The sequence below is a fragment of the Pseudomonadota bacterium genome (assembly GCA_018823135.1).
Classification (GTDB): domain Bacteria; phylum Desulfobacterota; class Desulfobulbia; order Desulfobulbales; family CALZHT01; genus JAHJJF01.
The window spans coordinates 1-57671 of the sequence record JAHJJF010000051.1 but is presented as its reverse complement, the minus strand read 5'-3'; the positions used below and the strand labels follow the sequence as shown (position 1 = coordinate 57671).

At 46.3% G+C, this 57671-nt stretch carries 49 protein-coding genes (1 of these 49 running past the window's edge); 22 read left to right on the top strand and 27 right to left on the bottom strand.

The features are described 5' to 3' along the window. The 3 genes in view from KKE17_04810 to KKE17_04800 are tightly spaced (at most 52 nt apart) and all read right to left on the bottom strand, a layout consistent with a single transcriptional unit that may run on beyond the window. Positions 1-212: the start of a YeeE/YedE family protein gene (locus KKE17_04810; protein ID MBU1709309.1), read on the bottom strand. 316 nt of this gene lie to the left of the window's left edge; only the first 212 of its 528 coding nucleotides appear in the window; its start codon is at positions 210-212; its stop codon lies beyond the left edge, outside the window. Further along, positions 212-733 carry a YeeE/YedE family protein gene (locus tag KKE17_04805; protein MBU1709308.1) on the bottom strand — a complete coding sequence of 174 codons (522 nt, stop codon included), beginning with the start codon at positions 731-733 and terminating at the stop codon, positions 212-214. The genes KKE17_04810 and KKE17_04805 overlap by 1 nt, the downstream gene beginning before the upstream one ends. Before the next feature lie 52 nt (positions 734-785). Then, positions 786-1355: a sulfurtransferase gene (locus KKE17_04800; protein MBU1709307.1), complete on the bottom strand. Its 570-nt coding sequence runs from the start codon at positions 1353-1355 to the stop codon at positions 786-788. A 361-nt stretch (positions 1356-1716) separates the two neighbouring features. On the opposite strand from KKE17_04800, the gene KKE17_04795 reads away from it, so the two are divergent. Then, the gene (locus KKE17_04795) at positions 1717-3618 is read left to right on the top strand and encodes a glycosyltransferase family 39 protein (GenBank protein MBU1709306.1); all 1902 of its coding nucleotides are present in this window, start codon (positions 1717-1719) and stop codon (positions 3616-3618) included. Positions 3619-3743: 125 nt separating this feature from the next. On the opposite strand, the gene KKE17_04790 is transcribed toward KKE17_04795, so the two are convergent. Beyond that, the gene (locus tag KKE17_04790; GenBank protein ID MBU1709305.1) at positions 3744-5705 is read right to left on the bottom strand and encodes a cation:proton antiporter; all 1962 of its coding nucleotides are present in this window, start codon (positions 5703-5705) and stop codon (positions 3744-3746) included. A gap of 139 nt (positions 5706-5844) precedes the next feature. Between KKE17_04790 and KKE17_04785 the strand changes: the two genes are divergently transcribed. Then, positions 5845-5988 carry a hypothetical protein gene (locus KKE17_04785; protein MBU1709304.1) on the top strand — a complete coding sequence of 48 codons (144 nt, stop codon included), beginning with the start codon at positions 5845-5847 and terminating at the stop codon, positions 5986-5988. A 203-nt stretch (positions 5989-6191) separates the two neighbouring features. On the opposite strand, the gene KKE17_04780 is transcribed toward KKE17_04785, so the two are convergent. The 7 genes from KKE17_04780 to KKE17_04750 form a co-directional block, all read right to left on the bottom strand. After that, positions 6192-7106 carry an OmpA family protein gene (locus KKE17_04780; GenBank protein ID MBU1709303.1) on the bottom strand — a complete coding sequence of 305 codons (915 nt, stop codon included), beginning with the start codon at positions 7104-7106 and terminating at the stop codon, positions 6192-6194. Positions 7107-7405: 299 nt separating this feature from the next. Continuing rightward, positions 7406-7846: a hypothetical protein gene (locus KKE17_04775; protein MBU1709302.1), complete on the bottom strand. Its 441-nt coding sequence runs from the start codon at positions 7844-7846 to the stop codon at positions 7406-7408. A gap of 133 nt (positions 7847-7979) precedes the next feature. Continuing rightward, positions 7980-8225, bottom strand: a complete 246-nt coding sequence (locus KKE17_04770; GenBank protein MBU1709301.1) for a VF530 family protein — start codon at positions 8223-8225, stop codon at positions 7980-7982. A 103-nt stretch (positions 8226-8328) separates the two neighbouring features. Continuing rightward, on the bottom strand, positions 8329-8805 hold the full coding sequence (locus KKE17_04765) for a ribonuclease H (GenBank protein MBU1709300.1): 477 nt from the start codon (positions 8803-8805) through the stop codon (positions 8329-8331). 272 nt (positions 8806-9077) lie between these two features. Next, positions 9078-10475, bottom strand: a complete 1398-nt coding sequence (locus KKE17_04760) for an alpha/beta hydrolase (GenBank protein MBU1709299.1) — start codon at positions 10473-10475, stop codon at positions 9078-9080. A 189-nt stretch (positions 10476-10664) separates the two neighbouring features. Beyond that, entirely contained in the window at positions 10665-11519 is an 855-nt protein-coding gene (locus KKE17_04755) for a hypothetical protein (protein ID MBU1709298.1), read from the bottom strand. Positions 11520-11532: 13 nt separating this feature from the next. Next, positions 11533-12162: a class I SAM-dependent methyltransferase gene (locus KKE17_04750; GenBank protein ID MBU1709297.1), complete on the bottom strand. Its 630-nt coding sequence runs from the start codon at positions 12160-12162 to the stop codon at positions 11533-11535. Between the two features lie 268 nt (positions 12163-12430). Between KKE17_04750 and KKE17_04745 the strand changes: the two genes are divergently transcribed. Continuing rightward, positions 12431-13924, top strand: coding sequence for an HDOD domain-containing protein (locus KKE17_04745; protein MBU1709296.1), 1494 nt, complete (start codon positions 12431-12433; stop codon positions 13922-13924). A 260-nt stretch (positions 13925-14184) separates the two neighbouring features. On the opposite strand, the gene KKE17_04740 is transcribed toward KKE17_04745, so the two are convergent. Both KKE17_04740 and KKE17_04735 read right to left on the bottom strand, forming a co-directional pair. Further along, on the bottom strand, positions 14185-14955 hold the full coding sequence (locus KKE17_04740; GenBank protein ID MBU1709295.1) for a protein phosphatase 2C domain-containing protein: 771 nt from the start codon (positions 14953-14955) through the stop codon (positions 14185-14187). A gap of 12 nt (positions 14956-14967) precedes the next feature. Beyond that, positions 14968-17529 carry a CHASE2 domain-containing protein gene (locus KKE17_04735; GenBank protein ID MBU1709294.1) on the bottom strand — a complete coding sequence of 854 codons (2562 nt, stop codon included), beginning with the start codon at positions 17527-17529 and terminating at the stop codon, positions 14968-14970. 396 nt (positions 17530-17925) lie between these two features. Between KKE17_04735 and KKE17_04730 the strand changes: the two genes are divergently transcribed. Continuing rightward, complete coding sequence (locus tag KKE17_04730) at positions 17926-19785, top strand: cyclic nucleotide-binding domain-containing protein (GenBank protein ID MBU1709293.1); 1860 nt, start codon at positions 17926-17928, stop codon at positions 19783-19785. Then, positions 19782-21086 carry a Ni/Fe hydrogenase subunit alpha gene (locus tag KKE17_04725; protein MBU1709292.1) on the top strand — a complete coding sequence of 435 codons (1305 nt, stop codon included), beginning with the start codon at positions 19782-19784 and terminating at the stop codon, positions 21084-21086. The genes KKE17_04730 and KKE17_04725 overlap by 4 nt, the downstream gene beginning before the upstream one ends. A 148-nt stretch (positions 21087-21234) precedes the next feature. On the opposite strand, the gene KKE17_04720 is transcribed toward KKE17_04725, so the two are convergent. The 5 genes from KKE17_04720 to KKE17_04700 all read right to left on the bottom strand — a co-directional run bounded on the left by KKE17_04720 (position 21235) and on the right by KKE17_04700 (position 28467). Next, on the bottom strand, positions 21235-22845 hold the full coding sequence (locus KKE17_04720; protein MBU1709291.1) for an ABC transporter ATP-binding protein: 1611 nt from the start codon (positions 22843-22845) through the stop codon (positions 21235-21237). 2 nt (positions 22846-22847) lie between these two features. Continuing rightward, on the bottom strand, positions 22848-23873 hold the full coding sequence (locus KKE17_04715) for an ABC transporter permease (protein MBU1709290.1): 1026 nt from the start codon (positions 23871-23873) through the stop codon (positions 22848-22850). Positions 23874-23878: 5 nt separating this feature from the next. Next, positions 23879-24940 carry an ABC transporter permease subunit gene (locus KKE17_04710; protein MBU1709289.1) on the bottom strand — a complete coding sequence of 354 codons (1062 nt, stop codon included), beginning with the start codon at positions 24938-24940 and terminating at the stop codon, positions 23879-23881. Positions 24941-24943: 3 nt separating this feature from the next. Further along, complete coding sequence (locus KKE17_04705; protein ID MBU1709288.1) at positions 24944-26737, bottom strand: extracellular solute-binding protein; 1794 nt, start codon at positions 26735-26737, stop codon at positions 24944-24946. Between the two features lie 71 nt (positions 26738-26808). Next, on the bottom strand, positions 26809-28467 hold the full coding sequence (locus KKE17_04700) for a GAF domain-containing protein (protein ID MBU1709287.1): 1659 nt from the start codon (positions 28465-28467) through the stop codon (positions 26809-26811). A gap of 493 nt (positions 28468-28960) precedes the next feature. On the opposite strand from KKE17_04700, the gene KKE17_04695 reads away from it, so the two are divergent. The 3 genes from KKE17_04695 to KKE17_04685 all read left to right on the top strand — a co-directional run bounded on the left by KKE17_04695 (position 28961) and on the right by KKE17_04685 (position 32312). Next, on the top strand, positions 28961-30244 hold the full coding sequence (locus tag KKE17_04695) for a 3-isopropylmalate dehydratase large subunit (GenBank protein MBU1709286.1): 1284 nt from the start codon (positions 28961-28963) through the stop codon (positions 30242-30244). A 40-nt stretch (positions 30245-30284) separates the two neighbouring features. Next, positions 30285-30806 carry a 3-isopropylmalate dehydratase small subunit gene (locus KKE17_04690; protein MBU1709285.1) on the top strand — a complete coding sequence of 174 codons (522 nt, stop codon included), beginning with the start codon at positions 30285-30287 and terminating at the stop codon, positions 30804-30806. A gap of 342 nt (positions 30807-31148) precedes the next feature. Next, positions 31149-32312, top strand: coding sequence for a hypothetical protein (locus KKE17_04685; protein MBU1709284.1), 1164 nt, complete (start codon positions 31149-31151; stop codon positions 32310-32312). Between the two features lie 93 nt (positions 32313-32405). Here KKE17_04685 and KKE17_04680 read toward each other — a convergent pair whose 3' ends face one another. The 3 genes from KKE17_04680 to KKE17_04670 all read right to left on the bottom strand — a co-directional run bounded on the left by KKE17_04680 (position 32406) and on the right by KKE17_04670 (position 34580). After that, a complete protein-coding gene (locus KKE17_04680; protein ID MBU1709283.1) occupies positions 32406-33026 on the bottom strand; it encodes a tetratricopeptide repeat protein in 621 nt (206 codons plus the stop codon). A gap of 66 nt (positions 33027-33092) precedes the next feature. Further along, positions 33093-33422 (bottom strand): cytochrome c family protein, encoded by a 330-nt coding sequence (locus KKE17_04675; GenBank protein MBU1709282.1) that lies wholly within the window; start codon positions 33420-33422, stop codon positions 33093-33095. A 156-nt stretch (positions 33423-33578) separates the two neighbouring features. Beyond that, complete coding sequence (locus KKE17_04670; protein ID MBU1709281.1) at positions 33579-34580, bottom strand: peptidylprolyl isomerase; 1002 nt, start codon at positions 34578-34580, stop codon at positions 33579-33581. 393 nt (positions 34581-34973) lie between these two features. Between KKE17_04670 and KKE17_04665 the strand changes: the two genes are divergently transcribed. From KKE17_04665 to lon, 3 genes are all read left to right on the top strand, one after another. Next, the gene (locus KKE17_04665) at positions 34974-35432 is read left to right on the top strand and encodes a hypothetical protein (protein ID MBU1709280.1); all 459 of its coding nucleotides are present in this window, start codon (positions 34974-34976) and stop codon (positions 35430-35432) included. Positions 35433-35579: 147 nt separating this feature from the next. Further along, positions 35580-36017 (top strand): Hsp20/alpha crystallin family protein, encoded by a 438-nt coding sequence (locus tag KKE17_04660; protein ID MBU1709279.1) that lies wholly within the window; start codon positions 35580-35582, stop codon positions 36015-36017. A gap of 31 nt (positions 36018-36048) precedes the next feature. Further along, the gene (gene lon, locus KKE17_04655; GenBank protein MBU1709278.1) at positions 36049-38454 is read left to right on the top strand and encodes an endopeptidase La; all 2406 of its coding nucleotides are present in this window, start codon (positions 36049-36051) and stop codon (positions 38452-38454) included. A 94-nt stretch (positions 38455-38548) separates the two neighbouring features. On the opposite strand, the gene KKE17_04650 is transcribed toward lon, so the two are convergent. Beyond that, positions 38549-39484 (bottom strand): DUF2156 domain-containing protein, encoded by a 936-nt coding sequence (locus KKE17_04650; protein MBU1709277.1) that lies wholly within the window; start codon positions 39482-39484, stop codon positions 38549-38551. A 182-nt stretch (positions 39485-39666) separates the two neighbouring features. Further along, on the bottom strand, positions 39667-39915 hold the full coding sequence (locus tag KKE17_04645) for a hypothetical protein (GenBank protein MBU1709276.1): 249 nt from the start codon (positions 39913-39915) through the stop codon (positions 39667-39669). 511 nt (positions 39916-40426) lie between these two features. Here KKE17_04645 and ispH point away from each other — a divergent pair. From ispH to KKE17_04615, 6 genes are all read left to right on the top strand, one after another. Beyond that, positions 40427-42151, top strand: a complete 1725-nt coding sequence (ispH, locus tag KKE17_04640; GenBank protein MBU1709275.1) for a 4-hydroxy-3-methylbut-2-enyl diphosphate reductase — start codon at positions 40427-40429, stop codon at positions 42149-42151. Positions 42152-42172: 21 nt separating this feature from the next. Beyond that, positions 42173-43264 carry a signal recognition particle-docking protein FtsY gene (gene ftsY / locus KKE17_04635; protein MBU1709274.1) on the top strand — a complete coding sequence of 364 codons (1092 nt, stop codon included), beginning with the start codon at positions 42173-42175 and terminating at the stop codon, positions 43262-43264. 138 nt (positions 43265-43402) lie between these two features. Further along, entirely contained in the window at positions 43403-44149 is a 747-nt protein-coding gene (locus tag KKE17_04630) for a TerB family tellurite resistance protein (protein MBU1709273.1), read from the top strand. Positions 44150-44317: 168 nt separating this feature from the next. Beyond that, positions 44318-45508 carry a pyridoxal phosphate-dependent aminotransferase gene (locus KKE17_04625; protein MBU1709272.1) on the top strand — a complete coding sequence of 397 codons (1191 nt, stop codon included), beginning with the start codon at positions 44318-44320 and terminating at the stop codon, positions 45506-45508. Then, positions 45465-46619 (top strand): DUF3524 domain-containing protein, encoded by a 1155-nt coding sequence (locus KKE17_04620; protein ID MBU1709271.1) that lies wholly within the window; start codon positions 45465-45467, stop codon positions 46617-46619. The genes KKE17_04625 and KKE17_04620 overlap by 44 nt, the downstream gene beginning before the upstream one ends. 57 nt (positions 46620-46676) lie before the next feature. Continuing rightward, a complete protein-coding gene (locus KKE17_04615) occupies positions 46677-47123 on the top strand; it encodes a DUF1178 family protein (GenBank protein MBU1709270.1) in 447 nt (148 codons plus the stop codon). 87 nt (positions 47124-47210) lie between these two features. Here the strand turns inward: KKE17_04615 and KKE17_04610 are convergent, their stop codons facing one another. Further along, on the bottom strand, positions 47211-47414 hold the full coding sequence (locus KKE17_04610; protein MBU1709269.1) for a hypothetical protein: 204 nt from the start codon (positions 47412-47414) through the stop codon (positions 47211-47213). A 21-nt stretch (positions 47415-47435) separates the two neighbouring features. After that, positions 47436-49631 carry a 1,4-alpha-glucan branching protein GlgB gene (glgB, locus tag KKE17_04605; protein ID MBU1709268.1) on the bottom strand — a complete coding sequence of 732 codons (2196 nt, stop codon included), beginning with the start codon at positions 49629-49631 and terminating at the stop codon, positions 47436-47438. A gap of 311 nt (positions 49632-49942) precedes the next feature. Here glgB and KKE17_04600 point away from each other — a divergent pair, with 311 nt between their 5' ends. The 4 genes from KKE17_04600 to KKE17_04585 all read left to right on the top strand — a co-directional run bounded on the left by KKE17_04600 (position 49943) and on the right by KKE17_04585 (position 52398). Then, entirely contained in the window at positions 49943-50500 is a 558-nt protein-coding gene (locus KKE17_04600; protein ID MBU1709267.1) for a YqgE/AlgH family protein, read from the top strand. Positions 50501-50528: 28 nt separating this feature from the next. Next, positions 50529-51413, top strand: coding sequence for an agmatinase (speB, locus tag KKE17_04595; GenBank protein ID MBU1709266.1), 885 nt, complete (start codon positions 50529-50531; stop codon positions 51411-51413). A gap of 112 nt (positions 51414-51525) precedes the next feature. Further along, positions 51526-51912, top strand: a complete 387-nt coding sequence (locus tag KKE17_04590; GenBank protein ID MBU1709265.1) for a YkgJ family cysteine cluster protein — start codon at positions 51526-51528, stop codon at positions 51910-51912. A gap of 18 nt (positions 51913-51930) precedes the next feature. Beyond that, positions 51931-52398, top strand: a complete 468-nt coding sequence (locus KKE17_04585; protein MBU1709264.1) for a 23S rRNA (pseudouridine(1915)-N(3))-methyltransferase RlmH — start codon at positions 51931-51933, stop codon at positions 52396-52398. Between the two features lie 187 nt (positions 52399-52585). On the opposite strand, the gene KKE17_04580 is transcribed toward KKE17_04585, so the two are convergent. Next, complete coding sequence (locus tag KKE17_04580) at positions 52586-52807, bottom strand: NifU family protein (protein MBU1709263.1); 222 nt, start codon at positions 52805-52807, stop codon at positions 52586-52588. 136 nt (positions 52808-52943) lie between these two features. Next, positions 52944-54668, bottom strand: coding sequence for a phosphoglucomutase (locus tag KKE17_04575; protein MBU1709262.1), 1725 nt, complete (start codon positions 54666-54668; stop codon positions 52944-52946). 284 nt (positions 54669-54952) lie between these two features. Here KKE17_04575 and ppsA point away from each other — a divergent pair, with 284 nt between their 5' ends. Then, entirely contained in the window at positions 54953-57394 is a 2442-nt protein-coding gene (ppsA, locus tag KKE17_04570; GenBank protein MBU1709261.1) for a phosphoenolpyruvate synthase, read from the top strand. The last annotated feature ends 277 nt before the right edge of the window (positions 57395-57671 follow it).

Genomic DNA, 57671 nt, shown 5'->3' with positions numbered 1-57671 from the left:
GTGGGCAGGACCCTCAGGTTGATAATGCCAAGATCCTTGAGAACATAGACCCCGACCATACCGGTGAGCACCGCGGAAAACATGAATTTGATTATGGTCATGTCAATGAGGCGCAGCGCCCCCATCTGTCGATCGTAGCGGATAACGCTGCCTTTCTGCAGGAGAAAACCGAAGCCCATGCCGATGATCAGTCCGGAAAGAAGCGTGGTCATTATTTTTTCCCTCCGCTGTAAATAATACGTGCCATGATAATGCCGCCGATAAAAAAACCGGCCAGAGTGATAAAACCGCTGATGCCGAGCTGCAGCGTGCCGCTCAGTCCGTGTCCGCTGGGGCAGCCACCGGCAAGCCGGGCTCCAAACATTGCAATGGCGCCACCGGCAAAAGCAATGACGCCGCGATTGATTGTATTGGTCCCGAACCTCTCTTTCCACATGTCCGGAATAGCCTGCCAACGGAAGGTTTTTGAGGTAAGTGCCGAAACAAGCGATCCGAAAAATATTCCAATCACGAACATCAATTGCCAGTCTATTGTGGGAGTTATCCAACGGAAGTATGGATTTGCAGCGATGCGCTCAGGCATGATGATTCGCTCAAGCATTCCTGCGGTCCGGACAAACGAGGTGGATGCGCCGAAAAAATTTTCAGTGGTCCAGGCGGAAATAACAATAAGGACGCCGACAAGTGCGCCAGCAAGATATGGCGACCATTGAGGAGGTTCGGGTTTGTTCATGATTGTTTCCTGATCTATTTGTTAATAATCTTCATCATAAACATCAAATAGATCAATATACAAGTTTTGAATCCATGGAGTAAGTCCATGGTAGACCTTCGTTGCGCCAGCCCCCGCCAATTCTTAATCCATTATAAGCACTGTTGTTGTCTTTGAGTTTGTCGCCTTCAAACCCGCCGAGGATCACATAAGCACGGTCTGCGGGCCATCCTGCCGCTACAGCGGCGTTTAATGCCTCGGCAGCTCTTGAACCGCTTCTGCAGAGAAAAAACAGGGTGTGCTGGTTTGGCTTGAATTTTGTCATGAGATCCCTGGTAAAATTTTTATTTTCGATCATTTCGTATTCCTTGCCGTTAAATACTGTGCCTAAAATCTGAAAAGGCACGAGATACGCACCTTCCGGGTGTCCGACAAACTGATATTCCCCTTGGGTGCGAACATCGACGATGATCATTTCAACAGGATTTTTTTTGATCAGCTCATATGCCTCGAGGGGCATTGCCTCTTTGCCTGGATGTTGTACTTTGGGTTTCTTGTACATGAAAACGCTTTCGGCAATAGCTGTTGATGCAATGCCGGTCATCAGCAAAAGAATAATCTGTAGCGTAATGAATTTTTTCATGGTCCGTTCTCCATTTTGGAATTTATGCAACAACAGCCTTCCATGACTCAGAAATGTATTGTTGCGATGTTATTAAACACAACCGACTATGTCTATCCTGCACAGCTTTTTTAACGCTACTCAACGGCTAAAGCAGCCTGCGACAATTTGCCGCGGTATTTTTCGGAAAGGAAGGCTACAGAGAGGAGTGATTTCTGGAAATCATAGGGTAATAAGTTCAGGCTTAAACTCACAGGAAATTGTGGTTCCTTGCTTCTCATCGGTGAACAGTGAATTTGAAACTTGTCTATTTTGTCTTCACTGAAAACAGGGTATCTTATACCTCTTTATGAGAAATTCCGTCAGGGATTCAGGAGAATGAATGCTGATTAGTATTGTTGCCACCATATTATTTTTTGTAAGTTCCCTGGGATATGGACGAATAGTTGTGCCATCAAAGCTCAGGGATGAATTGCTTCTGGTTATTGTGCCTGGCACCTGGATTGTCTGTCATGCTGTTTTTTTTCTGGGATTGCTCGGATTGCTTTACCCCGTGTGGATCGCCATGGTTTTGCTGCCGGGAGTAATCCTTGCCTTGCAGAGAAAGAAAACCGTGTTTGCTGGAGTTGGTCCATGCTTTCAGGGCCTGAGAAACGCATGTACGCCTCTGTGGCTCTCCTTGATTTTATTGTTCTTTATAACGGTGTTGTTGCTGCTAGCAGTCAATAATGTCCTTCTTCCTCAGATTGCCCGCGACAGCCTGGTGTATCATCTTGCGCTCCCGAAACTCTATCTTCAACAGCATTTGTGGTATGAAGTGCCACAAAACATTTACAGTTATTTTCCTGGAATGGTTGAAGCCGCATATACAATTGTCATGGGCTTGGGTGGTGACTATCCGGCATTAATTCATTTTGGTTACGGTATTCTGGTTTTACTTTCAACGATAAGGCTCGGCAAGATTATAGGCATTAGGGAGGAATATATTTTTATTCCTGTGCTGGCGCTACTGGCAACACCTTTATTCTGGCAGGAGATGACCTGGGCCTATGTTGATCTTGCCAGCAGTTTTTACTGGACAACGGCAGTTGTCTGTTTTTTTCGTTGGCGTATGCAAAGACAAAAAAGAGATGTGTTTTTGTTGGGATTTGCAGTTGGCGCTGCTTTATGCTGTAAGTATACGAATATAATTCTTCTCCCTGCCGTATTGCTTGCAATTCTTGTTGCTTTCCGAGAAAGAACTAGACAACCGGTAAAAGAAATTGCCGCAACGATTTTTTTCTTTCTAAGTGTGGCTCTGCTTGCAGTCTTACCCTGGTGGGCAAGAAATCTGTATCTTGCCGGGAATCCGTTATTTCCTTTTTTCTGGGAACTCTTTCCAAGTCAGAGCAATGGTTGGGACAGTCAGAGAGCCTTGCTGTTTCATCTGTTTGTTGATTTTTATGGAGATGCGGAAAAGACGATTATGTCCTATCTGCTGGCGCCGTTTAAAGTTTTCTGGGCAGGTGAAGAAGGCAATCCTGTTCTGTATGACGGACAACTCGGGCTGTTTTATCTTCTAACTTTTCCCTTTTTGTTTTTAAGCTGGCGCAGCAAAGAGATTCGATATCTGGCAGGGTTGTCAGTGATTTATTTATTGTATTGGACATTCAGTTCCCAGCAGGCTCGCTTTCTTCTCGTCTTGCTGCCGATAATGAGTGTTATGATTTGCAGGCTGATGCAGTTTTTTTACCTCAAGAAAGATGGAACAGCTGCGAGAAGGAAAAAAACAATACCCCGACAAATGATTGCCTTTGGTTTTGTTGGCCTCGTTGCCGGCGGAATTTTGTTAAATATTTATTCGACGGTATCTGCCTTTATTAAAGGGGATTATCCTTATTGCTTTACAGAGGAGAAACGCAAGGAGGCATATCTGGCAACCAACCTGGGATATTATGAAATGTATCAGTACATTAATAAGAATCTGCCGGAATCAGCACATCTGTTTCTGGTAATGACCGGGAATCACGGTTTTTATCTTAAACGAGATTATTTCTCCGATGCTGTTTTTGAAGCCCATACATTTAGCAGCCTTTTGAAAAATTCGCCTGATGCCGGCAGTTTTATTCAAGCACTTCAAGACCGGGGGTGGACGCACCTTTTAATCAGTCTGGATTTTTATTTTCGTGAAGCGAACAACGATCTTTCTTCTGAGCAATTTATTGTTCTTAAAGAGATTTTTGAAGAGAAATTAAAACTCGTAAAGGTCTCGGGTGGTCTTTCTCTTTTCGATATAGGTTCATAGTTACTTGTCCTGGCTCAGCTTGCATTTGAAATGGGGGCGATCACGGTGTTGATGAAGTATTCTATTAACCATTGTCATCTGTGGTAATGCAGGCCACTTCAGATTCACTTTCTCATAAAATTGTTTTAATAAATTCCAGCCATTTTTTTGAATCCATTCCTTTCCTGCTGATTGCCGACAACCGCCACCAGATCACCTTCCTGAAAAGAATAATCCGCTTTAGGATTATGATGAAATACTTTCTCGTGGATAATCCCCACAATTGATGCTCCTGTTGTGGTCCGAACTGCCGCGTCTTTGATGCTTTTATTGACAAGGGGGCTTCCGGGCATGAGAGTGACCCAGGAAATTTCCAGCATGTTTTTTATGTTATCAAACTTGGTGAGCAAAGTGGGGTTATGGGTGGATTGATAAATCGGCGCATAGAGTTGTTGTCGTACAGCGTCAGTATATTGTTGAATAAGCGCCACGGGTATTTCCAGATGAAGGAGTGCCTGTCGGGCAATTTCCAGCCCGGCCTCCATCTCCGGCAAAACGGCCATATACACCCCGCTATCATACAATGCCCGGGCTTGTTCAGCACCATCGGCCCGCACAATTATATGTAATTGGGGGCTAAGGCGATGTGCCTGTTTTACAATTGATTGAGTTGTAATCACTGAGGGCGTGGTAATAAGCAAAAGTTTTGCCGCGTCAACGTTTGATACTTCAAGAGCTGTTGGCTGGGTCATATCACCAAAGATCACCGGAAATTTTGCAGCCTTGCATTCAAGCATTCGCTGATGATTCAGTTCAATAATTACAAAAGGCAGATTGAGGCTGGTCATAACCTGGGCAATGTGTTGTCCAACGCGACCACCTCCGGCGATCACCACATGATCTTTAAAACCGGAAGGCGGGATGTTTGCCGTCTGCAACGGTTCATATTTGAAGTGGCTCTTTTTAAATTTATAGAGAGGCGTCGCAAGTGCTGAAACAAACGGAGTAAGCACCATGCTCAGGACGGAAATGGCGAGAACAAGGGAATACATATTCTGGTCAATGGCTTTTGTTTCAAGTCCGACCCTGGCAAGAACAAAGGCAAATTCCCCTACCTGAAACAGACCGAGACCCACGGCAATAGGAATAATATTTATATATCTGAACAGCTTGGCCAGCACGTAGAACAGCGTACCTTTGAAAACTCCGACCAATAGGACCAAGGTGATAATTATTCTCCAATTATCAAACAGGAAGGCCGGATCAAGGAGCATGCCCACAGATGTAAAAAACAAAAGTCCAAAGATGTCTCTTAATGGAATAATATCGCTTAGAGCCTGATGGCCATAATCAGACTCACTGAGAACCATCCCCGCGACAAACGCCCCGAAAGCAAAAGAGAGTCCGAAGAGATACGTGGCATATCCAATACCAAGGCCAATGGCGGTTATCGATAAAATAAAAAGCTCTCTGGAGTTCCACTGAGCCACATGCGCCAACAACCATGGGAGAAGCTTTCTGCCCATATAAAGCATCAGCACGAGGAAAACTACAGACTTGGCTATGGCGATTGCCAGAAGAGGCAGTCCGGCCTTGGGATTACTCAATTGCGGCAGGATAATCATCATCGGAATGACTGCCAGATCCTGAACAATCAACATGCCGATCATTACCCGGCTGGAAAGGGTACCCACAAGCCCTCTGCTCATAAGGGTCTTTAAGGTAACCATGGTACTGGAAAGAGAGATCAGGGCGCCAAACCATAATGCGTTGGCAGAGGACCAGCCCAAGAATTTGCCGATGATGAAACCAATTCCGATGGTAAGAATAATTTGAACCGGTGTACCAAAAAGAGCAATGTTGCGAACCGGTCGTAACTTGCTGATGGAAAATTCCAATCCAAGGGCAAAAAGAAGAAGGGCGACGCCGATTTCAGCCAGCAGTTCTATCTCATGGATATCACCGATGGTCACCCCGCCGGTGTATGGGCCGACAATAATTCCGGCAAAGATATATCCTAAAATCAGCGGTTGTTTGAATTTTTGCGCAATGAGCGCGCCAAACAAGGCTGCAACCATAATAATCACAATATCTGCTGCAACACCCATGAAAAGGCCCTCTTTTTAAAAAATTACATGTTTTTCCAACCTGAATTATTGAACCTGATGATTGGAGACCATTTTTTTGTAGAACGACTGATTGAGATATTCTCTTTGTGGGTCCGGATTGTTGGGTTGGTGATGTTTAATGTCGGGCAGAGATATTTTCGAAGGAGAGAGAATAATCGATATCTCCGCTGAAGTGCCGGACAACAAGATTGCAATTTGCATCAAGGTCAGTGGCCAGGGGTTCAAGCCCGATGAATTTGAATATAAGCGAGTCGGTTTATAACAACCAGACTTGAAAGTAAAGGGAAGGGCCTCGAGTTGCAGCTGAGGCCCTGAATAATCAAAAATCATGACGCTCATAATGTGGCCGGAAATAAAGTCGGCAACAGAATGATTTTTGCAGTTAGACCGCCAATCGGGGCATATGCCGGGATATTCATTACAAACAAAACAGCAGGCCGGGTGCCGTCGAGAATATTCTTCTGATCACTCTTTGGCGGCAAGGACGATTTCGATCCGCCGATTTTGTGCCTTGCCCTCTTCAGTATTGTTGTCTGTCACGGGTTTATACTCGCCATAAGCAACTGAAGAGAGAGCCCCGGGATCAAGGCCCTGATCATGAAGGAACCTGGTAACATTGATTGAGCGGGCAGCAGACAGTTCCCAGTTGGTGGGATATTTTTTTGTAAGGGAACCGGTAATCGGGACATTATCGGTGTGTCCTTCAACACGGATTTCTTTGTCTGTCATGTTTTTCAGGATATCCACAACTTTCTGGAGTACTGCAAGTCCTTCGGATTTGATCTCTGCTTTGCCGGAATCAAACAGGATGGCATCGACCATATTGACCGTCAGTTTCCCTTTGAGTTCGGAAATGGTTACCTGATTGGTGTTAATTTCATTTTCCATTTTGGCAATCAACTCGTTATAGGTGCCGCTCATTGCCTTGACTTCATTTTCCTTCCTCAGAAGCTCTGCCGTGACTTCATTACGGAACTGGGTATTTTCATCTTCAAGGCTGGATATCTGTTTTTTAAGATTTTCAACTTTGTCATCATAGGTATTTTTTTGATCGGCCATTTTCTGGCGCAATTCAGCGATGGTCTGGGAAAGGCTGTCTGATTTTGCTTTCAGGATAGAATCCAGCTGTTGATTGTCAGCAATGAGATTTTCCTTGTCCTGAGTAAGTTCTTTGACGGTGGTATTCAGCGTTTCTATCTGATTTGCTTGCGCCTGACTGTTTGTGGTCAGAGTGTCATAGTTGCTTTGCAGTTCCTGGAGATTGTTGTCCAGTAATTTTGCCTCTTCATCTTTCAGGTCAAAAGTTTTTTTCATAACACAGCCGGGAGCGGAAATTGAAAGCAGCAGGATAACACTCAATAGCAGAATTTTTTTAAGCATTTCAAACCTCAGTTATGATTTTTTTTAAAAATTATCGTTCAGGATATTTACAGATCTTGATTCCCTGGGCAACAACAGGATCCATGCAGGAATGATTCAATCAATGGTTCTATTCAGAATATCTGATATCACTGATACAATAGCCGTGTCAAATTAATTTATTATCAGGAAAAAAGAAAAAACAAGGGAACGATTTTCCCCTGGTATTTTTGATTATACTCCTGATTCATCTCTTTATTAAATACCTGGATTCCTGGCGCTGAAGAAGAAACGCTCCGGCGGCTGAAATCGAGTGTTGATCAGAATTTCAATTGTTTCGCAACTGCTTGATTCAGTATTTGTTGAGCATCGATGAGGTTTTTATACTTTGCTGCTATTTTCTCGATATTTCTCGACAGAACAGCTTTCAACAAATCGCCTTCTATCTCAGCAACGTCGATTCTTTCATAATAATCCATAGTCTCTTTGAGATGCGCGATAACGATTTTGCCGGTCAGGATCGGGTGGTTATTTGTAACATTTGCATCGTCGAATCGCGTGCCATGTTCGAGCTCAACGTCCAGACCTTTCCGGAACGCCTCAAGGGGAATGTCCATGCCTTTGGTATTGACGATTTTGAGAATAGTGGAAGCTTCATCTCCAGAAACAGATGGATCGGTGATTTCGGACCAGTCACGCAAGCCAATTTCGTTGCAGACTCTTTTTACTTCAGCAGCAGTTATATACTCCGGCAGTTTCATCTTTTTTCTCCTTTGATGATTGATCTTAACCACAGCGATCATTTCCCATCGTAAAGTTGATAAAGTGTATGTGGCGTTGTTGAAATCAGTCGCTATTCAGGACGACAAGCCCTTGCGGTCAAGTGTGAAAAAATTAATTCTTCCGGCTTTTCTTCCGGTCATATTTCAAGAAGGCGAGGTATAAACTTTCGACTTTCTTTCTTGCCCAGGGCGTCTTTCGAAGGAACTTGAGACTTGAATTCACTGATGGGTCGCTGTTGAAACACTTGATATTGATGCGTTTTCCCAGCCCCTCCCAGCCAAAATAGGCAACCAGGCTGTTAACCATTTCCTCCAGAGTAACTCCGTGCAACGGGTCATTGGATTGTTGTTCACTCATGAGTTGGGTTTTGTCCTTTTACTGCTTGTTATATGTTTTTTGCATCTATTGCTCAAGTTTTTTCTGAGCCGTTTTAGTTAGCCTGTTGAAGCCGTGAACCATTTCACCCATTTTCTCGCAGCGCATTCCGTGAAGCTCGGTCCACCAGGGTGAAAAGCCGGTCAATATCATCTTTTTGATTCGAAACCTTGTGGCCAAGCACTTTAATGAATTCGCAATTCAACTGATCGATTACGGCATAAAACGCCTGATACAGTTCATAATTATTGAGTCGATTATTTTTTTTTGAACGGTATTGGTTTTGCTCCAGTCGCTCTCGTCTTCCCTGCAAGCCCAGAATGTTTTGAGAATCCGTATAGACTGTCACTTTATTCCCTGCTGCCTGGATATCGTCCAGGGCCCATAACAAGGTCTGCAATTCCAGTTTGGTTGAAGAGGTATTCTCAAATCGTTTTACCTTTACCCGCGACCTCAACGAATCCAACGAAAGTTCGCGGTCAGCCACAACAAGATATGCACCATAGCCTATATGCGACTGAGTATTAACACTTGCATCGGTGAGGAGGATCAGTTCATCCATAGCGAGAAACTCATTATTCTTTTGAAATAATCTTTCATGAATTTTACCTCCTGAATCATTTAATACAAATAAAGACAATCTATGACTTAATATCCAGTGATATCTGATAGCACCGAGAATAGGCATCAGGGGAAATTGTTGGATCGGCCAAATAATGATGAATGTCAGGTAATTCCGGGATAAATATTAATGATAAAAAAAGCAAAAAATAAGTTCTCAGTCGAGAAAGCATGTTTTTTTGAGTGTTAAAAAGAATAATTGCCGGCGTTTTTTTAAAGAGGGGAATCCGGGGATACTTTGCGAACACCATGGATATAATCATCAGAGAGGAGGCTGGTGATTCTGGAGACAGAAAAAAGCAGAATTGCCTGGTCATCTGAGGTAACCGCATACTTTTTGCCGATAAGCGTAACCCCGGCAAGATCAAGTCGGCTTTTATCCGCATGGATTGCGATATCGCCGGTGATGGTCAGCGCGGTGCCGGTGAGTTTGGAATTATTAAGATCAAGGCCGATTGCTTTTCCTGTAATCGTGCTGTTTTCGATTTTGATTTCCGAGTCTTTGGCGGCAATGTATTCCGTGGAAACATTGCTGATCCGCACATCCTTGCATTGATCTAGTTCAATGCGGTCGTATACCCCGGAAAACTTCATGCCGGATTGATTGAAGCAGCTTCCGACGCGACCTGTTTTGGAATATGAGACCGGGCGCTGTGTTTTTTTCGGAAGGGATTCGGCAAACAGGGCGGTAAGAAAGTCATCCCTGCGGTCGTTCATTGGCACATGCCCGGCCCGTGGAATTATCACCAGGCTTGCGTGGGGAAGGAGAGCATCTAATACCTTCCCGGTCCGAACCGGGGAAATATTGTCGTTTTCACCCCAGATGAGAAGGGTTTCACATGTTACCATATCAAGCAGATTGGAGAAATCATGGTTTGTCACGGCCAGCGCGGCAATGGCGTTTGATTTGCCGCGCAGAAATATCCTGCGGGCCACAGGCGTTGAGAGAATCTTACTGATATCTTCGGCAGAGCCCTGCTTGGTCATTTTTTCAGCGGTGGAGCCGGTAAAATCATTGATCGAATCAATGGCTTCCTGGAGTGGCGCGGCAATGATCTCCGGCCAATTATCAAGGGGCAGATCGAATTCCATGATTTTTTTGGAAAAGGCGATCCGATGCAGGATGCCGATTGAGTCCACAAGGATCAAGCGCTTGACTTTGTCCGGATGGTCTGCGGCAAATCGGAGGGCAAGGGCGCCACCCAGTGAATGTCCCATTAGATGGACCGGGCCTTTCGCGTGTTTGCCGATGAACCAGTAAAGGAAGGCGCTGTAGTTTTCAGGCGAATACAACAGGTTTGCCTGGGTGGATTTCCCGAAACCGGGAAGGTCAAGGGCGAGTACATGATATTTTCCCACAAGTTCCGGCAGGAGCGGCTCCCAGATAGTTGATGCCTCGTCGCCCACCCCGTGCAGCAGAACCAGGATCTCGGAATTTTCAAGCCCGGATTCATAATAATAAACCTGGCCGTTAAATATCGGCTCGCTGATGAATTGCTGTATTTTTTCGATATCCTCCCCGGCAGATAACGGTGGGGCTACAGCCAGCGGTAGAAAAAGGAGGCAAAGCAGCAGGCTTAATGCCGTATAGACAAATCGGATGATGGACATTGAATGTGTAGTGTGAGAGGTTAGTTAGTGCCTGTCCATAAATGGTCTTTTGCCGGAATTTCCGCGTCATGCTCAAAAAATAATGCTCGAAATATCAACTATATGTCTGTGCTTATTTTTTTCGCGCTCCTTGAACTTCAAGAAAAATCCTCGTTTATGGACAGACACTAGTTATGAAAAACGGACAGCTTAGTTTCCGAACTTTTCCTGCTGCTCCTTGGTGCGGGAGAAAATCGCTTCGGCCATCTCCTTGCTGGAAACAACAAAGGCGTCGTTTAATGCGGTCATCACAATGGTGTAGAATTGCTGGATGGAATTCTGGTTCAGGAAATTAATGTATTGTTGGATTTCCAGGTCTGTAAGGGTTTTATAGGTGTAAAAAGATCCGGCAATGACCCGTTGACTCATGATCGCCTTGAGTTTGAAACGGCTGGCTCTTGCCTCCTCGGCAATCTGATCGATTGAAACCTCCGGGGTGTCCGGCATGGATGAGTAAAGCGCCGAGACCATGGCGATCTGCATGTTGAGCTGCATGTCAACGGCGAAATCGGTTGATTGGGCTGCCTCGTCGAGTTTGAGCAGCAGATTGAGCCGTTCTTTTGTGCCCAGTGAGTTTATCTGCTGTTCCGCAAGGATATCCTGTTCTTTATATGCTTCAGGAGTCGAGGCAGCCATTTCGATTTCGACGATTTTTTTTCCCAGTGGCGTGTTGAGCCAGTTGAGGGCATTATTCAGGGTAACTTCGTCCACGGCAGTAATCCTGCGAACCACTGCGGACTGAATTTTTTCCGGGGCAAAGGCTGTGTCGATTATTCTTTCAAGTCCTCTGAAGTCATCATCCGACATCCGGATCGGCCCTTTTCTGCCTTCTGCAAAGGAGGTTTTGATATGGTTGGGTAGTTGCCCGATTTCATTTTGCAGGCCGGATTGTATGAAAAATTCGCGTGCCAGATCCTGGGTTGCAGCCAGAATCTGGCAGGGGGCAAGGACAAGAAAAGAAATGAGCATGGAATAAGTTTTTATCGCTGAAGTTGTTGTTTTCATATTCATAAGCTTATTAAAATTTTATACCCCTGGCAACGATAAAAGCCCCTTTGTCGGACCCCGGTAAAGTATCGTCTTGTTTATCCATCCGGAGCGGATCATTAAAAATCGTCTGAACATGTTTGAGGTTCGAACAGCCGGTGTCGATCATGAATCTATTGATTTCTTCGGCGGTATAAAAGTTTGCGTTTGTATAAAAAACACTTTGTTTTTTATGGGCGTCATAATTTGTTCCCAGTGTGCTTGACCGGTTAATGAAGGCAATAACAAGCGAGCCTCGCGGCTTGAGGATACGATTTGCCTCCGCAAGGGTTTTTGGAATGTCTTGTACAAAACAGAGCACTGTCACAAAGAGGACAAAATCAAAGGTCCGGCTTTTTATGGGAAGGGACTCCGAAACTGCGCGGATAATTTGAACACCACTGGCACCGGCATAATCCGCCATTGCCAGACAAGGCTCAACGCCAAATGGAATCCCCAGCGGGCCGGCAAACCGTCCGGTACCGACGCCGATCTCAATCCCTGAGCCTTTGGGGAGTTGCATCCTTACCGCGGCAAGCTCGGATTGATAGGCATACGAATATTTATCAAACCATGCTTCGTATGAATCGGCATGGAGTTCATAAGGGTTGTCTGTTTTCATTTTAACTGAGGTGAAAAAGGGAAATAAGTTTTGATGGCGTCGTAAAAAGTTCGATCTACTGCTTTGTAGTTTTTGGCCAGACACTCGACATACCTCATGTATAGTCTCGTCCCTGGCCAAAACGCTCCGCCTTCTAACTCGAACTTATTGACTTAGCCCATCTCGGTGCTGAATAAGATTTTTTAGAAGACAATCAATTTTACAATGAAGTACTGTATATTACATTCAGGATTAATCTGAAATCAATACCTTTAATCGGGAATATTTAATGTCCAAAAAACCTGAGAATAATTTTGATGCCTGGCTCCAGCGACTTAACCAGGAAGATATGCCGATTTTCGGCCGCACTGTTCAGGAAATCGTAAGTGTTGCGGAAAACAGCGACAGTTCCGTTTCGGAATTGACCAGGGTGGTATTGCAGGACACGGCTATGACTGCCAAGGTGTTAAAACTTGCCAATACCGCCTTTTATAATCCTTCAAATAAAAGCATCAGTACCATAAGCCGGGCGATCATGCTCATGGGTTTTGACAAGGTGCGGGCAATCACTCTGACCGTTGCTCTGGTGGAATCCATTGTCCGCTCAGCAAACCGCGATCTGCTCATGGCCGAACTTGCCAGATCTCTGCACGCCGCCACCCAGGCGAGGTCCATGGCGGAAAAAATGGGAGACAAATCTTCTGAAGAAATCTTTGTCGCAACCCTGCTGCATAATATCGGTGAGCTTGCTTTCTGGTGTTTTGCCAAGCAGGAAGGGGAGGCCTTGAAGGCCGAGATAAAGAAAGGCGTTCCTCGGGAAGAGGCGGAGCAGAAGGTGTTGGGATTTCCGTTGCGCAAATTGACCCAGCGACTGGTCCAGGACTGGCACCTGAATTCTCTGCTCGAAGAAGCCTTGGACCCCAAGAAGAAAGTTGGCAAGAGAGGACAACTGATCAATATCAGTTATGACCTAGCAGCTGCGGCTGAAAAAGGCTGGCAGAGTGAGGAGGTGGCTGATACCGTCAGGGAATATAGCCGGATATCGGGTTTTGGCCGTGATGAGATACAGGAGATGATTCAGGGCAATGCTCTTGAAGCCGCCAGGGTGAGCAGGACCTATGGAGTCAGCAAGGTGGCAAATATTATTCCAATACCTTACAAGCCGGGCAAAGATGATCGTCGTGTTTCGAAGCAAACTGATGGGTCCATGATCGACACGGTGGAGGAGTTTGAACCGAAAACTTCTGAGATCCCGCAATATAATCCGCTTCTGCAACTGGATATTCTTCGCGAGATGACCGCCTTGCTTTTTGAAAAGCCGAATTTCAACGTGCTTCTTGAAATGACCCTTGAAGGCATTTACCGGGGAGTCGGCATGGACCGGACATTGTTTGCCCTTGTATCCCCGGACCATCAATACCTCAATGCGCGATTCGTCCTGGGATTTGAAAGGACAAAGATGCTTGAACGGTTTAAAATTTTTATCGCTTCCGGGAGAAGGAATCTTTTTAAGACCGTCCTTGACAACAATCTGAGCGTCTGGATCGGCCAGCCGCAATCTTCAGTGGCGGACCTCGTGTCCGATGAAATCAAGGAGCTCGTCGGCGGCGATGAATTTTTTGTGTCGCCGATAATCGTCAGCGGCAAAACCATTGGCCTGTTTTATTGTGACCGCATCCCCAGCGGCCGCGACATGGACCAGATGAGCTTTGAGAATTTCGAAAACTTTGCCCGCCATGCAAGCCTTGGACTCGAACATATCACGCGGTTGAATAAATCCTGATGAAGGTGCAAGCCAGGAAACCTCGAAATGTATTAGTCTCAAGTTCAGTTTAAACCCACCGTCTTCAAAACGATCAGCATAATCTATGAATTACAGGCACAGAGGCAGAAGGCAGAAGGCACAGAGTAAAAGAGAATAAAGAAATACAATACGAAGAAATAACGGTACTCAATGACGGTTGGTCTGGGTGGTGTTTTTTTCCCCCCACTTTGTGCCTTCTGCCTCTGTGCCTCACACTATCGACTTCAGTCGATAGTCCTTCATTTCGAATGAATCACAATAACCGTAATATTATCCCGGCCGCCGTTCTTTTTTGCTGCGTCAATCAAATGTTGTGAGGCGCTTTCAGGATTGTTCTCTGAGCAGAGAATTTTCAAAATAACCTCATCGCTTATCATATTGGTCAAGCCGTCGCTTGCCAGAAGAAACCTATCCTGCGGGAGAATTTTAATTTCCCGGGTGTCGACGCAGACATTTTTATCAGTGCCAACGGCACGGGAAAGATAATTTTTTATTTGCGGACCCAATGCATGGGTTGAGACCTGCAGAAAATCGTTCTGGCGTCGTTCAACGCGTATCGAATGGTCTTTGGTGAGCTGCCTGATCGTATTATTACGAATGAGAAAGATGCGGCTGTCGCCCACATGGCCGATGGTAAGATTTGGTTCATTTCTTTTGGAAAGCCAGGCTGCCGCAACGGTGGTGCCCATTCCTTTCCATTCGGTTTTTTCCTTGGAAGCAAGATAGATGATGTGGTTGGCAAGTTGTATTGCTGAAGTCAGGCGGTTTCGGGACTCGGAGAGGGATCTGTCAAAGCCGTTCATATAGGGCTGATCACCGGACCTTACGCTGCTGATATGGTCCTTTATGATATCAACTGCCATGCGGCTGGCTACTTCACCCGCGAGGTTGCCGCCAATGCCGTCGGCGACGATATAAAGTGATGGCGACTGGTCACAGACTAGAAAGCAGTCCTGATTGGTTTTTCTTACAAGCCCTTTATGGGTCAGGCCTGCGGTAAGAATTTTCACGATTGACCTGAATTACCCTTCTATTTCTTTAAGGCATTCTTGTAGTTTTCTGGCAACTGTGTCGGCGTTCTGGAATCTCTTGTTGGGATCTTTGACCAGCAATTTGTTGATAATTGCCCCGCAGCATTCGGGCAGCAGAGGGGCGACATCGATCAAAGGTTTGAAATTGCAGCTGGCGATATTATGCATCAGCGGCCCGATATTATCATGCTTGAAGGGCTTTAAGCCGGTAAGAAGCTCATAAAACACCGAGCCCAGGGAGAACAGGTCCGATCGTCCGTCAACCCGTTTGCCGAGCACCTGCTCCGGCGACATATAATTCGGAGTGCCGATAACAACACCGGTCTGGGTCTGGGAGGCATTCATCAGCCTGGCAATACCGAAGTCAGTAACCTTTACCTGCCCTTTATCAAGCAGCATGATATTTGCCGGTTTTATATCACGATGAACCACGGCGTTATCATGGGCATAATTCAAGGCCTCTGCAACTTTGATGATTATCCTGATGACCTCTTTTGCCGGCAGCAGGGAGCCTTCCTTGGTGTACGCGGTGAGATCTTTACCGGTAAGGAGTTCCATGGCCATGTAAATAACGTCCATGTCTTCCCCTGCATCATAGATGGTTACGATATTGGGATGGTTCAGGCGTCCGGCAGCTTCGGCTTCATGCAGGAAACGGTCTTTAACATCTTTGAATTCCTTTTCGTTGGTTTCTTCGTAACGAAGGGTCTTGATCGCCACTTCACGGTTTATCTTCGGGTCTTTGCCGAGATAGATCGTGCCGATTGCACCCTGACCAAGAATCCGCATGATTTCATAACGTCCCAGGGTGGGCAGGGTGTCAGCACTGTCCAGGCGCATGGTCGCCTCATTCCGCATGTTTCCGGTGGAACCCATATGGATCTGCTGCTCCGCTGATTTGAGGCGGATTATTTTTTCTTTGATATCCTTGAAATCGCCGGCATTCGAGATATGCTCATACACGAAAACAGCTTTGTTGAACATCCTTTTGCGTTCAAAATCCAGGCCGAGGTTATAGAGCTTTTCTTTGACTGATGGATCCCGCAGCGGGCATTTCATGAAGTACTCGAGAGCCATGTCGAGAAGTCCCTGGCCCTGAAAGGAGATACCCAGCATCTTATTGGTTTCCGAGTGTTCATCCTGTTTGTAGGCAACGGAAAATTTCCGCACCGCGATAATCGATAAATATCCGCCGATTGCAAGAATGGTCGGGGTTGCGGCTTTAAACCAGATGTCGGCGCTGTAGAACATGGCCAAGACAATGACGTACCAGACCGCAAGAAAGCTTCCGAGGATCAGGGCGCCGAGCCGGATGCTGACCCGCGAAATCACAAAAAGAATAAAAAAGCCGAAATACAACAGAACAGCGGTTTCAAGAGCCCATGCCCAGTAGGGGCGTTTGATCGGGTTTTCAGAGAAAATGTTTTCAAAAGCCTGGGCCTTGATTTCGACATCGGAAATTTTCTTGTGGACCGGGGAGGAATGAAGTGCTGCGGGTGGATGAGCGGTAAGCCCGATCATTACCGCTTTATTCTTGAATGTCTCATCCGGCACCTTGCCGTTCAGTACATCGGTAAAAGAATAAACCAGTTTATCACGGTTTACATTGTAATTGATGAACATCTGGTAGCCGGCTTCTGTGGGGACCTTAAGATCGCCAATCCGGATACCGGTAAAGTTTTTTTCTTTTTTTGTCGTTTCCAGGTCTTTGAGCTTGATTCCTTTATAGGCAAGAGCAAGCTGCACGGCTAAAGAAGGGAAAAGTCGTCCCTGGTTTTCGAAAAAGAGCGCTTCATGGCGCACTACACCGTCCGGGTCAGGGGAGATGTTTATGTGTCCGTGGGCGCCGGCTGCCTTAGCAAGTGTTTTGTGGGTAGTGAGAATTTCATCTGGTGCGGCTTGATGATTCTTGAGAGCCATGACCGGGTTATGCAGGCTGAGCAGCAGGGTTTTGAAATCGGCTTTGGGTTCAGAATCCGGGATGGAATGTTTGAGAAGCCCGGCATCTTCCAGGTTGACCTGCTCGTTGTTTTTCGATTTTCCGTCATAGTTGAAATAAAAAGGGAGAACGACATTTTTGGCCGGCATCAATGCTGAGAACAGTCTTGTGTCGTTATCAATATCAATGGAAGCCTGATTGAGCCTTTTTTCAAAGAGTGTGCTTGAATTTGCATCAAGCCTTGAGGCGTTTTGTTTCAGCCATGCCCGGAGGTTATTGATTGCATCCAACCCGTCATTGGTTTCCGGAGTTGAAAATAAAAGATCAATGCCGATGGCATCAACTCCATGACCGGCAAGATACTGGACCATCTCGGCAATTTTTGATCGGGGCCAGGGCCAGGGGCCGATTTCTTTAATGCTATTGTCATCAATGGCGATTACCGCAATATTTTCCGCGGGGTCTTGCGGCCGGAGGCGTGACATCTGGTCGTAGACCTTGTTTTCCAGGAACTGCAGGGGATAGAAATCAAAGAGTGAGGCGATAATAATCAGGATGGTAAGAAATGAACAGATTATCCATTTAGAGAGATGATGCGGTTTAATACTGTTCATTTTGTCGTTTTATGGTCTCAGGCGTGAGTGTATTTTTATCTTCCGAATCTTTCGTTTTTTTATACAGATAAACGTATTGGGATTGGAACCATCAAAACTCCACAGGAAAATTAATAACATTGTAGCATTATTTGATTTTTAGATCAATAAGGCATGTCGACACCAGTGATCAAATTACCTTCATTTAAATTTGTACCGTTTATGGATTTTTACGAAGATTACAAGTTTTGTTCTGAAGTTTTGAAAGGAATTCAGAGGGACGGCGCTCTGTGAAAAAATCCATATTCTTTGGTTGACTGAAAGTAGCTGAAAGGGTATTGATGATCTTCTTTTGGGATTTTCACATTATTTCTAACCATGGCCACAAACGGAAAAAATCAGTAAGGGTATGTTAAAATGAACGCGGGTGAAGACCTTTTTGGTGCCGTATATGAAAAAGGTAAAGTGATATATAAGCAGGATGATTCTGGCGATTCATTGTATATCATCCAATCCGGCGCGGTTGAAGTTTCCCACAAGAGAGGTGAGGAGAATGTCTCCCTCTGCATTCTTGAAAAGGGGGAATTTTTTGGTGAAGTTGCCTTGCTTCCCGACCATCTTCGTCTTACAACCGTCAAAGCAATCGAGCGAACTCGACTTCTTTGTTTTACCAGGGAAGCACTTCTTGAAAAGATGCGGCAGGACTCAGGTGTTTCTCTGCATCTGCTTCGCGGCATTATTCTGCGTATACACCAATCCAGTCAGAAAGTCAGGGAAGTGGCAGTGGAAAATGAAACACTGCGTCTGGCTCTCGGTATGAGCCAGGAGTTAAGCCCCGGTGCCCTCATTTCAAAAATGGTCAGCACCGGGACAAAGGATTTCCAGGGAATTCTCTGGAATGACATTTCCGTTAAAGACATTTCGAAAATCTGGAATGCTGAAGGCAATGAGGAGTGGGTGGAGCAGGGCCAGGTTATTTTTGAAGAAGGGGAGTCTGCCAAGTCTATGTTTTTTGTTGCACAAGGTTCTATCGAGGTAAGTATTCAATCCGGAAAAGAAAAATGTGTGCTCACCACTCTTGGCCCCGGTGGTTTTTTTGGAGAGATGGCAACTATCAGCGGTTGCAAGAGAACAGCCACTGCTCTGGCTACCTCAAAGACTTTGTTGGTATCGTTGAGCCAGGATGAATTTTTTGAAAAGATTCGAAAAAAACCCGAACTCGCCCTTCATATTCTCCAGTCTCTGATTTTACGATTAAGAAGGCAGAATGCTCTGCTCGCCAACCCGTATATGGCCTCCACCCTTATCCCGCAGAATTGGGGCGCGCTAGTCAGCAAAAAGCAAACCATAAAAATCGCGATGATATCTCTGTCTTCCTGCTCGGGGTGCTCTGCAGTGCTTATTGATGACCCGGTGTTTGATGAACTGCTTAAGAGTAATGTGGAAATCGTTTACTGCCCGATGCTTCTGGATCAGGACGAAATACCCGAAGTTGACATTGCCTTGGTGGAAGGCGCGGTCCGTCTTAAAGATGATGTGAATATTCTGGAAGAAGCTAGAAACAAGTCTCGAATTCTCATTGCCTGGGGAACCTGCGCCGCAACCGGAGGAGTCCCGGCTATGGCCAATCGCTTTGAACTTGAGGAGCTGATTGAGGAGACCTATGGCATGGCCCATGATGCTTTTTCTTATTATCTTTCAGGCAAGGGCGGCATAGATCTGCAAACAACCTACCAGGAAAGAGGGGTCAGCCTCCTCAGGCGAGCCAGGAATCTTGAAAATTATGTCAGGGTCGACTTTTTTTTAGCCGGCTGCCCGCCCCAGCCTCGACTTTTGATGGATCTCATCTCCGAAATGAATGGCGAAAAATTTCCAAAGGTGGCACCTGTGGTTTGCGCTGAATGCGGTCGGAAGGTGACCAGGAATAATTCAAATTCTCTGCAGTCGTTTTCTGCAAGCGACGACAGCAATATCTGTTTCGTTTCCAATGGCATGATCTGCCTGGGATTTCTCACCCGCGGCGGTTGCGGCGGCGTCTGTACTAAAAACGGTTTGTCCTGTTGGGGATGCAGAGGTCCATCTGACATGGTTTTTAAAAAATTATATGATGGATCATCTTATGGTGAAGTGGTCATCGACTCATTGACCAAGAGATGCAATCTGGAGCGTAAGGATGTCCGTAAGATTGCAAAAAAACTGCAGCAACAGGAATACGGCTTATTCAGCCTCAGACAGGATATGGTCTCCAATGAAATTAATAAAATGAGGGTCAGGTGAGCAGGGAAATAGTTCTTCAAAAAGCAACGCGGATTGAAGGGAATGCTGACATCCATATTGAGGTGGAAGATGGCGAGCTTAAGGCGGCGCGTTTCATGGTCCAGGATTTCAGAGCATTTGAAAAAATCATGATTGGCAAACGTATCGAGCTGGCGCCGCATATCATTTCCAGAATCTGCGGATTATGCAGTACAGCGCATCAGGTTGCTGGTTTCAGGGCGGTTGAAAATGCCCTGGGCCTCGAGGTGGAACCCTCGGTTGACATGCTTCGGCAGGTTGCCCTTCTGGGAGAGAGAATCAGCAGCCACGCCTTGAGTTATTTTTTTCTGACTTATCCCGATCTGATTGGTTCATCAAAGGGGCTTTTTGATCTGAAAAAGATGTATCCTAAAGTTGCCGAGGATGCATTTTTCCTGAGAAAAGCAGGGAACCGCATCATCGAAATCGTCGGCAAACGCGCTGTGCATCCCGTGTCCATGGCCGTCGGCCGGTTTAATATTCTGCCCACTGAAGAGGAACTGAATGAAATTAAACGGATTGCGGCCGAGATTAAAGCAACCACCTACCACCTGATTTCCACTCTTGATAAAGATCATTACGGGCATAACAGCATTCCTTATCCTGCCGGGCAACGGGTTAATTTCCTTACATATGATGGACGTCCAGGCCGGGAAAAATTCAGGGTTTTTGACGACCAGGGCAAGGTTTGTCAGGAATTTTCCGGCGATTCCCTTGAAGACCATATCTCCGAGCTTCGGGTTGATTGGTCATTTGCAAAATTCCCCTATCTCACCCATATGGGATTTCCTGGGGGAATTCTTCTTGTCGGACCGTTGTCACGAGTCTATCAGGATAATGGCGTACTTCAGGACGAAGACCTCAAAGACCTTGGAATCACCAAACACCTCAAGCAGAATGTGACAACATATTTGGACAGCTTTGATACTGCCCGCCTGCTTGAGATATTTCTTTCAGCAAAACAGATCCTTGCGCTACTCAAGAAAATAAAATTGCAGGACCTTGCCACACCGGAGATTGATTTTGATGTGAGCGGCCGTGGCATCGGAATTGTTGAAGCGCCACGTGGAGTGCTGGTTCATAGTTATCTGGTGAATAGGGGAAAGATCGAGCGGTTACGACTTCTGGTTGCAACGCAATTTAATAATGCCTATATCAATATGGTTTTAAGGGATCTGGCGCAAGGTCATATCTCTGGAAATAGTATTTCACCGCAGGGGGAAAAGCAGATTGGCAGATGTATCCGGATGTTTGACCCGTGTCTAACCTGTGCAACTCATTGATATTCAGTTCAGCGGTATTTGCATGATATGGTTCTGGAGGGGGGGATTTTTTATCCCTTTTGGGGGAACTATATTGCCTCACTAACCGGACAAGAAGAGGTTAACGTCATTAAATAAGCATTTCCCGGTTAACAGTTTTGAATAATGATTACGGGGTGATGATGTCAAGATTGAATGCGGCTGAAAAAAGTTGCCTGGTGTAGGGATGTTGCGGGTTGCGGAATATTTCAGCTGCCTGACCGGATTCAACGATTCTGCCGTTTTGCATCACAGCGATATCATCGGCCATGGCACGGATTACCCGAAGATCATGGGAAATGAACAGATAGGTCATGCCGTATTTTTTCTGGAAATCCCGCAGAAGATCGATGATCTGGGCTTGAATGGTCATGTCCAGGGCGCTGGTTGGTTCGTCCAGGATGAGAAACTTCGGTTTAAGGATCATCGCCCGGGCAATGGCGATGCGCTGCCGCTGCCCGCCGGAAAATTCGTGGGGATACCGCTGGGCCATATCCTGTTCCAGGCCGACTTCGGTAAGCGCCGCCTCAACGGATTTGCGTCTTTGTTCTTTTGATAATTCCGGCTTATGGACCTGGAGGCCTTCGGCGATTATCTGTTCCACGGTGAGCCGTGGCGAAAGGGAGGCAAAGGGGTCCTGAAACACCACCTGGAATTCTTTTCGTAAAGGCCGCATTTGTCTGTTGGTCAGGGAAAGAAGGTTCTCATCGTTGTAAAGGATTTCACCGTTGCAGCCGGTGAGCCGTAGAATGCACATCCCCAGGGTGCTCTTGCCGGAACCGGATTCGCCGACGATGCCGTAAGTAGTGCCCTGGCGGATGGTGATGCTTACCTGGTCAACGGCCCGGATTTCACCCACCTGGCGTTTGAAAAAACCGGCTTTCAGGGAAAAGGAGCATTGCAGGTTGTTGATCGTCAGGATCGGTGCTGATGCCGGTTTAGGGGCTGGTTCTCCGGATGGCACACTGTTAAGAAGATGAATGGTATAGGGGGCTTTGGGCGATGAAAAAATATCTTTGGTCATGCCGTGTTCAACGATTTTTCCCTGATGCATGATGTAGAGGCGCCGGGCGAATTTTTTCACCATATTCAAATCATGGGTGATCAGCAGCACTGCCATGTTCATTTCCTGCTGGATGTCACGGATCAGCGCAAGGATCTGGGCCTGAATAGTTACATCCAATGCAGTGGTGGGTTCGTCGGCAATGAGCAGAACCGGATGGCAGGCCAGGGCAATGGCGATCATCACCCGCTGTCGCTGGCCGCCTGATAACTGGTGCGGGTAATTATTGATACGGTCTTCCGGATTTGAAATTCCTGTTGTTTTAAGAAGTTCAATGGCGCGTGATCGGGCTGTATCTTTATCAAGCCCCTGATGAAGCATCAGCGGTTCAATGAGCTGGTTGCCGATGGAATAGACCGGATTGAGCGAGGTCATGGGTTCCTGGAAAATCATGGCGATTCTGTTGCCGCGGATTTTCCGTAACTGCGCTTCCGGGAGTTTGAGCATATCCTTGGTTTCAAAGATGATCTCGCCGCTGGACTGCACGGTCTGGCGCTCCAATAATTGCAGGATAGACAGGGCGGTGACCGATTTACCGGAACCGGATTCTCCAACAAGGGCCACGGTTTCGCCCCTGGCGATTTCAAGGCAGACCTCATCGAGCACCGGCGAGAAGCCGGATTCCGTATGGAATCCCATGGAGAGATTCTTAATCTGCAAAAGGTTGTTTTCTGTCATTGTCATGTCTTTCTTGGATCAAATGCCTCGCGCAGCGCTTCGCCGACAAAGATGAGCAGAATCAGCATACCTACTAAAACGACAAAGGTGCTGATCGACAGCCACCATGCATCAATATTGCCTTTTCCCTGGGCGAGCAGTTCGCCGAGACTCGGGGCGGGAGGTGGAAGTCCCAGGCCGAGGAAATCAAGACTGGTAAGGGCAAGGATAGCACCTGACAACCGGAACGGCAGAAAGGTGATCACCGGCGTCATGCTGTTGGGCATCAGATGTCTGTACATTATGGTTGCGTTATTCACGCCAAGGGCTTTGGCGGCCTTGACGTATTCCATGTTTCTGCCTTTGAGAAATTCCGCCCTGACATAGTCCGACAGGCCCATCCAGCCGAAAAGCGACAGCAGGATCAGGAGCAGGAGAAAGCTCGGTTTGAAGATCGATGCAAAAATGATCAGCAGATACAGCTCGGGCATGGAACTCCAGATCTCGATAAACCGCTGAAATATAAGATCGGTTTTGCCGCCGAAATATCCCTGAACCGCGCCGAAAAACATGCCGAGCAGGGTGCCGACAAAGGTTAATGAAAACCCGAAAATAACAGAAAGTCTGAATCCGTAGATCAAGCGCGCCAGGACGTCTCTTCCCCGGTCATCGGTGCCCAGATAATTAACCTTGGTGGGAGGGGATGGTACTGGTTGGTCGATATGGAGGTTGATTGAATTATAGCTGTGTGGATTTGGCGGAAACAGCGTCCAGTTGTTGCCTTTTGTGATTTTTTCCAGGATATAGGGATCTTTGTAATCGGCTTCCGTCTCAAAATCACCGCCATAGGCAGTTTCCGGATATTGTTTGAACACCGGAAACGAGTAGCCGTCGTTATAATGAATGATCAGTGGTTTATCATTGCTGATCATCTCGGCAAAAAGACAGATCACAAAGAGAATAGAAAATATTACCAGGCTGTAATATCCTCTTCTGTTCTTTTTGAATCTGTCCCATCGGCGCCTGAGCAGGCTGTTTTTTCGAGTCATAAAGGTTAAGAACTTTCCGAGCTTTCAAAGGTGATTCTCGGGTCAACCATGACATAGCTGATATCGGTGAGCAGCCGGGAAACCAGACCGATTATCGTGAAGAAATAGAGCAGTCCCAGCACAACCGGATAATCGCGGTTCATCACCGAGTTGTAGCCGAGCAGCCCCATGCCATCCAGCGAGAAAACGGTTTCGATGAGTAAGCTGCCGGTAAAAAAAGCGGTGATAAATGATCCTGGAAAACCAGTGATAATCGGGATAATGGCGTTTCTGAACACATGTTTATACAGAACCCGTTTTTCGCTCAAGCCTTTGGCCCTGGCGGTAAGTACATACTGTTTTCTGATTTCCTCTAAAAAACTGTTTTTGGTGAGCAGGGTCATTACTGCAAGACTGCCGATGGCGCTTGAGATGATGGGCAGGACCATGTGCCAGAGATAATCAAGGATTTTGCCGATCAGGCTCAGTTCGGAAAAATTATCTGAGGTCAGGTTCCGTAACGGGAAAATGTCCCAGAATGATCCGCCGCCGAAAAGCACGATAAGAAAAACTGCAAGAACAAAGCCGGGTATTGCATAGCCCACAAGGATTACGGAGCTGGTGATGACATCGAATTTCGAGCCGTCGCGCATGGCCTTGGAAATGCCCAGAGGAATGCAGACGGAATAAACGATGAAAAATGACCATAAGCCAAGGGACATTGACACCGGCAATTTTGAGATGACCAGCTCGGTTACTTTCCGGTGATGGTAATAACTTTCACCGAAATCAAATAACAGGTAATTCTTGATCATCGAAAAAAAACGGCTCACCGGAGGTTTGTCAAAGCCGTACATTTTTCGGAGTTGTTCAATTTTTTCCTGATCAAGCCCTTTGCTGCCGTGATAGAGATCGCCTTTGCCGGCGATCCTGATTTCGCTTGGCCCGCCTCCCTGACCCTGAAGTTCGGCGATTTTTCGTTCAACCGGGCCGCCGGGAACGAATTGCGTCACCGTGAACGTAATCAGCATGATCCCGAAAAGGGTGGGAATCATCAGCAGGGTTCGCTTGAGAAGATAGGTGAGCATCGGCTACTTCATCCACCAGGTCATAAGCGCTTGAAACGGGCTGTAATAAAGCGGCAATTGCTCGGGGCGGTTAAAGATATTTCTGTAGGTGATCCGGTGGTTGGCGATATACCAGTTCGGCACCAGGTAATATCCGTACCAGAGCAGACGGTCGAGTCCTTTGCAGGCGGTTTCCAGCTCTTCCCTGGTTTCGGCATAGATTAATTTATCAACCAGATAGTCGATAGCCGGATCATTAATCCCGGCCAGGTTAAGGGATCCCTCCATATCAAGGGAAACCGAATGCCAGAAATTGCGTTGTTCGTTTCCAGGAGATTGGGATTGCCCATAGGTGTAAACCATCATGTCGAAATCATGTTTCTGCATTCTTTGAATATAGAGGGCGATGTCGATCTGGCGATAATTCGCATCAATGCCGAGTTTTTTCAAATTATTGGTGAAGGGTTCCATGACCCGGGCAAAAGAAGGTGAATAGAGCAGTATCTCAAATTGAAACGGTTCACCTGATTGATTCTTCAATTGGCCGTCCTGAATGGTCCATCCGGCAAGAGCGAGGAGATTTTTTGCTTCCCGGAGGTTTGCGCGCAGGCTTTGGGGTGGGGCGGTGGAAACCGGGGTGAGGGGTGTGGTGAAGACTTCCGGAGGGAGTTTGTCCTTAAAGGGTTTGAGGAGTTCAAGTTCTTTTTTACCCGGCAGTCCGCTTGCTGCAAGTTCTGAGTTGCTGAAATAACTGTTGCTTGCCGTGTACTGGTCAAAAAAGAGGGATGTATTTGTCCATTCAAAATCAAAGGCCAGGCCGATGGCATTACGGACCTTGCGGTCGGTAAAAATTGTTTTTCGGGTGTTAAAGACAAACCCCTGCATGCCCTGGTTGTTTTTATGCTGCAGCAATTCTTTAACAAGTATTTTTTTGTCGTATTTTTCGCCGTCGAGATCGCGAGCCCATTGTTTGGCGATATTGATGTACATGAAGTCGAATTCGTGGGCTTTGAACGCTTCAAGGGAAACCAGTTGATCTTTGAAATATTTATAGGTGATTTTGTCAAAATTAAATATTCCCTTGCGGACGGGATGGTCTTTTGCCCAATAATTTTCATTCCGCGTGTAGGTGATGTGCTTGTCCGGCTTGAAATCTGAGACGATATACGGACCGGATGCAAGGGGAGGAATGAGCGATGGGGCCCCGAAAGGATGCGCGGTGTAGAATTTTTTTGACAGAACCGGCAGCTGCGCGGCAATCATGTGCAGCTCTCTGTTCTTCTGTGAAAAATAGAAGGTTATCTTGTCGGGTTTGATAATTTCAGCCCGGGTAATGTCTTGAAAATAAAGCTGATAGTTGGGAAGCGCTTTATCGCTTTTGAGGGTTTCCAGGGAAAACTTGATATCTTCAGGGGTGATGGGAGTACCGTCGGAAAACCTGGCGCGTTCATCAATGGTAAAAGTGACAGAGCGTTTGTCTTCAGCAACTGCAATATCTTTTGCAACCAGACCGTATTCGGCAAAAGGTTCGTCAAGGCTTGGAATTGCCAGTGTTTCAAAAACAAGCTCGTTAATCCCGTCCGGTTCGGTTCCTTTGACGGTAAAAGGGTTCATCTTGTCGAAACTGCCAAGGCCGTGCAATACTAGATGACCGCCTTTTTTAGCCGATTCTGACGCATAGTCGAATTTTTTAAAATCCGCAGGATATTTCAGGTTGCCGTCAATACTGATTCCATGCGCCGCAATTGCCGGATTTGAAAAGAAAAATACAGAGAGAAGGGCCAGCGTTGTGCTGAATAGTCCACAGGATAATCGCATTGATAACTCCGTAATGATAAGCAAGAAATCGTGAAAGTCTGCTATCTGTAAGAGGAAATTCTCGAGAAAAGTCAGGATATATCTTCGTGCATTTTGACAAGCCCGCCAAGGGATATGGCAATAACATTGGCAAGCATGGTCAGGATGTCCATGTCGTGCACATTAAAATTGGCATTTCTTTTATTGACCACTTCCATGACACCGATCATCTCACCGTTGGTGTGGAGGGGCACCGCAAGAACGGAGCGGGTGATGAAGCCGATATGTCTGTCCACTTCATCATCGAAACGTTTGTCGATTTCAACATTTGTAACTACTGCCGGTTGACCATGCCGGAACACCCAGCCGGCAAGGCCCTTGTCCGTTGGGATTTTCTTTTTCAGCAGATAGTCTCTTTTGGGACCGGTGGGGATCAGGACGGTCATTTCCGACGCATCATCGTTTGCCAGAAGAATTGAACTTGCCTCGCAATCAAGAAGAATATTGGTCATTTCCAGGATCTGATCAAAGACCCAGGGGCCTTTGCTGATATTCTGGAGGAGTATTGATATCCTGAGTATAAAAATCAATTCCTTGCAGGAGAGATTATTTATCAATGCAGGGGGCATGATCTGGTCGAGTATGCCTTTGCGGAGAATGGTCGGATCGATGACACCCATCTCCATCAGAATATCACCAAGGCATTTACCGGAATGTGAAGCGCTGTCCATCCAGTCATGAAGCTTGCCCTGTAAGGAAAAGGCGGAGGTTTTTCTTTGCGCTTCTTTGTCCTTAATGCGCTTTTGTTTTTCCAGTGCTTTTTTTATTTGCCTGGAATTAACCACCCCGAGTTCTTCAAGTATTTCTCCCAGGCGCCGCCATTGGATGCGTTTATCCATCAGATGACCGGAGAGATTTGCCGCAATGCTTTCAAGGTAGGGGTTCCGGCCGCCGCCGAAAAAACCGACAAGGTACTGGTCCATCCGGCCAAACTGTTGCAGGCGCGGCAACACGAAAGTGTCATAAAAACCAATGGTTTCGTCAATCATTTCCTGGGCGGAACTAAAGATATGAATGCCTCGTTTCGCCAGGATCTCGGTGGAATCAAACTCATAGGCTTCATTGATTTCAGCATACAGGTCATTGATCCGTTGAATATAATTAATATCTGCCATCTGGGCGACCAGATCGGAAGTGGCAACAATTTTAGCCATATTTTCTTCCGGATCTGTTTCGAAAATGGCTTTCGGATCAGGTTCATTATGGTATTCAGTAATGCTGATGATGCGGGGCACGGTATCAACCGCATAGGCAGACCATTTGTGTTTTGCCAGGTATTTTGCGGCAAGCTTCATGCTCCGCTGTTCGTGAGTAAAGGTATATTTTCCACCGGTTCCTTTTTTGTCGCCTTTGTCCTTGATATAGCCGGTGTCGTGAAACATCGCGGCGGCAAGTCCACAGAGAAAGGTTTCTTCGGAAAAGGTCGGCAGGTCTTTCTGCCTGTTCCAGCCGGAAGCCATCCTCGCCGTGAGCAAAGCGACATCAACGGCATGGTCAAGGGTATGGTACCTGACCATGCAGGCTTCATGAGTCGGCCAGCGACCTTCGTAAAGATCAATTACATCGCTAATCAGGGTGGATATGAGTTTGGGGATTGATCCGTATTCATGTTTGATTATTTCATAAATAAGATCAATTTTGTTTTCGTTGCTTTCTTGAAAGTTCCCTCCAGGCGACCCTATTGGGATCATTGTGCATCCTCCGGAAAAATATTCTTTGTAAAAGTTAGGATTTATAAAAATTTAAAACATTATAGTGCATTGTTTAATTTGATACAATCTTAAAGAATAATCAATCAATATCAAAACTTACTGACCCCGAGATATGTCAGATGCTGAATTATCGCCCCCGGTAATTACATTAATTTATAAGCGGGATAGACGTCGGGATCGTGCTTATTACGATGCCGACAGACTTGGCGAGTAATAAATCCGAGAAATCAGTATAATTCCGAGTGAAAAAAACATCATGCGGAATCTGTTTTTTGTGTTTTTATTGCTAACTATTGACGGAAAATTTATGCACGAGTATTCTTTCCTGATTTGTGGCAATACTTACATATATTTTATAAAATCGTTAACCCGCTATAAATACAGTTTAAAAATATAATTATAGTGAGTTATGGCTTATAGGCTTGAGTTATTAAATCAAAAGTAAGTTTAGTAATATGGAGGTTTCAGTTAAATGGGTAAAACCATCACACAGAAAATATTTGATGCGCACTTAAGGGATAATCCTTCTCCGGAAAATGTCGTGCTGGACCTCGATGTGGTTATGTGTCATGAAATCACCACGCCCATCGCAATTAACGATCTTGTGGCGCGCGGTATGGACAGGGTATTCGATTCTTCAAAAATCAAGGCGGTTGTCGACCATGTCACTCCTTCCAAGGATACCAAGACTGCAACCCAGGCGAAAATTCTCAGAGACTGGGCCCGCCGGCATCAAATCAGGGATTTTTTTGATATCGGCAGCAACGGAGTCTGTCATGCTCTGTTTCCGGAAAAAGGTTTCATCCGCCCCGGCTATACAATAATTATGGGTGACTCGCATACCTGTACGCATGGTGCCTTTGGCGCTTTTGCCGCCGGCATCGGCACAACCGACCTTGAAGTGGGCATTCTGAAGGGTGTTTGTTCGTTCAGGACGCCGCAGACCATGCGGGTAAATATTCAGGGGACATTACAGGACGGTGTTTACGCCAAGGATGTCATCCTGAATATTATCAAGCAACTGACCGTAAACGGTGCCACTGACATGGTTATGGAATTCGTTGGTCCGGTTGTTGACCGCATGTCCATGGAATCAAGGATGACATTGTGCAATATGGCGATTGAAGCCGGTGGCACCTGCGGAATCTGTTATCCTGATAGGGTTACCGCTGAATACCTCTGGCCTTTCATTGAAAAAGACTATGATTCCATTGAGCAGGCGGTTACTGATTTTGCAAAATGGCACTCCGATGCCGATGCTGAATATGCCAAGGAAACAATTGTTGATGTTTCCTCTTTGCCGCCCCAGGTTACTTATGGATTTAAACCTGATGAGGTCAGGGATGTTTCGGATATGGAAGGAACGGTAATTGATCAGGTCTATGTGGGGTCGTGTACTAACGGCAGAATTGAGGATTTGCGTCAGGCGGCCCGAATTCTCAAAGGAAAGAAGATCGCGGCACATGTTCGCGGTATTCTGGCGCCGGCAACTCCTGCAGTTTATTCAAAAGCCATGGATGAGGGAATTATTAAAATATTCATGGATGCTGGTTTCTGTGTCACCAATCCCACCTGTGGGGCTTGTCTCGGCATGAGCAACGGCGTGCTGGCCGCAGGCGAGGTCTGCGCATCGACTACCAACAGAAATTTTAACGGCAGAATGGGCAAGGGCGGCATGGTACATCTGATGAGTCCGTTGACTGCTGCTGCTGCCGCTGTTGCCGGGCACATAACAGATCCTCGGATATTACTGTAAGAATTCAAGCTTGTAACCTGCTTGAGATAAGGAGATAAAGATGAAGCAGTTTGGTGGTTCTGCAGTTTTTCTGGACAGGAGTGATATCAATACCGATGAGATAATCCCGGCCAAATATCTGACGGAAAATTCAAAAATGGCCTTGAAACCCTATATTTTAGAAGATTTGAAGCTGACTGGATTTGAGCCGAGTTCCTCGGAACTTAAAAACGCCGGGGCCCTTGTTACAAGAGCGAATTTCGGTTGCGGATCGTCCCGTGAACATGCGGTCTGGGTTTTTGAAGTAAATGACATAAATGTTGTAATCGGTGAGAGTTTTGCCAGGATATTCCGACAGAATATGTTCAATTGCGGCATGTTGGCAATTGCGCTTGGTAAAGAAGATATTGATCGGTTATTTCAATTAGGCAGTGGTACGGAAATTGCCGTGGACATGGAAAAATCCATTGTAATTGCAAAGGGCGGTGGCAAAGAAGAGCAAATACCCTTTGTACTGAATTCGTTTGATCGTGAATTGGTCCGTGCCGGCGGCTGGTTGCAATACGCCGATAAAAACTACTGATTTTTCATTTGTTATGCATATTTCAAGAAAGTTCCTTGGTTTTTTTTCGCAAGGGACTTTTTTGTTTTAAGATCTTGTAGTTGTGATATTGGAGTTTCCTGTCAAACAGGTTAAACTTTCTTGAATAAATTTGAGATATTTGGTAAAATTTTTAAATATTTGAAATATGTTTAATTTCTGAAATCTCCTGGGAAAAATGGTGCCTTCACTTAATCAGGAAGTTGAGTGTGGGCTTTAAAAATGGAATATAGAAAAAAAATATCACTGACAATTCCTGGAATCCTGTGGAACGGGTTATTCAGGCGATGTCTTTTTTTGTGCCTGATTTTTTTGGCAGGGACCGTGTCAACCGTTTATGCAAAAGTAACCGGCCAATGCTCCAATTGCCATAGCATGCACAACAGCCAGAACGCCAGCACCATGGTTGCCATCGGCACATTCGGAACGTATGCCCGGTGGGATGGTGGACGAATTCAAGGCGGCGTTACTCACACGCCGCAGTCGACGCTTCTTATCAGTGACTGTGTCGGATGTCACAGCAGCTCAGGCAATCAAACCATAATCTCACTTGGCGGCACAAACGTCCCCATCGTTTTTAATCAGCAGGAACCAAGTAAAACGCCCCTCCCTGGAGGGACTAATCAGCTTGCCGGGGGCAATTTCTATTGGATGGTTTACGGCTCCGGTTCTCAGGCTGATAAGGATGGCAGGGGCCATAATGTTTACGGCATTTCCGGTATTGATTCGGTACTTACTGCAAATCCAGGTAATCCCATTGGTTGTGGAAATGCCAATGACTGCCATGAAAGTCTGGCCCATAAAAAGGAGATTGGTGGACCCGAGAGGGAAAACGGCTGCAGGGCCTGCCACACCCCCGATCACCACGGCGCTGATCCCTCTCCGGGGCCACAGGAAGATGCCGGCAGCGGTTGGTATAGATTTTTGAAACCGCAGACGCATACTTCGGTGTCACCGGGAGATGTTGAGCCGGTAACCGGAGTTGAGGATTCGCTCTGGGAACGGGATGCCATTGTTGGCGGCAGCAATCATAATATCTATTATGCCGGGGATTTTGAAGACCCCTATATCATCCCTTCTACATTGGGCCGTTTTTGCGCTGGTTGCCATCAGGATTTTCATGCTCCTGGAGATTACTGGGGGGACTGGGAACCTTACAGCGGTTCAGGTGAGAATGATAGCCCCTGGATACGTCATCCTGCTGATGCTAGAATCCGGAATATCGCTGGGAGTGAATATGGCGGAGCAAACGGAGTTATTGGTAAAAGTTATGATCCACTGGTGCCGGTGGGAAAAATTCTTGTGGGGGGCAGCCCGGGAACAGTTCTTGAAAATGATACGGTCATGTGTGTTTCCTGTCACAGGTCGCATGGCAGTCCCTATGCCGACATGCTCCGCTGGGATTATTCAGGCATGATGTCACACACAACCGGTCCTAGTGATACTAACGGTTGTTTCTTCTGCCACCGGGAAAAGGACGATTCGTAGATCTGCAAAGTAGATTGCATAAAAAAAGCCTGCACAAATTTTGTGCGGGCTTTTTTTATGCCTTTTGAAACGCGGCAGGCTGGATTGTTTCTATTATTCTTTGAGATTGTCCACCATCTCACGGATGGATTGTCCTCCCGGTCCGCTTGCAAAAGGATTGACTGCGAGGAGACCCTCCCATGCAGAAATGGCCCCCTGTTTGTCATTCATGTCATACATCAGGACAATGCCTTTATTGAAACGTGATTGCTCATGTTTCGGGTCGATTTTCATGGCCTTGTCAAACAGCTCAATGGCTTTTGCAGGATTTTTCGAGCGTCGGTACATTACCGCAAGATCAGTAATAACATCAGGCCGGTCCGGGTGAAGTTCAAGGGATTTTTCATAAGCGCGAATGGCTTTGGCGTATTTATGGGTGTCAAAATAAATATGCCCGAGGTTGGTCCATGCTTCGACATTATCCGGGTTTTTAGCGACCTCGGATTCAAGGCTCAGGATTGTATTCGCCTGCTCCGGCGTCAAACCCTGAGGTTGACCCGGGGAGGATGACGCTTGTTGATTCGGTTGTGAAAAGGTGACGGGGGAGGAAGTCGCGCCTCCTTTAAAAGAACTGAATACGACTCCACCCAGGAAGCCCACAACCAGTGTAATAAAAGCGACAGCATACATTAATTCTTTTTTTACATAATCCTTGCTGTCATTCTGTTCTGCCATTTTACTCTTCCTCAAGATATTGGATTTTTTGAAGTATGTGGATGAATGATGAATTTCCGTAAGTCATTATTTGTGGCAGGCGTTGCAGTCCTTGCCGATTGCAACTTTCATTGTTTTATGACATTGCCAGCAGACCGCCCGGTGAAAATCATTTGAAATGGTATCGATTTTGTTGATTTCAAAAAGAAGTTTGCTGCCCTTTTCATCAGTATGGCATTTTATGCATTCAAGCTTTTGTTGATGGGCTTTATGGTCAAAAATAACAGGTTTCTTTTTTCCCTGGATACTATATTTTTCTTTCAAATTAATGGTTTCGGGGCCGGGATTGATTTCCGCCTGAACCATGGGGACAGCAAAAACTAACAAAAGAATCAAGAGTATCTGATACACACGCATAACAAGCCTCTTTTTGATGTTGCCCTGTGGGCAGTTGAATCGTGATTCGTTCATACTCTATAAAAAAATTAAAACATGATTTTCATTACTACTGAACGAAAATCATGTTTTAATGACAGAGTCTGATTCAAAAAAATACAACCACCTTAAACTGAGTTACGATTTCTTCTCATCAAATAACCGTTCGATCTTGGCATTGCTTTTCAGTTCTTCAACATGTCGCATTACTTGTTTCTGGACTTTTTCTTGCACCAGGAACTGTTTGATCTGGCCTTGAATGTCGTCGTAGGTAATGGTTTGACCGGCTTTTATGTCGGTCACTTTTATGAGATGGTACCCAAATCTGGTCTCAACGATATCGCTTACTTCGTCTATTTTTAATGCAAACGCAGTTTGATCAAATGCTGGAACCATCCGCCCTTTTTCAAAGTAATTCAGGTCACCACCTTCAGCACTGCTGGGGCATTGTGAATACTCTTTTGCAAGGGCGGCAAAATCCTGGCCTTCCTTTAATTTCTTTTGGGCCTCAATCAATTTGTTCTTGGCTTTTTCCTTGTCTTCAGCAGAGGCGTTCTGGTCGACTTTGATGAGTATATGGCTGGCCCGGATTGTGTCGGGTTTTTGGAAAAACTGCGGATTATTGTCAAAATAAGCCTTAATCTCCTGGTCAGGGACCTCGATTTTAGAAACAAAACTATTTTTGATTAATTGATCGACAGCAAGACCCTTTCGAATATCTTTTTTAATCTCATCTTCGGTAAAATTCATTTGTGCGAGCCAGCCTTTGAAACCGTCTTCATCGGGAAATCTGCTTTTAAGATTGGCAAGTTGTTCATTGATCATGGTTTCTTCAACTTTGACATCAGCCTTGGTGCTTTCCTGAAAAAGCAGTTCGCCGCCAATGAGATTTTCTAGGATTTCTTCTTTTGCTTTTGTCAGCGCCTCTCCTTCCAGTTCTGCGCCGGTCCGGGCCAGGTGTTGCGATTGAGCCGCAGAGACCACCCTTTGGAAATATTGTTTTGAAATAACCGCACCATTAACTACAGCGACGTTATCCTCTGCGGCTTTTTTTTCTTCGGCGCGCACTGAGTTTGTCAGGGTGAAGGCGAATAGAAAGATATAAAGAGCAGCCAGAGTTTTTGACAGTGGTTTAAACATTGAAAGTATCTCCTTGAATATTATTGTTTAGAATTATTGTTGATGTGGGAAAAAGGGATTGGTTTTGTTCCTCATTATGAAGTTTATGCTCAGAAAAATTAACACAACTGCAAGTTATAGACAAGGAAATGAGAAGTTTGTTCTTATATTTTTGAGATGATGCGTTTATGGGTAATTTTAAAACCACAAAGATTTTATGATTTTATTGATAATAATGAAGAAAAAAAAGCGTTACGGCTTCAATGTTTTGACATGAATTGTAACCCTGAGTAATATGGATATAAATTAGCTGACCGCAAGGGGTATTTGAAGGTTTGGTTTTTACCTTCCTGACGGAGATTTTCTTCCGCAGACTGTTCCAGAATTTTTATACTTTATTTCAAGCAGGGTTTAATGGAAGAAGATAAACGACGAATATCAAGAATTCCCGGGGCTCTCACCGTATCATTGACCATATGTGACGCTGTGACCAACGAAAAAGTTGCAGGGCCTTTGAATGCCGATTTAAAAGATGTAACCCCTTTGGGGGTCGGTGTCTGTCTTGACCAGGTTCTCTTTGAGAATAATCATTTTTTTTATGCGGTATTTGACAGTGATCTGTTGAGTCTGTTTCTTGAATTTTCGCTTCCGGACGAATCGGTGGAAAAGCAGATAATTCATGTTAAACCGATCTGGTTCAATCGAAATGATGACCGGAATGCTCATCTGTTCCAGATGGGTCTGGAGTTCGTTCATGGTACCGATAGCAAACTCATAGAGACGTTGATGGGAGTTTTTTTCGGAGAAACCGGGACAAGGAGAGGTGGATTTCAGAATTTGATGGACAAGGTGAAAAACGTATTCAATAAATAACATCACTGTATTTTTAGTTTTTCATTAACAATCAGAGATAGAAACTGGTTGTATTTTCATAAGGCGGCCAAGCCTTGCCGAGCTCAACCGGAAAGGGCCCGCGGTCAACAATAACCCCGGTTTCTATTTTTTTATATGAGGTAAGAGATGGATCGATTCAAAAAACGAATCCTCAAGGAGTTTGAGGATATGGAACGGCACATGGGCCGAATGATGCGAAACGTTTCTCTGCCGAGAATGACCCCTTTACAGTCAGGCTCCTGGCTTCTGGCAACAGATGTCTATGAAACGGAAAAGGAATTGATTCTGTGCATGGATGTCATGGGAATGGAACCGGGTGATCTTTCAGTAGTTGTTGAAGAGGAGGGTGTAACGGTTTCCGGAGAGCGGGTATTTCCGGTAAACGACAGTATCGGTTGCATCCACCAACTTGAAATTGAGCGCGGACATTTTGAGCGAACTATTCCACTTCCTCAACTTATCGATCCTGCAGGATCAACTTCAATCTGTAAGAACGGCTATCTGTTAATACGGCTCCCGAAACAGAAGAAAGAGTCATGCGCAATCAAGATTAAGGTGAAATGATTTCTCCCAACACACTCAAAGAGACGGTTCGATGACTGATAAACCTGATAAAATGAAAAAAACTCCGGATTTCGTAAAAAAGTCCTCCAGCGGGGTGAATCCTGTTCAACTGCCGGTTCCCGAAGTGTTGTCGGTATTACCCATCTATGGATTTGTTTTTTTTCCGGGTATGGGATTTCCCCTGCAGGTGACGAATCCACAATCCAAGCAGATGATCGATCAAGCGCTTCTGGGGGATAAGCTTGTAGCAATTGTTTCACAGCAACAGACTGAAAACGCCGATAAAAAAACTATTCCAGGCGAGCTTCATTCAGTGGGGATAATGGGCTATATTCATAAAATGGTCAAGGCCCAGGAAGGGTTTTATCAAGTGCTTGTCAGTGCTGTAAAAAGGATCCGGGTGACTGATTTCATTCAAAAAAAACCATTTTATAAGGCAAAAGTAACAGAATACCCCATGCAGGGAGATATTGATCAGGAAGTTGACGCCTTTGTCCTTAATTTGCAGAACCAGTTCAGGAAATTAACTGATCTGTCTAATCTGCCCTCTGAGCTACAAATGACCATTTCTTCAATCAAGGAACCGTCTCATGTTGCCTATTTTATAATTTCTCAATTGAATCTGCCCATTGATGAAGAACAGCGATTGCTTGAGTTCGTTAACCTCAAGGAACTCCTTCAAGCAACATCACGCGAGCTTTCCAGACGACTGGAAACCGTTGAAATGAGCAATGCGATTCAGAAAAACGTGAAGGACGACATGGACGGGAAGCAGAAGGAATTCTATCTCCGACAACAATTGAAGGCCATTCGTAAAGAACTTGGCGAGGACCAGGAAAATCCTGATCTGGCAGAACTGAAAACAAAACTGAAAGAAGCTGATCTGGATGAGGAAGCTCAAAAAACAGCGGTAAAGGAGCTTGCCCGGCTGGAAAGAATTTCTCCTTCTTCTCCTGAATATACTGTTTCAAGAACGTATCTGGACTGGCTCTTGGAGCTGCCCTGGAAAGTATCCACCAAGGATACCCTGGATATTAATAACGCGCAGAAAACCCTTGATCAGGACCATTATGGTCTTGAGGTAATCAAAAAAAGAATTATCGAATTCCTTGCCGTCCGTAAATTGAAGAATGACATGCATGGGCCGATTCTCTGTTTCAGCGGTCCGCCAGGTGTAGGGAAAACTTCCCTGGGCCAGTCCATCGCCAGGACTATGAACAGAAAGTTCGTGCGAATTTCCCTGGGTGGTGTGCGTGACGAGGCTGAGATCCGCGGCCATCGCCGGACTTATATCGGAGCATTGCCGGGACGAATCATTCAGAGTCTCAGAAAAACCGGCTCGAATAATCCTCTTTTCATGCTTGATGAAATTGACAAGCTTGGTATGGATTTTCGGGGCGATCCATCTTCGGCGCTTCTTGAGGTTCTCGATCCGGAGCAGAATTTCACCTTTGCCGACCATTACCTGGAAATCCCTTTTGATCTGTCCAAGGTCATGTTCATTACCACGGCCAATTTTATTGATAATATTCCCGGGCCGCTTCGCGACCGCATGGAAATAATCGAGCTTTCCGGCTACACCGAACATGAAAAAGTTATGATTGCCAAACGGCACCTGGTTCCCAAACAGCTTGAGGCGCATGCGCTGACCCGCGATAATCTGCGATTTACCGATAGTGCCATTCGCCACATTATCAGATACTACACCCGCGAGGCCGGAGTAAGGGGCATCGAGAGAAAGCTTGCCGGGGTGTGTCGGGGAGTGGCAAAGGATATTGTTTCCGGCAAGAAAAAACTTGTCACTATTACGCCGGAAGAAGTGGCAAATTTTCTTGGGCTGCAACAGTTTTTTCCCGAGACCAAAGCCCGGTCCTGGGGGCCGGGTCTGGCAACGGGTCTGGCCTGGACACCGGTGGGTGGCGTGCTGCTTTTTATAGAAGCTGCCAAAATGACCGGCAGAGGCGGATTGTCTCTTACCGGCAAGCTCGGTGATGTCATGAAGGAATCGGCTGCCGCGGCATTGACCTACATCCGTTCTCATACTGCGGAACTTGAAATAAACGATAAGCTCTTTGCTGAAAACGATCTGCATATTCATGTTCCCGAGGGAGCCATTCCCAAGGACGGGCCTTCGGCCGGGGTATCGATTGTTGTTGCTCTGGCATCATTGTTGACGGGGCGTCCGGTGCGGAAAAATATAGCGATGACTGGTGAGATAACCCTGCGTGGTGATGTCCTGCCGGTTGGGGGAATAAAGGAAAAAGTCCTTGCCGCAATACGTTCCGGAATCAAAGAAGTGATTCTTCCAAGCTTAAATGAAAAAGATGTAGTGGAAATGCCCGATAAAGTAAAAAAGGGCATACAATTCCATTTTGTTCATGACATACAGACTGCATTCGATCTGGCGCTGATTAAACAAAGATCAAAAAAGAAATAGCATTGCAATGCCGGGACTCAGGAGCAGAAATTCTGAAGATGGGCTCTCTGATCAGTTGTTCCGCCGATCAGCGGGCAGGTGGAACTTCAATTATTTAATCAACGGTATCGTCATCCATGCAGGTCACTGGTTTTTGGAGAGGTATAATCTCGGAACCTGAAAGGATAAGATCGAATTTTTCGACGAAATGATCGGGATAATAACTTTCTTTAGCCTGCCGTAACCCGGGTATCCCCAGATCCTGTTCACGATTTATATATTTGAATTCGCCCAGGGCGTATTGTGCAAACCATTGGTTTATGAGCTGCCAGAGGCCGTTCACACCGGGAAGCGCTTTTTCAAAATGGCACACCGCGGTTTCCGGGTTCAATCTTTCGCCAAGGGTGTATGCCTGTATCGCACCATCCACCCTGATCGCCCCTCCTGTCATCGTAAGGGTGTCGAAATGTCTGAGTGCTTCATTGATGGCAATGTATTCGGTACATAATCCCGGATTTTGGCCGCATTTTCTCGAATGGCACCACGTTTTCTGCATTTGGATGCATTCATCAAGGTTGGTGCGGGAAATGGATTCATACTCACAGTCATAATTTTGTAGACATTGCTTGATGTGGTTACGTTTTTTAGAAAATTGACGACCGGCAAGACCGGCAAGGTCTGATGTCTTGTAAACATAATCCCAGTTGTCACGGTCCTGTCGGGGTTGTAACTGGTTATTCTCATGAGAGGGAAAATGTTTTGCAGGGATTCGAATTGCCCCTTTCAACGGAAATTGTATGCATTCGATAACTTCGGTAAGGCTTGCCGGACCGATGGGAGGGCCGAGAATTATTTTTTCTTCTTTTTCATATCCGGCTGAGGAAATCAGGATAATCATTGATCCGCAAATTTCAGTAAACCAGACCGGTCTCGATTTTCGCCAGACAAAGAGATTGGTAAATGTCTGTTCTGAAATTTCCGGAGGATACTTTTCAAGATAGGATGAAAAGATCGGCAGGGTGTCCAGGGATATGGGTTTCAAAGATTTCATGGTATAAAAATGGTCGACTCACGATGGAACTCTTCATGCGTCGACCTTTCATTTTTTGGTGTATGTAATTCTACCCCAGTATGGGGTAATTATTTTTTCTGTCCGTGTCCGCGATATATTATAACCTGAACAGTTCTTAAAGCGTGCAGGGTAATGATCTAGAAACGCTAATTACCGAGTATTCAGGTCATCTCAATATTTTTTCGAAGTTGGGCGATCTGCAATCCCAGGGAAACGCATTGCTTCCCATTCATGCAGTCGTTGGCTTCATTTTCCTCCAGATAGGTCTTGAGGTTGTGTTTGTCTTTGGTAAGATCAACGACCCATGCGTTGTTTATTCCCTCAAAGTCAACTTTAACATCAATACCGCATTGGCCGATATCAGGAAATACTGTCGCAATTTTTTTGCATAACTCTTCTTTTGTAAACATGCCGCACCTCCTTATCACTGTAAATGCTGTATTTTGAGATAATTCCGGTGAATCAAGTTGATAACCGGATCCTGTTAAACATTGTTTGTTATTATAACTATATGCACTTAAAGGAAGGATTGTAAATCTTCTATTTTAAAAAACATTTTGGGCGGGCTGAAAAAACTTAAATCTCATCGGGTAAAGAGCGTCATATATGCCACTTGCAATAGCAAGTGTTTATGTTTAAAGTCTTCGCAAAATTGCTGGGTTCGCAAAAAGCCGGATTCTGAATTATCGCCACCTGTAATTTTAATAAGTTGCAGGAGAAATACGCGTCCGACGAGTGCTTTTTGCGAGTCCGACAAAATTGCTGGGTTCGCAAAAATCCGGATTCTGAATTATCGCCACCTGTAATTTTAATAAGTTGCAGGAGAAATACGCGTCCGACGAGTGCTTTTTGCGAGTCCGACAATTTTTAAAACTGCAAATACACATACTTTATAATCTATAAATCGTAAGCCAAAGTAATATGGAAGTTATTCTTGCAGCCCATGCCGGATTCTGCATGGGCGTTCGACGAGCAGTGGAAACCACCATTGAAATTGTCCGGAAGGAGGATGAGGGCATTGCCACGTTCGGGCCGCTCATTCATAATCCACAGGTTCTGGATCTCCTCAATGAACGAGGCGTCCGGGTTCTGGATCACGTTCCTGAAAAGGGCGAGGGAACAATTATTATCCGGGCCCATGGTATTCCGCCGGCCCTGAAACAGCAGCTGATCGCTTCCGGCGCCAGGGTCCAGGATGCCACCTGCCCGAGAGTTGTCAAGGTTCAGGTTATCATCAAGAAATATCGCAACAAGGGGTACTCAACGGTTATCATCGGTGACAGAAACCATGCCGAGGTTGAAGGACTCATGGGTTATGCAGGAGAAAATTGCCATGTAGTGAGTTCCGAACAAGACCTTGAAAAGCTGAAGGTGGCCGCCCCTTATATTATTGTCAGTCAGACCACTCAGGATGAAATATCCTTTGAGAACATCAGTCAGAAGATTCTTGAATATTTCCCCGGCGGCGAAGTGTTTAACACCATCTGCGATTCCACCCATAAACGTCAGGAAGAAGTTCGGAAATTATGTGAGAAAGTTCAGGCTATGGTTGTGGTGGGAGGCAAGGCGAGCGCTAATACCCAAAGACTCGGCAAGATTGCCCAGGGAATGGGATGCCCGGTGTTCATGATCGAAAACCAGGAAGATCTCGACATCAAAGCACTGTCTGCATTTGATTGTGTCGGGGTAACTGCCGGCGCTTCAACACCTTCCTGGATGATAAAGTGGGTAGTGCGGGCCCTGGAAGCGGTTCCCGGGAAAAGTGACGGCCTTATCCGCCCGGTAATCAATAGGTTCCTGTGGCTTCTGCTTGCAACAAATTTTTACATAAGCCTGGGTGGAGGGCTTATGGCCTATGCCTTTGGAAAGCTGTTGAGCGGCGAACAGAGCGGCGCTAATTTTTTTCTGGCATTTGGCTATCTGTTTGCCATGCATAATATTAACCGTTTTACCGACCAGCGCTCCAAGAAAATCAATGACCCCATCCGGGCGTTGTTTTATCGCCGCTACCGATGGACTTTTCTGATTGCCTCGGCAATAGCCCTTACCGGTTCGCTGACCCTGGCATTCGGTATGGGAAGTCAATCCTTCCTGCTGCTTCTGGGGATGAGCATATTGGGGGTTTTATACAGCGTCCGGTTCATTCCGAAATCCTTATCCACTGTTACACGTGTTCGAGGACTCAAGGAAATACCGGGCTCAAAGTCGATATTTGTTGCCATGGCCTGGGCTTTTGTGATTGTAGTGGTACCGGCATTTGAAAGTTCAACGGGGGTGACGCCTTATATACTGGGTGGGACAATTATTGTCTTCCTCCTTGCATACCTGCGAAGCGCGCTTTTTGATGTGTTTGATATTCTGGGTGACAGGCTGGTGGGCAAGGAGACCCTGCCGGTCTGGATCGGTGAAAAAAGAACGCTGCTTATTCTGCATGTCATCAATGCACTTCTGATAATAATTGTCTTGTCCGCACCCTTGATGGGATTGCTTCCGGTTGCGGCCTACTGGCTCGGCCCTGGAATAATCTATCAGGGGGCGCTTGTTTATTTTTACGATAAAGGCAGGTTCCGCGAAGGGTTCCGACTTGAATTTGCCGTGGAAACAACGGTTTTCATTATTGCCTTTTCAGTATGGTTCGCCGTCTGATTTGAAAGCAAGGAGAAATTAATGCTTGGTTGGTTTAAAAGAAAATTAATAACAAAACACAAGGATGCAGAATCCGAGAAAGCAGCAGTTGCGTCCCCGCAAGTTGTCACGGCAGATGAACATGCTGTGGAATCCGTGCCAGCTCAGTCTCAACCGCCGGTAGTCAAGGGAACTGAAGAATCATTCTCTAAACCTGGTCTTTTGGGGAGGCTCAAGGAGCAGCTTGCAAAAACCAGGGATTCTTTCGTCACCCGGGTTGATGAATTGTTTCTCGGCAAGAAGGTGATCGACCGGGAGCTCCTTGATGATCTGGAAGAAGTTCTTATCAGCGCTGATCTTGGTGTGGACACCGTCATGGATCTCCTTGAAGATGCACGGGAACGCTTGAGCCGGAAGGAGCTTGACAACCCCCAGACCTTGCGGCAGGCGCTTAAGGTGAAAATGCTTGAATTTTTGTCGAGCAACGATTTGTCCCGAGAGATGTCCATGCCGGAGAATGAGCCATTTGTTATAATGGTCACCGGAGTCAATGGTGTTGGTAAAACCACCAGCATCGGCAAGATCGCTCATAAATTCAAACAGGCCGGCCGCAGTGTGCTGCTGGTTGCCGGTGATACCTTCAGAGCCGCTGCGGTTGACCAGCTCAAGATATGGGGAGAAAGGGTAGGCGTCGAGGTGGTCTCTCAGAAAACCGGTTCAGATCCTTCATCCGTGGTCTACGATGCATTGGATCACGCCAAGGCAAAAAAATATGATGTGGTTCTCATCGATACAGCCGGTCGCATGCATACCAAAGTGAATCTCATGGAAGAGCTTCGGAAGATAAAAAGGGTCATTTCCAAAAAAATCCCTGGTGCGCCCCATGAAGTGATGCTGGTCATTGATGCCACCACCGGTCAGAACGGCATTTCCCAGGCGCGCCTTTTTAATGAGGTCTGTGGCCTCACCGGGCTTACCCTGACCAAGCTTGACGGCACGGCAAAGGGCGGCATCGTCGTCAATATCTGTCGTGAGTTCAACATCCCGATCCGGTTTATCGGCATTGGTGAACAGATGGATGATTTGCGGGATTTTGATGCCAGTGAGTTTGTGGATGCGCTTTTTTCGGAATAAGTCACACCAGATGTTTTTAGCTTTTGATATTTATTTCTCCAGGATGGTTTAAACCAGATGAACGGCTCAATACATTACCGCAGACATGATCAACCCGGTTGCGGCGGGTGTCTTTTGGTCATTGCCTTGATTCTTTTAATGACCGGCGGCGCTCCGGCTCTGTTTAATTTTCTCGGCATTCTGTTTTTCGGCGTAATATTTTTCATACTTATGGGGATTGCGGCCTTTGTGGGGTTTACCTATTACATCAGGAAAAAGGTCAGTACTTATGAAAAATCCCAGACCGAAACTCATAATACCTTTGTTTTTCTGCTGGTTAATATTCTCATTAAAATAGCCCAGGTCGATGACCGGGTATCCAAGGAAGAAATCAACACCATCAATGATTTTTTCCGCCACCATCTCAAGTACTCACAAAGCCAGATGTACTGGGTTCGCGATCTGATCAAAGACGCTGCTGAGTCAACTGTAACTCTTGATTCTTTGCTGGCCGATTTCAAGCAGCGTTTTGCCTACGAGCCCCGATTGATCCTGCTTGAACTCATATATCAGGTTATTTATGCTGATTTGACCCCTGACGTCCGCGAGATGGATCTGGCCCAGAAAATTGCTGACTATCTGGGGATTTCATCATACGACCACCAGTCCATACGAGCAAAATATATGAGCAGCGGTGAGAGGCGGGTGGGGGATAATGCGAGATATTATGAGATTCTCGGCTTGGAGCCGGGTGCAACCCCGGCAGAAATCAAAAAAGCCTATCGCGCGCTCAGTATGAAATATCATCCGGATAAGGTGAATCATCTCGGTGAAGAATTCAAGCAGGTTGCCGAAGAGAAGATGAAGCTTCTTAATGAGGCTTACCAGCGTCTTGCCAAGGCATGATGATAATTTGCAGTTCGCGCCTTCAAACCGACACCTTTGTCGTCGGCAGCGCTTTGCGGCTTCGCGCCGTACTGAATACTGTCTCGTCGCTGCTCGAGGGGCCTTTGCGGTCTCAACTCGAATGCTTGCTGGAATGGCGTAGAAATATGAATATGTGAGGAGTCATCCATGACAATTTCAAATAAAATGATCGGCTTTTCAAAGAAATCCTCCTGGATCCGTCTGATGTTTGAAAAAGGCGCCAAGCTCAAGGCGGAGTTTGGTGCGGAGAATATTTTTGATTTCAGCCTTGGCAATCCGGATATTCCGCCGCCGGCAGAATTGTCTGCGACTCTGTTGCGTCTTGCCGCAGAAAAAAATGCCGGGCAACACGCTTATATGCCTAATGCCGGTTATCCTAAGGTTCGCCAAAGCGTTGCTCAAAAAGTTTCAGGCGAACAGGGGGTGGAAGTTGGTTTTGAAAATATCATCATGACCTGCGGGGCTGCCGGCGGTTTGAACGTGATCATGAAATCCCTGCTGAATCCCGGCGATGAAGTGATAATTCTTGCGCCTTATTTTGTCGAGTATGTTTTCTATATTGATAACCATGGAGGGGTCCCGGTGATAGTAGCCACTGCCGAGGATTTCAGCCTGGATATATCGGCGATTTCACGAGCCCTTACTCCAAAAACCAAGGCAATTATCGTCAATAGTCCGAATAATCCTTCAGGGCAGATATATTCTGAAAAATCCCTTGCCCAACTTGCCGAAGCGCTTAAGCAGGCAGAAAAAAAATTCGGCGCGCCGGTGTATATCGTTTCAGACGAACCATACCGGAAGATCGTCTACGACGGTCTGGAAGTTCCCAGTATTTTTAACGCCTACGCCAATAGTCTGGTGGTGACCTCCTTTTCCAAGGATTTATCCATCCCCGGTGAGAGAATCGGTTTTATCGCGGTCCACCCGGAGGTTCAGGACCGTCTGCAACTCCTTGAAGTCATGATCCTGGCGAACCGCATATTGGGGTTTGTCAACGCCCCTGCCTTGATGCAAAGGGTTGTGGGTGAGATGGCGCCGGCGTCCATTGATGCCGGTGTCTATGCCGTACGCCGTCAAATGTTCTGCGATATTCTCTCACAGTGTGGCTACGAGTTCGTTGCACCCAAGGGCGCTTTTTATGTCTTCCCCAAATCTCCCCTTGAAAGTGATGTGGAATTTGTTGACATCCTTCAGCAAAACAAAATACTTGCCGTCCCCGGCACCGGTTTCGGTACTCCCGGATATTTTCGGCTTGCCTTTTGCGTTGAAAACTCGGTGATACAAAGATCTTCAGATGCTTTCCGCCGGGCTATGGATACGGCCCGAAATAAGGTTTGATGTGACTGGCGCCGTACTCTCTTCAACGCGGGAAAAAATTATCGTGCTGGAGCCATATTTCGGCGGCTCCCATAAGGCTTTTTTAAGGGGTCTTGAGAAACATCTCGACCTTGATTTTGAATTTCATACACTCCCTGCCCGCAAATGGAAATGGCGCATGCGTCTGGCGGCGCCGTATTTCGCAGACAAACTTCATAAACAGGGACATCGGGATGAACAGCCCGGGAATGCCTGCATCCTCTGCTCAACCTTTGTCGATGTGGCGGCTTTCCGCTCCCTGGCCCCGGATTGGGCCAAACCACTCCCCCTTGTCACCTATTTTCATGAGAATCAATTCGCCTATCCAGTGCAGGTTGATGATGAAAGGGACTATCATTTTGCCGTGACCAATTTTACAACCGCCTTGGCTTCCGATCTCATTGCATTTAATTCTCAACACAATCTGTCCACCTTTCTCATTGGATTAAAGGACTTCCTCAAGAAAACGCCTGATATGAAGTTCAAAGGGGTCGAACATCTGATTTGCAATAAATCCAGGGTGCTGTTTCCTGGCCAGGATTTTGAAGACATTGACCGGCAGGAAGGATTGCGCAACGGCAATGATCCGGTTATTTTATGGAATCACCGTTGGGAGCACGATAAACAGCCGGAGATATTTTTTGAAGCCCTTTATTCTCTGGATCAGAAAGGTTTTGATTTTAAGTTGATTGTCGCCGGCGAATCGTTTAAGCAATCCCCGGCGGTTTTTAAACAGGCCGAAAATCTACTCGCAAAGAGAATTCTCCATTTCGGCCATGCCCGGTCAAGAAAAGAATATGTCGAACTTCTCAGGCACTCGGATATCGTAGTTTCCACTGCCAATCATGAATTTTTTGGAATCGCGGTTATCGAAGCAGTCCGTGCCGGCTGCAGGCCGCTTTTGCCCGGGAGGCTTTCATATCCTGAGTTGTTTCCGGCTGAATTTCTTTATGACGCTGATGAAGATTTTCAGGAGGCGCTTATTTCGACCCTTGCAAAGGGGAGATTGTCAAAGGACAATGCCCATGAACTTACAGAGCGTTTTTCGTGGAACTGTCTTGCGGATCAATATAGAGAATGGTTACATTTTTAGTGTCTGAGCAGATTTTTGTTTTGTTTGATGAGAAATTAATTATAAGTGTGCAAAACGATGATTATTTTTGATTTAGCCTGTATCTGCGGTTTTCAGTATGAAGGTTGGTTTAATGACCGTGATGATTTTGAAAAACAGCTGGAGTCAGGGATTCTGACCTGCCCGCAATGCGGCGATGTGTCTATTCGCAAGATTTTATCCCCGGTAGCAGTTCACACCGGAAAAGACCTGCGGATTTCCCACCCGAAGATTGAGGAAGACGAATCAAGTCAGGAGGCTGCAGCCAAGAAGGTCCTGATCCTGTTGCAGAAGTATGTTGAAAAAAATTATGAGGATGTTGGGGCCCAATTGGCAGAGAAAGCACTCAAGATGCATTACGGAGTCGAAACGATGCGGAACATCCGTGGAGTGGCAACCGCTGAAGAAGAGGAGTGTCTTGAAAAGGAAGGAATAGAGGTCCTTAAAATTCCCCTGCCAAGAGAAAAGGACGACAAGCTGAATTGACTGCCAGGATATGCTCAAAGCCTTTTTTTACAAACCGGAACGGTGAAAGATCCGCGAAACAGGTGAAGTGCCCTTGACAAAAGCGGGCTAACACCCGGAGCCGTCTTTAGCCTGGTCCATCAGCTTCCGGTCCAGAAAGCTGCATTCCTTGGGAGTGAGGTCAAAGCGGATTCCAGCATCTTTGATTACTGCATCTCTGGTTTTTTCGGGATACATGGCCAGGGTGTCGCAAATCCATTTCACCGCTTTTCTGATTCTATCTCCCTCAGGTTGTATGTCGACGTTTCCCATAATTTCTCTATGCTATGAAGTTTACTCGGGTTTAAGGATTATTCCGCCTAACGGTGGTATTGAAACAAGAACATGATACGGTGCTTCACCGTAGGCCTCATGGATGGGATCTTTGAGGGTCGGGTTCTTGACATCGGTGCCGCCAAAAGAGGTCAGGTCAGAGCAAAATACCTCTCTGTATTTCCTGTCAGAGGGGACACCTAATTTATAGCCGTGGTGTGCCTGTGGCGTGAAGTTCAGCACGCAGACCAGGTGATCATTTTTATTGTTTGCGAACCTGGCAAATGCGATGATGCTGTTATCAACATCCTTGAAATCCATCCACTTGAATCCTTCAAAGGAAAAATCGTCTTCCCAGAGCGCCGGTTCATTTCGATAAAAGTGGTTAAGTGTTTTGACAAATTCATGCAGGCGCCGGTGATTTCCTTCATGCTCCATGAGATGCCAGTCCAGGCTTACCTTGCAATACCATTCCGAATACTGTCCGAATTCGCCGCCCATGAACAGCAGCTTTTTACCCGGATGAGTCCACATGAAAAAGAAAAGCAATCGGAGATTGGCAAACTGCTGCCACGGGTCGCCCGGCATTTTGGCAAGCAGCGACCGTTTGCCGTGTACTACCTCATCATGTGAAAGAGGCAGGATAAAGCTTTCCGTAAAGGCGTAAAGCAGTGAAAATGTCAGAGAATTATGGTGGTGCTTCCGGTAGATGGGATCCTTGCTGAAAAAAGTAAGCATATCGTTCATCCAGCCCATATTCCATTTGAAACCGAAGCCAAGCCCTCCCTGGTCTGCAGGCCTTGAGACCCCGTAGAAACTTGTGGATTCTTCGGCAATTGTCATTGCGCCCGGAAACCGCTCGTAGAGAACGCTGTTCAAATGGCGGAGGAATTCTATCGCTTCGATGTTTTCCTTGCCGCCATATGGGTTTGGAATCCACTCCTTATCCTTTCTGCCGTAGTCTTTATAGAGCATGGAGGCCACAGCATCCACCCGGAGTCCGTCGATATGGAATTTGTCCAGCCAGAATAAAGCGTTGGCGATGAGAAAGTTTCTTACTTCGTTCCGGCCGTAATTAAAGATCAGGGTGCCCCATTCGGGATGCATTCCTTCCTGTGGATGCTGATGTTCGTATAAATGTGAACCGTCGAATCTTCCCAGGGCGTGACCGTCGGTGGGAAAGTGGGCCGGCGCCCAGTCAAGCAGGACGCCAATGCCGTTTTGATGGCAGCAATCGACAAAATACATGAAATCCTGCGGGGTACCGTGCCTGCTGGTTACAGAAAAATAGCCGGTTGTCTGGTAGCCCCATGATTCATCATAGGGATGCTCCATGATGGGCATGAGCTCGATATGGGTGAATCCCATTTCCTTTATATATGGGATAAGCGACTTGGCCAACTCCCTGTATGTAAGAAACCGTTCCGCATTACCGGGGTCTCGCTGCCAGGAGCCGAGATGCATTTCATAGATTGAGAAAGGTTTTTTATAGAGGGTTGACCTGTCGCGGTTATTGATCCATTCTTCGTCCTGCCAGGAATAGGTGTTGAGGTCCCAGACAATGGAAGCGGTCTTGGGGCGCAGTTCTGAAAAAAACTGGTACGGATCGGCTTTTTCATGGAGGCTCATGTCCTGAGCGCGGATTTCATACTTATATGCTTCGCCATGTTTGATTCCCGGGATGAAAAGCTCCCAGATTCCTGAGCCGCCCAGGGAGCGCATCTGGTGAACGCGCCCGTCCCACCAGTTGAAGTCGCCGATAACACTGACCCGTCGTGCAGAAGGGGCCCAGACTCTGAATATCGTACCGTCAACCCCGTCGATGGTGGTGGTGTGTGCTCCGAGTTTTTCGAATATCTGGTAATGATTGCCGGCATTGAATAGATGCCTGTCAAATTCGGAAAGCTGGGGGAGGTACCGGTATGGATCCTTGAAGGTCTTTCGGGAGTTATCGAAGCTTGTGATCTCCAGAAAATAATCGAAGGGTTCGGTATATCCGGTAATGATCAGTTCGAAGAGGCCCTCACTGCGCATTTTATACATGTCAAGGGACTGGTCGTTGGCGAGCACTCTGACGGATGATGCGTGGGGCTGGAAGGTCCTGATAATAGCTTCCGGCGGCGATTGATTAATTATATGGAGTCCGAGAACCTGAAAGGGGTCATGCTGGTCGGATTTAATTATTCTTTCAAGTTCTTTCTCAACGATAGTGGACACTCATTTCTCCTTCATAAGGATTGCTAAATATAAATAAAACTGTTTAACGGAATTGAAAGTAGTCTATCACAAGAAAAAAAGTAAATGCTATTTTTTTATTACCTGTCAAATTTTTCTAAACAGGGGTAAAGAATATGCCGATTGATAAGGCGATTATCTGGTTCTTTGCGCTATGCTGTTGTGATATGGTGAACACGGTATTGCCAAGTACCTGTGCCTGATATAATATAAGTTATCAAGAAAACTGAAACCAGGATCAACCTGGTTTTAGGATCAGAACGTTTATCCAGCACATTAATTATTTGATACCAATGGAATCTCTTAAAAACAGGTTTTTAATCGCTACTCCGCAGATGCCGGATCCCCGTTTTCAGGAACAGGTGATTTACATGTGCGTTCACAATGAAGAGGAAGGCGCAATGGGATTTATCATTAATCAGCCCACAGCGATTTCATTGGTTGAAATATTGAAAAGCGCTGAGATTCCTGTTCCGGATCAACAATTGCCGCCGGTTTATTTCGGCGGCCCCGTTGAACTTGAAGCCGCCTTTTTTCTGTATTCTACCAAAAATGCTTACCAGATCGAGCATCAAATCAACATAAGTGACTCGGTGAGTCTTTCCCGTGATCCGAAAATTCTGCGTGATATTGCTGCAAGCCGCGGACCAAGCGATTATATTTTTCTTCTTGGCTATGCTGGATGGGCGCCCGGGCAGCTGGAAAACGAATTGACGGTCAACGGCTGGCTTACCTTGCCGGCAGATTATGAAGATATTTTTCATACCCCGGATTCCCTCAAATGGCGAAATGTCGCCATGAAACACGGCATTGATATCGATCTTTTCGGAGATGAGATCGGTACCGCCTGAATCTTCTCCTTGTGCATCCTGATAAACCATGAGTGATTTTCAGTTTCTTGATAAAGACGAGGCATGTGAATGCCTGGCGCTGATAAAGCGTGTAAGCCTCATATCCGCGCCCCTTGCAAGCTCAGTGAGCTGGGGAAAGGGCACGGATCGAGGCCCTGGAGCAATTATAGATGCCTCAAAAGCTCTTGAGGTGTTTGATGATGAATTGAAAGTTGAAACCTTCCGGGCAGGGATTGAGACCCTGCCGCCGCTGCAGCTTGCAGGATTATCTGCTGCAGAAGCTTTGAAAATAATCGAAGAATCTGTGGATACGGCCCTTTTGCAAGATCGTCTGCCCGTTGTGCTGGGCGGAGAGCACACCGTCACCCTGCCGGCGGTAAGGGCCTGCGCGCGGCAATATCCCGACCTTCAGGTCATCCAGTTTGACGCCCATCTTGATCTCAGGGACAGCTACCAGGGGAATCCGTTGAGTCACGCCTGTGTCATGCGGCGCATCGATGATCTCGGACTGCGGTTCCTGCAGGTCGGCATCAGGTCATTTTCCAGGGAGGAATGGGATTTCATCTCAGGAAAAGGTTTGCAGCCGTATTTTATGGAAAGAATCCATAATGAGGAAGACTGGATGGAGCGATTTTGCTCGGAACTGGCTGAAAATATTTATATAACCTTTGATGTTGACGCCCTGGATCCTTCAATAATGCCTGCAACCGGCACCCCTGAGCCGGATGGGCTGACCTGGGCGCAGACCACCAGGCTGTTAAGAAAAATAATCCGGACCGGCAAGGTTGTGGGTCTTGATTTTGTCGAGTTCTCGCCCATTGCCGATAACCCCTCCGCCTCTTTTACCGTTGCCAAATTGATTTATCGGACACTTGGGTATATACTGTCTCCGTTAATTTCAGATTCAAAATAAACTGGATTAGTTGTTTATCGCTTTTGGGATTCTGTCAAAATGAATTTTTTATCCTTTGTGTCAAGGATACTTATCTAGTGCTGTAGATTTTAAAAAAATAGAGGAACAATAATTGGAAGAAGAAATTTTTGAATGCCAACAATGCGGCTATTGTTGTCAGGGAGAAACAACAGTTTCTCTGGATGATAATGATGTTAAGCGTATGGTTGATTATCTGGATATGCCCTTTGAAGAAGTTAAGGAAAAATATTTCCGGGTGACCGGTAATGTAACTCAGATGAAGACCGAAGACGGTCATTGTATTTTTTATGACAATGGCTGCACAGTTCATCCTGGGAGACCCTGGCGATGCGCGCAATGGCCTCTCCACCCGAGTATTCTTGGTGACCGATCAAATTACCAACCGATCAGCGGCTCCTGCCCCGGCATTAAGAATGAACTCGGCTATGATGAGTTCTGCAGAAAGCTGAAGGTTATTCTTGATAAGAAAAATGTTTAAGGAAAATCATGGATATCAATGAAAATTGAATTTCTGTTTATCGGCAAGACCCGCGAGATCTACCTGGCTCAGGGGATTGATGATTATTGCAAGCGTCTGCAACGCTATGTGAATGCAGAAATCAAGACCATAAAAACCAGCATCCGAAGTAACAGTTCCCCGGAAGTTCTTAAACTGGAGGAGGGCAAAGCACTTCTTGCCCGGCTTGAAAAACAATCCTATATGATTGCTTTGGATCCGGGAGGGAAGACCCTGACATCTGAAGATCTGGCCCGGGATATTACCAACCTTGAGAGTCAGGGAAGGAGATCTTTGTCGTTTATTATCGGAGGTGAGTTGGGACTGGCTCAGGATGTCCTGGCTCAGGCTGATTATGTATTATCGCTTTCAAAAATGACCTTTACCCATGAAATGGCCCGGATGATCCTGCTTGAGCAGGTTTACCGGGCCTACACGATCAAGGCGGGTACTAATTATCATAAATGATGGGCTTGTCTTTAAGCCCTGTGGATAAAAAGTCACTGTACTGAAAGGTTCACCACATAATATTCTATTGTATTGCGCAATTACTCGATGTAATCAGTCTTTTCGAAGTCTCATTGCATTCGATATTCGCAATCTGCGATTTCATCATTTATAAATAAGCCGATCCGATTAAACCAATAATGTTGTCTTATACAGACTCCACTGATTTTACCTCAGGTACTTCGGTGCGGACGAATTTTTCAATACCGTTTTTCAAAGTCATCTGCGACATCGGGCAACCCTTGCAGGCTCCGGTCAACTGTACTTTGACAATCCCGTCATCAGTAACATCAACAAGGACAACATCGCCACCGTCCTGCTGCAGAGTGGGCCTGACCTTGTCCAAAGCGGCCTGGACTTTATCTCGCATGGATTTTCTCCTGAATTAATGTTTTTTACAGATAATGGTGCAAACGCTCAAACGCAATCAAGTATTTAAGCATTGTATGAGTTTAAATTTCTATATAGCACAGGATGTTGAAAGTTGCCACCGGTGTTGAGGCAGTCTATACCAGGCCGATATCGCCAAGCATTTTCATGGCTGTTGTAAAGAGCGCCGCCCGGCCCGCATCGGTTCGCGCTTCAACGTAAAACCTGACTTTGGGTTCTGTGCCGGACGGCCGGATCATGATCCAGCTTTCGTCCTCAAAAATCATTTTAAGTCCATCGATATCAATGATTTTTTTTATGGTCTTTTCTTGATCACCGATGGCAACCCTTGAACCCACCGTATATTTTTTCAGGTTTGCCAGGGTGCCCAGGAGCTCTTCACCTTTGAGGCTGACCCGCACCGAATCGCGGTCCGGAAAATATTTTCCGTAAGTGTTTTGGATCTCAAGCAAGTAATCACCGAGGTTTTTATTCAGGGTCAGAACCATGTCAAGGGCAAGTATCAGGCCGATATAGGCATCTTTTTCCGGGGTGTGGCCGATAACGGTGATCCCATCTGATTCTTCAAAGCAGACAAGGGATTTATCAATCACCGGCTTAAATTCTTTAAATCCCACGGCGGGCTCGAAAATTTCTTCGTCAAAGGCCGCTGCAAGGGCGTTGGCGAAATTGCTGGTGGCCACGGTCTTTGCCACCATCCCGGTTTTTCGTTTGATTTCATGTAAAAAATGATAGGCCATGGCACCGAACTGGTTCATGCTGATTTCGGTTGTGCCATCGGTGAAACGGATGCGGTCCGCATCAGGATCAATGATCATTCCGAGTTTGAGTAGTTCAGGGCGGGAGTGAAGGGTTTCCATGACAAGCTTCATATTTGCCGAGGAAGGTTCCGGCGCAACGCCTCCGAAGGTGTAGTCCTGGTCGGCACGGAAAAGCAGGAGTCTTTCGCTGGTGGTATCCTTAAATATCGGACGGATGTTCACCCTGCTTGCGCCGTGCACACAATCAACCGCAACCACCAGATCATTATTTTCTATAAAATTATTGATGATGCCATCATAATCCAGGCCGTGACGGGTTTTGTTTTTGATGACCAGCTGTTTCCAGAGTTCAAGGGCATCTATATTTTTCATCAGAGCGGGATCGGGATTAATCGTGATCCGAGGGTTTTCGGAAATTATCGCCCGGGCTTTTTTGGTAATCCAATCAGTGAGAACCTGTGCGGCAGGGCCAGCGTCTGCGGCATTATATTTGAAACCCGCATATTCAAGTGGATTGTGGCTCGGGGTGAGATTGATTGAAAAAGCAGCTTTGAGTTCGAGCACAGCAGCTGAAAGGGCGCCGGTTGAACTTTCGCCGGCATAATGAACCGTAAAGCCGTTCGAGGTGAGCACCTCGGCTGTTGATTTTGCGAGCCATTCGCCGCCGAAGCGGTTGTCAAACCCCAGGACACATCCTTTGACTTTTGCTTCATCTAGGCTGTTAACCCCGAGAGGGCTGGCAAGTTGCGGATCCCTTTCAAGGTGCTGGTACAGAGAAATTATTGCCAGGGTAACCTGGGTTATGGATTGCAGGAAAAAATCTTTCCCAAGAATTCCCCGCCATCCGGAAGTGCCGAATTTGACAGGGGTGACCGGCTGGGAAGTGTTAGTTGAAATTTCATCCTGAACAAGGCGATATATTTCATCGATTTTATCCTGCCACTGTTTGGAATCCTTCTCAGGCGAGCTCTCTCGCAAGCCGACAAGTTTTTTTATGACGGCAAAATAATCGCTTTGAGCATGGTTTCCTGGAGTAATATGTTTTTGATACATTTCAGTTGCCAAACCATTGTCGTTCATGTCGGATTCCCTTTACGCAGTTTATCAAAGTAAGCTTAATTGAGCATGTAATAGTTTTGAAGAATAAAAACGGCATTAAAAAACACAATAATCTGGAAATCAATGCCATAGTTACTTAAGATATTCCGCGCCGCAATGCAAGGTTTCGGTTGACCACAGGGTCAAGATTAGATATACAGATTATGTATAATGCTTCAATCATTATCAGGCCTGAGAGTATTTTTTTTCCGTTCTGAAACTTTCAAAACCATTACTTGTAACCGATTGATCAACAGGAGAAAACAATGGCAGAAAAACACGATAGCGAATTAATCCTTTGGTTCGATGATATCTCAATTGAAGATGTGCCTCTGGTTGGTGGTAAAAACGCCTCTCTTGGTGAAATGTATCAAAATTTGACTTCAAAAGGTGTCGCTGTTCCACACGGTTTTGCCATTACGGCATATGCCTATCGCTATCTGCTGAAAGCCGCTGGCATTGAGGACGAGATACGGCAAGTCCTTTCTGACCTTGATACCGAGGATATGCATAATCTGGCAGAGCGTGGAGAGAAATGTCGTAAGATTATCCGCAATGCCAAATTCCCTGAAGATCTGCGCCAGGTCATTATCGAGGCATACCAGAAAATGGAGGAGGAGTACGGCAAAGGTGTTCCCGTTGCCGTACGCTCTTCAGCAACCGCCGAGGATCTGCCGGACGCCTCATTTGCCGGCCAGCAGGAAACCTACCTCAACGTCCACGGCTACGATAATATCATTGAGAACTGCCGGAAATGTTTTGCCTCCCTGTTCACCAACCGCGCCATCTCCTATCGAAAACACCAGGGTTTTGGTCAGTTTGACGTTTATCTGTCGATTACCATCCAGAAAATGGTTCGAAGTGATTCCGCCTCTTCCGGTGTTCTTTTCTCCATTGATACCGAATCGGGTTTCAAGGATGCGGTCTTTATCACCGGCGCCTGGGGATTGGGTGAGAATGTGGTTCAGGGGGCGGTCAATCCGGATGAATATTATGTATTCAAACCGACCCTCAAAGAGGGCAAGCGGCCCATCGTCGGGAAGCGGGTTGGTTCCAAAGAGATCAAGATGATCTATGATAACGATCCAACAACTAAAGAGCCGGTTAAGAATATTGCCACCACCCCTGCAGAGAGAGCTGCATATGTAATCACCGATGACGAGATTCTGCTGCTTGCCAAATGGGCCTGCATTATTGAAGACCATTATAATAAGGGAATGGACATTGAGTGGGCAAAAGACGGTGACGGAGTAAACGTCGGCACCGGCGAATTGTTTATCGTTCAGGCCCGTCCCGAGACCGTTCACTCGCAGGCATCCAAAGGGATCATGGAAACCTATAAGCTTAAAGAAAAGGGCAAGGTTCTTGCCGAGGGTCTGGCTGTAGGCACCAAGATTGGCAAGGGCATGGCCCATTGCATTGATGATGTCAAGGATATCAGTACGTTCAAGAAGGGTGAGGTTCTGGTCACCGATATGACCGATCCCGACTGGGAGCCGATCATGAAGATCGCCGCCGCCATCGTCACCAACCGTGGTGGTCGTACATGTCATGCTGCAATCATTTCTCGTGAGCTTGGAATTCCCTGTGTTATCGGGACCGGTGACGCTACTGAAAATATCAAGACCGGACAGGATATCACCGCATCTTCCGCCGAAGGTGAGACCGGTTACGTCTATGAAGGCCTGCTCGATTTCGAGGTCGAAAGACTTGATCTCGGCGACCTGCCGGCGACTAAGACCAAGATCATGATGAATCTGGCCATTCCGGAGAAAGCATTCACCGAGTGCCAGATCCCTAATGATGGTGTGGGATTGGCCCGTGAAGAGTTCATTATCAACTCCCATATCGGCCTCCATCCCCTGGCGTTGTATAACTACGAAGAGCTTAAGAAATCCAACGATCCTGAGAAGATGGAAATTGTCAGGAAGATCGACGATAAAACCGGCGCCTATACCGATAAAAAACAGTTTTTCATTGATAAGGTTGCCGAAGGTGTCGGCCGGATTGCCGCAGGTTTTTATCCGAAAGATGTTATTGTTCGTCTTTCCGACTTCAAGAGCAACGAGTATGCCAATCTGGTGGGAGGCACCCTGTATGAACCGCATGAAGAAAACCCGATGATCGGCTGGCGTGGCGCCTCGAGGTATTACGATCCGAAATACCGGCCGGCTTTTGAGCTTGAGTGTCAGGGGCTTTTAAAGGCCCGTAACGATATGGGCCTCAATAATATCAAACTTATGGTGCCTTTCTGTCGTACCCCGGAAGAAGGTAGAAAAGTCATTCAGGTCATGAAAGAATGTGGGCTGGTGCAGGGTGAGAATGGTCTGGAAGTCTACGTTATGTGCGAGATTCCCAGCAATGTCATCTCTGCGGACGCCTTTGCCGATATCTTTGACGGATTTTCCATCGGCTCCAACGACCTCACCCAGCTCACTTACGGTCTGGACCGTGACTCCGGTCTTATCGCCGGTATCGCAGATGAACGTCATGACGCTGTTAAGGATATGATCCGCATGGTTATTGCCACGGCCAAACGTCGCAAAAAGAAGATCGGCATCTGCGGTCAGGGCCCATCGGATTTTCCTGATTTTGCCACTTTTCTGGTTGAATGCGGCATAGACTCCATGAGCCTGATTCCGGATACGGCTGTCAAGACACGACTGGCTGTTCATGAAAAAGAAAAGGAAATGGGAATCGCTCCCTGAGAGAAATTCTCTGTAAATGTTTTAAACCAAGGGTGAAGGAGAATATTCTTCACCCTTTTTTATTGCCCTTCTTTCGTGTTCTGTTTTTCAGTTAAACTGAAAAGAGTTTAACGATAAGTATCGAACTTGGTGTTATAGAAGTGGTCCCCAAAATTCGGACAGTGAGTTAAGGTGAAAAACCACACACTGACGAAGAGGATCAAATGAGCAAAACGAAACGGAAACGGTATTCAGCAGAATTTAAAGCGAAGGTTGCCCTGGAGGCCATCAAGGGAGA

Coding starts and splice junctions, on each gene's coding strand:
- KKE17_04805 (MBU1709308.1), bottom strand. CDS start 733: ATGAACAAACCCGAACCTCCTCAATGGTCGCCATATCTTGCTGGCGCA.
- KKE17_04800 (MBU1709307.1), bottom strand. CDS start 1,355: ATGAAAAAATTCATTACGCTACAGATTATTCTTTTGCTGATGACCGGC.
- KKE17_04795 (MBU1709306.1), top strand. CDS start 1,717: ATGCTGATTAGTATTGTTGCCACCATATTATTTTTTGTAAGTTCCCTG.
- KKE17_04790 (MBU1709305.1), bottom strand. CDS start 5,705: ATGGGTGTTGCAGCAGATATTGTGATTATTATGGTTGCAGCCTTGTTT.
- KKE17_04785 (MBU1709304.1), top strand. CDS start 5,845: ATGTCGGGCAGAGATATTTTCGAAGGAGAGAGAATAATCGATATCTCC.
- KKE17_04780 (MBU1709303.1), bottom strand. CDS start 7,106: ATGCTTAAAAAAATTCTGCTATTGAGTGTTATCCTGCTGCTTTCAATT.
- KKE17_04775 (MBU1709302.1), bottom strand. CDS start 7,846: ATGAAACTGCCGGAGTATATAACTGCTGCTGAAGTAAAAAGAGTCTGC.
- KKE17_04770 (MBU1709301.1), bottom strand. CDS start 8,225: ATGAGTGAACAACAATCCAATGACCCGTTGCACGGAGTTACTCTGGAG.
- KKE17_04765 (MBU1709300.1), bottom strand. CDS start 8,805: ATGGATGAACTGATCCTCCTCACCGATGCAAGTGTTAATACTCAGTCG.
- KKE17_04760 (MBU1709299.1), bottom strand. CDS start 10,475: ATGTCCATCATCCGATTTGTCTATACGGCATTAAGCCTGCTGCTTTGC.
- KKE17_04755 (MBU1709298.1), bottom strand. CDS start 11,519: ATGAAAACAACAACTTCAGCGATAAAAACTTATTCCATGCTCATTTCT.
- KKE17_04750 (MBU1709297.1), bottom strand. CDS start 12,162: ATGAAAACAGACAACCCTTATGAACTCCATGCCGATTCATACGAAGCA.
- KKE17_04745 (MBU1709296.1), top strand. CDS start 12,431: ATGTCCAAAAAACCTGAGAATAATTTTGATGCCTGGCTCCAGCGACTT.
- KKE17_04735 (MBU1709294.1), bottom strand. CDS start 17,529: ATGAACAGTATTAAACCGCATCATCTCTCTAAATGGATAATCTGTTCA.
- KKE17_04730 (MBU1709293.1), top strand. CDS start 17,926: ATGAACGCGGGTGAAGACCTTTTTGGTGCCGTATATGAAAAAGGTAAA.
- KKE17_04720 (MBU1709291.1), bottom strand. CDS start 22,845: ATGACAGAAAACAACCTTTTGCAGATTAAGAATCTCTCCATGGGATTC.
- KKE17_04715 (MBU1709290.1), bottom strand. CDS start 23,873: ATGACTCGAAAAAACAGCCTGCTCAGGCGCCGATGGGACAGATTCAAA.
- KKE17_04710 (MBU1709289.1), bottom strand. CDS start 24,940: ATGCTCACCTATCTTCTCAAGCGAACCCTGCTGATGATTCCCACCCTT.
- KKE17_04705 (MBU1709288.1), bottom strand. CDS start 26,737: ATGCGATTATCCTGTGGACTATTCAGCACAACGCTGGCCCTTCTCTCT.
- KKE17_04700 (MBU1709287.1), bottom strand. CDS start 28,467: ATGATCCCAATAGGGTCGCCTGGAGGGAACTTTCAAGAAAGCAACGAA.
- KKE17_04695 (MBU1709286.1), top strand. CDS start 28,961: ATGGGTAAAACCATCACACAGAAAATATTTGATGCGCACTTAAGGGAT.
- KKE17_04690 (MBU1709285.1), top strand. CDS start 30,285: ATGAAGCAGTTTGGTGGTTCTGCAGTTTTTCTGGACAGGAGTGATATC.
- KKE17_04680 (MBU1709283.1), bottom strand. CDS start 33,026: ATGGCAGAACAGAATGACAGCAAGGATTATGTAAAAAAAGAATTAATG.
- KKE17_04675 (MBU1709282.1), bottom strand. CDS start 33,422: ATGCGTGTGTATCAGATACTCTTGATTCTTTTGTTAGTTTTTGCTGTC.
- KKE17_04670 (MBU1709281.1), bottom strand. CDS start 34,580: ATGTTTAAACCACTGTCAAAAACTCTGGCTGCTCTTTATATCTTTCTA.
- KKE17_04665 (MBU1709280.1), top strand. CDS start 34,974: ATGGAAGAAGATAAACGACGAATATCAAGAATTCCCGGGGCTCTCACC.
- KKE17_04660 (MBU1709279.1), top strand. CDS start 35,580: ATGGATCGATTCAAAAAACGAATCCTCAAGGAGTTTGAGGATATGGAA.
- lon (MBU1709278.1), top strand. CDS start 36,049: ATGACTGATAAACCTGATAAAATGAAAAAAACTCCGGATTTCGTAAAA.
- KKE17_04650 (MBU1709277.1), bottom strand. CDS start 39,484: ATGAAATCTTTGAAACCCATATCCCTGGACACCCTGCCGATCTTTTCA.
- KKE17_04645 (MBU1709276.1), bottom strand. CDS start 39,915: ATGTTTACAAAAGAAGAGTTATGCAAAAAAATTGCGACAGTATTTCCT.
- ispH (MBU1709275.1), top strand. CDS start 40,427: ATGGAAGTTATTCTTGCAGCCCATGCCGGATTCTGCATGGGCGTTCGA.
- ftsY (MBU1709274.1), top strand. CDS start 42,173: ATGCTTGGTTGGTTTAAAAGAAAATTAATAACAAAACACAAGGATGCA.
- KKE17_04630 (MBU1709273.1), top strand. CDS start 43,403: ATGACCGGCGGCGCTCCGGCTCTGTTTAATTTTCTCGGCATTCTGTTT.
- KKE17_04625 (MBU1709272.1), top strand. CDS start 44,318: ATGACAATTTCAAATAAAATGATCGGCTTTTCAAAGAAATCCTCCTGG.
- KKE17_04620 (MBU1709271.1), top strand. CDS start 45,465: ATGCTTTCCGCCGGGCTATGGATACGGCCCGAAATAAGGTTTGATGTG.
- KKE17_04615 (MBU1709270.1), top strand. CDS start 46,677: ATGATTATTTTTGATTTAGCCTGTATCTGCGGTTTTCAGTATGAAGGT.
- KKE17_04610 (MBU1709269.1), bottom strand. CDS start 47,414: ATGGGAAACGTCGACATACAACCTGAGGGAGATAGAATCAGAAAAGCG.
- KKE17_04600 (MBU1709267.1), top strand. CDS start 49,943: ATGGAATCTCTTAAAAACAGGTTTTTAATCGCTACTCCGCAGATGCCG.
- speB (MBU1709266.1), top strand. CDS start 50,529: ATGAGTGATTTTCAGTTTCTTGATAAAGACGAGGCATGTGAATGCCTG.
- KKE17_04585 (MBU1709264.1), top strand. CDS start 51,931: ATGAAAATTGAATTTCTGTTTATCGGCAAGACCCGCGAGATCTACCTG.
- KKE17_04580 (MBU1709263.1), bottom strand. CDS start 52,807: ATGCGAGATAAAGTCCAGGCCGCTTTGGACAAGGTCAGGCCCACTCTG.
- KKE17_04575 (MBU1709262.1), bottom strand. CDS start 54,668: ATGAACGACAATGGTTTGGCAACTGAAATGTATCAAAAACATATTACT.
- ppsA (MBU1709261.1), top strand. CDS start 54,953: ATGGCAGAAAAACACGATAGCGAATTAATCCTTTGGTTCGATGATATC.